The sequence below is a fragment of the Terrabacter terrigena genome, assembly GCF_042676085.1.
GTDB classification, from domain to species: domain Bacteria; phylum Actinomycetota; class Actinomycetes; order Actinomycetales; family Dermatophilaceae; genus Terrabacter; species Terrabacter terrigena.
The window spans coordinates 737156-792714 of sequence record NZ_JBHTKH010000001.1; the positions used below are offsets into that span (position 1 = coordinate 737156).

The following is a 55559-nucleotide window of genomic DNA, read 5'->3' on the forward strand; positions in this document are numbered from 1 at the left end:
AGGAGTCGGCCGCTCACGAGAGCCGTGTGCGCTCGTGAGAACGCCTCGGGGCCGTCGTCTGCGGTGAAGACGTAGGGCTCGTCGGGGAGCAGGACGGTGACGCCCTCGCGGTCGAGGTCGCCCAGGTCGACGTGCGGGTAGCGCTCGGGCGCCTCGGCGAGCACGTTGCGCCAGCCGAGCCGGGCCACCACGTCGCCGGTGAACGTGTCGCGCCCGACCGCCATCCACGGGTCGCGCCAGATCGCCACCGCCACCTCGAGCGCCGGCTCGGGCAGCGGCCCCGTCCATTCGTCGCGCGCGGCTGCGAGCCAGCCGGGCGTGCCGAGCTCGAGCACCTCCACGAAGAGCCGCTCGAGCGAGTCGAGCGCGGCCGGCACCGTCTCGATGTCGGTCACCCACACGGGTGTGCCGTCAGCCCGCAGCCGCCGCACGTCGAGCTCGCGGTTCTCCTCCTTGTTCGCCACGACGAGGTCCGGCGCGAGCGCGCTGACCGCCCGGAGGTCGGGGTTCTTCGTCCCGCGGACGCGTTGCACCCCAAGGTCGCTCGGGTGCGTGCACCAGTCCGTCGCACCGACCAGCCGCTCGGGACAGGTCGATGCCAGGGCCTCGGTGATCGACGGAACCAGTGACACGACCCGACGCGGTGGCGTGGGGAACGAGACGGCATACGCGAGGTCGTCGGACAGGGTCACGGACGGCACGAGCTGGCCTCTCGACGGGTGAGTCAGACGTTGCGGCGGTACTGGCCGCCGACCTCGAAGAAGGCCTCGGTGACCTGCTGGAGCGAGCAGACGCGAGCCGCGCGCATCAGCACCTCGAAGACGTTGCCGCCCTCGATCGCGACCGTCCGGAGCTCCTCGAGCGCAGCCTTCGCCTCGACCTCGTGCTCCGAACGGAACGCGCGGACGCGCGAGAGCTGGCTCTGCTTCTCGTCCTCGGTGCCGCGGGCGAGGACGACCTTGCGCGGCTCCTCGCCCTCGTGCGGGTTGCGGAAGGTGTTGACCCCGATGATCGGCAGGCTGCCGTCGTGCTTGCGGTGCTCGTAGAGCATCGACTCGTCCTGGATGCGGCCGCGCTGGTAGCCCGTCTCCATGGCGCCGAGCACACCACCACGCTCGGTGATGCGGTCGAACTCCTTGAGCACGGCCGCCTCGACGAGGTCGGTGAGCTCGTCGATGACGAACGAGCCCTGGAGCGGGTTCTCGTTCATCGCGAGGCCCCACTCGCGGTTGATGATGAGCTGGATCGCGAGCGCACGACGCACCGACTCCTCGGACGGCGTGGTGACAGCCTCGTCGAAAGCATTGGTGTGCAAGGAGTTCGCGTTGTCGTAGATAGCGATGAGCGCCTGCAGCGTCGTGCGGATGTCGTTGAAGTCCATCTCCTGCGCGTGCAGCGACCGACCCGACGTCTGGACGTGGTACTTCAGCTTCTGGCTGCGGTCGTTGGCGCCGTACTTCTCCTTCATCGCGACCGCCCAGATGCGTCGGGCGACGCGGCCGAGCACGGAGTACTCGGGATCCATACCGTTGCTGAAGAAGAACGACAGGTTGGGCGCGAAGTCGTCGATCCTCATGCCGCGCGCGAGGTAGCTCTCGACGTAGGTGAAGCCGTTGGCGAGGGTGAACGCGAGCTGGCTGATGGGGTTCGCCCCGGCCTCGGCGATGTGGTAGCCGGAGATCGACACGGAGTAGAAGTTGCGCACCTTCCGCTCGATGAACCACTCCTGGATGTCGGCCATCATCTTCAGGCTGAACTCGGTGCTGAAGATGCAGGTGTTCTGGCCCTGGTCCTCCTTGAGGATGTCGGCCTGCACCGTGCCGCGCACGTTCGCGAGGGCGTATGCCGTGAGCTCGGCCCGCTCGTCGTCGCCGGGCTCGCGCCCCTCCCGCTCTCGGAAGGCGTCGACCTGCTGGTCGATGGCCGTGTTGAGGAAGAAGGCGAGGATCGTCGGTGCAGGGCCGTTGATCGTCATCGACACCGACGTGGTCGGCGAGACGAGGTCGAAGCCGTCGTAGAGGGCCTTCATGTCGTCGAGCGTCGCGATGGAGACGCCGGACGTGCCGACCTTGCCGTAGACGTCGGGGCGCGGGTCGGGGTCGCGGCCGTACAGCGTCACCGAGTCGAACGCCGTCGACAGCCGGGTGGCCGGCTGCCCCTCGGAGAGCAGCTTGAAGCGCCGGTTGGTGCGGAACGGGTCGCCCTCGCCGGCGAACATGCGCGCCGGGTCCTCGCCCTCGCGCTTGAACGGGAAGACGCCGGCGGTGAAGGGGTAGTAGCCGGGGAGGTTCTCGCGGCGCAGGAAGCTGACGAGCTCGCCGTGGTCGCGATAGCGAGGCAGCGCTACGCGCGGGATCTTGTTGCCCGACAGGGACTCTCGCGTGAGGGCGTTGCGGATCTCCTTGTCGCGGATGGTGACGACCTGCTCGTCGCCGGAGTAGGACTCGACGACCGACGGCCACGCCGCGAGGGCCTCGCCCACCTCTGCCGGCACGTCCTTGCGGGCACCCTCGAGCAGCGCCTCCACACCGTCGGCGCCCGAGCCCGCCTCGGCCAGCTCGTCGCGTACGGCCTCGAGGCGCTGGACGCGGCTGGCAGCGTCGGCGTACGTCCGGGTCTTGTCGTGGTAGCCGCGGACGGTGTCGCTGATCTCGGCGAGGTAGCGCACCCGGGCGGCGGGCACGATGGTCGCGATGCGAGTGGACTGCTTGGTCGCGACGCGCGGGAGCACACCCTCCTCGACCGGCATCCCCTTGTCGGAGAGGAGCGTTCGCAGCTCCTGGTAGAGCGCGGTGACGCCGTCGTCGTTGAACGTCGCGGCGCTCGTGCCGAAGACGGGCATGTCGGCGGGGCTCTTGCCGAAGGCCTCACGGTTGCGCACCATCTGGCGCCCCACGTCGCGCAGGGCGTCCCGGGCACCGCGACGCTCGAACTTGTTGATGGCGACGACGTCGGCCTGGTCGAGCATGTCGATCTTCTCGAGCTGGCTGCTGGCGCCGAACTCGGGTGTCATGACGTAGAGCGAGATGTCGGAGTAGCGCACGACGGCGGCGTCGCCCTGGCCGATGCCCGGCGTCTCGAGAATGACGAGGTCGAAGCCGGCGGCTCGCACGACGTCGAGCACGTCGTCGAGGTGTGCCGGCACCTGGGACTCGCCACGGGTGGCGAGGCTGCGGAAGAAGACGCGGTCGCCGTCGAGCGAGCTCATGCGGATGCGGTCGCCGAGCAGGGCGCCGCCCCCACGGGAGCGGGTGGGGTCGATGGCGAGAACCGCGACGCGCAGCTTGTCCTGCTGGTCGAGGCGCAGACGTCGGACGATCTCGTCGGTGAGGCTCGACTTGCCGGAGCCACCGGTGCCGGTGATGCCGAGCACCGGCACGCGTCGCCGACCGGCCGCGTCGCGGATGCCCGTCAGGGTGGCCTCGTCGAGCTCGCCCTCCTGGGCGCCCGTGATGGCGCGCGCCACGGCCGAGCGGTCTCCGGCGAGGAGCGCCTCGAGCGAGGGCGAGCCGATCTCCCACGGGTCGAAGTCGCAGTCGGCGACGACCCGGTTGATCATGCCGGCGAGGCCGAGCCGCTGGCCGTCCTCGGGGCTGAAGATCGTGACGCCCGAGTCGCGCAGGCGCGCGATCTCGTCGGGCACGATGACGCCGCCGCCACCACCGACGACGCGGATGTGGCCGGCGCCGTTCTCCTTGAGCAGCTGCACGAGGTACTCGAAGTACTCGACGTGGCCACCCTGGTAGGAGCTGACCGCGACGCCCTGCACGTCCTCCTCGATCGCCGCGTCGACGACCTCCTGGACGGAGCGGTTGTGCCCGAGGTGGATCACCTCGGCACCCTGCGTCTGCATGATGCGCCGCATGATGTTGATCGACGCGTCGTGCCCGTCGAAGAGGCTGCTCGCCGTGACGAGGCGGACGTGGTGGGAGGGCTGGTGGAGATCGCGCTTCGCTGCGTCGGACATGACAAAAATACTAGGACTTCCTACTAATGGACGTCAATGCGTCGTCGCCCTACGATGGCGCCATGAGCACGAACACCTCGGGAGCCCAGGCAGCGCCGGCCACACCCGCGGCACCGACGGCACCCTCGGTGCAGGGCGTGGCCGCCGGCGCGGGGCTCGGCTTCGACCCGATCGCCCGGGCTCGCGAGCAGTGGGTGGAGCAGGGCTGGGACACTGCGGCCGACGGCATGGCCGCGATCACCTCGCTGATGCGCGCGCACCAGATCGTGCTCGCGCGGGTCGAGGCGACCCTCAAGCCGCTCGGCGTGACCTTCGCCCGCTACGAGGTGCTCATGCTGCTGTGGTTCAGCAAGCGCGGGTCGCTGCCGATGAAGGTCATCGGCAGCCGCCTGCAGGTGCACCCGACGAGCGTGACGAACGCCGTCGACCGGCTCGAGGACGCCGGGCTCGTCACGCGGTCGACGCACCCCGACGACCGCCGCGCCATGCTCGTCGCGCTGACCCCGTCCGGCCGAGAGCTCGCCGAGCGCGCGACGAAGGCCCTCAACACCGAGGTCTTCGAGCAGCCCGACCTCGAGGCGGGCGACGTGCACGCCCTGGTGGACGTGCTGACCCGTCTACGCCGGGGCGCCGGCGACTTCTGAGCCCGGCATCGCGCCACGCCCGGCTCGTTGCCCGGACCTGCAGCGCCCGCGCGCCGATCTCGGCAGACTGGGCCCATGGCCGATGCTCCTCCCCCACCCGCCGACCACCTCGACCACCTGGACTGGCTCGACGAGCAGCGACGACTCATGCGCGCCCTCGTTCGGCGCGCGCAGAACCCGGCGGGCGGTTTCGGCTGGCTGACCGACGACGGGGGCCTCGACCCCGACAAGGGCGTCGAGCTGTGGATCACGGCACGGATGACCCACGTGGCCGCGCTCGCGGTGCTCGAGGGCGACATCGCCGGCGCCGACCTCGTCGACCACGGTGTCGCGGCGTTTGCCCCCGGCGGGCTGCTCCACGACGCGGAGCACGGCGGGTGGTTCGCCTCCGTCCACCCCGACGGCTCCCCCGACATCTCCGACAAGCGCGCCTACGAGCACGCCTTCGTCGTGCTGGCCGCGACGAGCGCCTCGGCGGCGCGGCGCCCCGGCGCGGACGACCTGCTCGACACCGCCCTGCAGACCTTCGAGCAGCGCTTCTGGCGCGAGTCCGAGGGCCTCGCCGTCGACGTCTGGGACCGCACGTGGACCGAGCTCGAGGACTACCGCGGAGTCAACGCCAACATGCACTCCCTCGAGGCCCTGCTCGCTGCCTGGGACGTCACGCGTGACCCGCGGTGGCTCGGGCACGCGCTTCGCATCACCGAGCGCGTGGTGCACGGCTTCGCCCGGTCGTGGAACTACCGCCTGCCCGAGCACTTCGACTCCGGCTGGCAGCCGCGCCCCGACTACAACCGCGAGCGCGCCACCGACAAGTTCCGGCCGTTCGGCGTCACGCCGGGCCACCTGCTCGAGTGGGCCCGGCTGGCGCTGCACCTGCGCCGCGCGCTCGGGGCCGAGGCGCCCCCGTGGCTGCTCGACGACGCCCGCTCGCTCTTCGACGTCGCCGTGCACGATGGCTGGCACGTCGACGGCAACGAGGGGTTCGTCTACACCACCGACTTCGAGGGCCGACCGGTCGTGCGCGACCGTCTGCACTGGGTCGTCGCCGAGGCCATCGGGGCGGCTCGCACGCTCGACCTGGCGACGGGCGACCCGACGTATGCCGCGTGGTACGACCGCTGGTGGCAGCACGCCCAGCGCCGGTTCGTCGACGCCGAGCACGGGTCGTGGCGGCACGAGCTCTCACCCGAGCTGGCACCGTCGAGCGTCGTCTGGCAAGGACGCCCGGACGTCTACCACGCCTACCAGGCGTGCCTCGTGGGCGCGCTCGGCGAGATCACCTCGTTCGCAGGCGCCCTCCGCGAAGGGGTGCTGCGCTGACACTCAGCCGATGACGCGGTCGAGCCACGCATTGCCGAAGACGCGGTCGGGGTCGACCCGGTCACGCAGCGCGCGGAAGTCGGCCATCCGCGGGTAGAGCGGGGCGATCACGTCGGCCTCCGCGACGAAGCACTTGCCCCAATGGGGCCGGGCGCCGAGCGGCAGGAGGGCGTCCTCGATCGCGGGCAGGACGGCATACACCCTCTGCTCGTCACGCAGCCAGGTGAAGTGCACGCCGAGGACGTCGTGCCCGTAGCTGCTGCTCAGCCAGTGCTGGTCGGCGGCGACCGTGCGCAGCTCGCACACCTGCAGCACGGGCGCCATCCGTGGGCCGAGTGCGCGCAGCCGCTCGATCGCGGTCAAGGCGTCGGCCCGGGGCAGGAGGTACTCGCTCTGCAGCTCTTCGCCCCGGCTCGGGGTGAACTCCATCCGGAAGTGCGGCAGCCGCTCGAGCCACGGCCCGAACACGCCACCCTGCTCGGTGACCGACCCGGTGGGGGCGCCCTCGAGCATGTGCAGCGTGCGGGTGGCCGGGAGCGCGCCGTGCAGGTGGACCGGCGCCTCGTCGACCCGGCTCTTGCGCCACACCTGCTCGATGCCCGCGTCGGCCCAACGGGTGAAGAGGCTGACGCTGTACGCGCTGCGCGTGATCGCATCGACGTTCTCGGCGAGCGCGTCCCAGCCGAGCCCCGTGTAGACGTCCTGGCGCACGTCGTAGGTCGGCTCGATGTCGAGAGTCAGCGCGGTGACGACGCCGAGGGCGCCGAGCGACACGATGCTGCCCTCGAAGTCGGCGTCACCCCGGCTCACGGTGCGCAGCCCGCCGTCCGGCCCGACGAAGTCGACGGACGCGACAGCCGCTGCGAGAGAGCCGTTCTCGACACCGGACCCGTGGGTTCCGGTCGCGACCGCGCCGGCCACCGAGATGTGCGGCAGCGACGCGAGGTTGCCCAGCGCCCAGCCCGCCGCCTGCAGCTGCGTGGCGACGTCACCGTATGCCGCCCGGCCCGTCACGCGGGCCGTTCGGCTCGCGGGGTCGACGTCGACGGTGGTCGGCAGCTCCGCCAGGGACACGAGCACCCCGTCGTCGGCGTCCGTGATGTCGGTGATGTCGGTGAACGAGTGGCGCGAGCCCAGGGCGCGCACCCTCGGCGCCGCCGCCACGACGTCCTGCAGGTGCTCCACCGAGCGCACTCGCTCGATGCGCGCACGGTAGGTGTGGTTGCCGGCCCAGTTCTTCTCCGTCAGGACGTCCGTCATGCGCCCAGTCTGGCAAGGCCGTTCACCGGGCACCACGGATGCACGCCGCGGCTGCAGCGACCGGGCGCCCGCCGCGCGCCGCGGTCAGTGACGGCGTCGGCGCGTGCGGTCCTGGTGCAGCTCGGGGTGGACGTCCTCGGGCAGCTCTTCGGGCAAGGCCCCCTCGCCAGGGGTGGCAACCCCCCAGCCCTCGGGGCTGATCGTGTCGACCGGCGGGTTGCCGACGAGGTGTGAACGCTCGGCACCCTCGGGGTGGTCACGGCGGTCCTGCTCCGTGCGGTCGCGGTGCGAGTTCATGGAGTCCATCGTGTCGCCTCCGCGCCGGGAGCTCCTCGGCTCGACCATGACGAAGCCGATGACGAGGATGACGATGACACCGAACAGGACGAAGATTCCTACGCGATCACCCATGGCACCTCCCGGGACGAGCCGTCACTCCAGACGGTACTCCCGTCGGGGCGTCTCCGACCTCGAAAGACGCACGGCGTAGGTCGGCGTCGGTCGGCGTCAGTCGGCGTCCTTCGAGCGCCCCGCCCGGACGCGGGCCTCCCGCTCGCGGACGAGACGGGCCTTGGGGTCGTTGCCCTCTCCGAGCTGGGCCGGCCCGAAGAGCGTGAGCCCGATCATCCGCAGGCGGTAGCCGATGCGGTATCCGACGGAGAGTCCCTTTGACCTCGAGCGCGCCACGTGCAGCCTCCATAGTTAGTGTGCTAACTGTTAGTGTACAGGCAATCAGCAGCCATCCGACGACGAGGCGAGATGACCCCCGACACTTCCACGGTGAACGACCGCGCTGCGGGCGCGGCATCCGACGACCTCCTGCGCCTGGACCAGCAGGTGTGCTTCGCGCTCGCGGTCGCCGCTCGCAACGTCATCGGCCTCTACCGGCCGGTGCTCGAGCCGCTCGGCCTCACCCATCCCCAGTACCTCGTCATGCTCGCCCTGTGGGAACGGTCGCCGCTGACGCTTCGTGAGATCGGCCACCTGCTCAGCCTCGAGCCGGCCACGCTCTCACCGCTGCTGAAGCGGCTCGAGTCCGCCGGGCTCGTCACCCGCGACCGCCACCCCGACGACGACCGGGCGCTCGCGATCACGCTGACCGAGCGCGGACGGCAGCTGCGCACCAAGGCCCTCCAGGTGCCGCCGCAGATCGTCGAGACGCTGGGCATGGAGCTCGACGAGCTCAAGTCCCTGCACCAGGCGCTGTCGCGCGTCATCACCGCGACCAGTCCTGGCCGCTGACGAGGGGATCGCCCGGCCGGACGACGGCGTGGCCCCGCCGGATTCCGGCAGGGCCAGGCAGGGTCCACAGGTGGGCCCGACCGCTGTCGACCGATTCGGACCGGAGGTCAGGCGGCCTCGACCTGGTGGTCGACGAGGGCGCCGAGCGCGTCGCGCAGGCGCCCGAAGACCTGCGGGTCACCGAGCACGTCGGTGTCGATGGTCGACTGCGACACGACCACCTGGTCGAGCACGACGGCGCCGGCGATGCCGGCCGAGCGCCGCGCGTCCTCGTGTGCCCACTTGCCGCCGTAGGGCGTGGGCGTCGCGCCGATGACGGCGAAGGGCTTGCCCGAGATGGCGCCCTGGCCGAACGGCCGTGAGAGCCAGTCGATGGCGTTGTTGAGCACGGCGGGCATCGTGCCGTTGTACTCGGGCGTGACGACGAGCACGCGGTCGGCACCGGCCACGGCGGAACGCAGCTCGACGGCGGGGGCGGGGGCCGCGTCACCGTCGATGTCCTCGTTGTAGAACGGCAGCGCCGCGAGACCGTCGACGATCTGCACCTCGACACCGGACGGCGCCTGGTCGCGCAGGCTCTCGGCGATGCGCCGGTTGACGGACTCGGCACGAAGGCTGCCGACGAGGACGGCGACGCGAGTGGGGGTGGAGGGGCTGGGGGCAGCAGTAGTCATGGCGGACTAAACGGACCATGGTCCGGTTCTATTCCGCGGGATGGCGGCGGCCTTCACACCTAGGATCACGACCGTGTCCACGGAGCCGTCGGTCGAGCGCACCCTCTTCGACCTGCACGCCCGCCCGGAGCGCCGCGACGCGGCCCGCAACCGCGAGCTGCTCCTCGACGCCGCCCACCGCCTCGTAGACCGTGACGGAGTCGAGTCCGTGACGATGGACGCCGTGGCGGCCGAGGCCGGTGTCGGCAAGGGCACGGTGTTCCGGCGCTTCGGCAGCAGGGCCGGCCTGATGACCGCCCTGCTCGACCACACGGAGGCACGCTGGCAGGGCCAGGTGATCTCGGGCCCTCCCCCGCTCGGCCCCGGGGCCCCTCCCCTCGAGCGGCTCCTCGCTTTCGGGGCCTCACGCCTCGACCGCACCGTCGCCAGCGCCGACCTCATGGTCGCCGCGGCGGGCCACCACGGGCGGTCGGGGCCCGCCGTCGCGTTCTGGACCGTGCACGTGCGCCACCTGCTCACCGAGCTCGGGGTGACCGGCGACCTCCCCCTCCTCGCCATGGCGCTGCTCGCGCCGCTCGATGTGTCCATCGTGCGCCAGCAGCTGGACAGCGGCGTGGGCCGCGAACGCATCCTGGCGGCCTGGGCCGACCTCGTCGAGCGCGTCGTCGCGGGCTGCTGACCCTGCGGGTGGGGTCTCTAGACCCCACCGGTCGGCGCGGCACCACCGGTCGGCGCGGCACCACCGGTCGGCGCGGCACCACCGGTCGGACTCTGCGATGCGGCTGCTGCGCCCAGGTCGTCGAGGTTCAGCGAGTGCCGCGGCTCGGAGTCGACGACGAGCCGCTCGGTCACTTCCAGGCGCTCGTCGACGGCCAGCAGCACCCCGGGCTCGACCAGCCGCCACCGGTCGTCGTCGTCGAGGCGCTCGCTCGCCACGACGACACTGGCGGCATCGGACAGGTCGTGGGAGACGACCCGCGTGCCGGCGCTGGAACGGTGGTCGAGCCGGCCACGGGTCTCATGGCGCTCGAGCACCCACAGCGCGTGCGTGGCGGGGTAGCGCACCGCCCACAGGCGGTGGGGCGTCGTCAGGACGACGTTGACGGCATACACGGGCAGCTCGGCTGCGACCCAGCGCAGGGCGGCGGTGAGGCCCTGACCCACGTCGCCGTGGGCGGCTGCGGTCTCACGGGTGACGAGGGCGAAGAGCCGCTCGGAGTCGGTCTCGCCACGGACGCGGCCCAGGTCGTCGCCGAGGTGGCTCTCGAGCACGTCCATGCCCTCCACGACCCCGTTGTGCGCGAAGAGCCGACCCTCCATCTCGAAGGGATGGGTGTTCTCGAGACGAACCGCGGCGCCCGACGAGTGGCGGACGTGGGCCAGGAACGTCGCGCTCGTGCGGTCCCGCGCCTCGCCGGTGAAGTCGGCATCGTCGTATGCCGCGAGCGCCTGCTTCTCGACGACGGGTCGCCCGCGCTCGTCGAAGGTCCCGAGACCCGTTCCGTCGGGGTTCGCACGGGACTGCGTGGTCAGGCTGTCGGGGGCATCGAGCAGCCAGAAGGTCGCGCGGACACGGGTGTGCCCAGCGGTCAGGCCGAAGAGGCGGCACACGGCGGGCTCCCGCTCACCGGCTCTCGAAGGCCTCGCGCGACTTGGCGATCGCGAAGCCCCAGCCCTGGGCGAGCGTCGGCTTCGGCGGCACGGCCACCTCGTCGGGGTTGGTCACGACGTCGAGCAGCACCGGGCCGACCGCGGCGAGCGCCCACGCGACCGCCTCGTCGAGGTCACCGGCGTCGGTGACCCGCCGGGCGGTGAGGCCCATCGCCGTGGCGACGGCGGCGAGGTCCGGGTTGTCCAGCTCGGTGCCGAACTCCGGCAGACCGCCCTGCTCCTGCTCGAGCTTGACCATGCCGAGCCGCCCGTTGTCGAACACGACGACCTTGACAGGCAGGTCGTGGGTCACGGCGGTGCGCAGGTCTCCGAGCAGCATCATGAGCCCGCCGTCGCCGGAGAAGGACACGACGGGGCGGGTCCGGTCGAGAGCCTGCGCCCCGAGCGCCATGGGCAGGGCGTTGGCCATCGAGCCCAGGTTGTACGAGCCGACGAGCCGACGTGTGCCGCGCATCGTGACGAACCGGGAGAGCCACGCCGTCGACATGCCCGTGTCGCTCGTGAAGATCGTCGAGTCGGGTGCCAGCCGGTCGACGGCCGCAGCCAGGGCCTCCGGGCGGATCCGCTCGTCGGGGTTGTCGAACACGGCCCGGGCCCGCCCGAGCAGTGAGGCGTCGTGGTGCGGGTCGAGCAACGCCTGCTGGCCGTCGTGCCAGCTGCGGTACGCGTCCACGGCCTTGTCGAGGTGGGTGCGGTCAGCGCGCCTGGCCAGCTGTGGAAGGAGCGCGTCGAGGGTCGCCTCGGCATCACCCACGAGCGCGTGGGCGACCGGCGTGCGACGACCGATGTGCTCGCCGCGGGTGTCGAGCTGCACCACCGTCTTCCCCTTCGGGTACCAGTCGCGGTAGGGGAAGTCGGTGCCGACGAGGACGAGCACGTCGCAGGCGTCCATCGCCTTCGCCGCGGCCGGGTTTCCGATGAGCCCCGACTGGCCCACCTCGAACGGGTTGTCGTGCTCCAGGCCCTCCTTCGCCTTGAGGGTCAGCACCATCGGCGCCCCGAGCAGGTCGGCCAGCTCGAGCACCTGGTCCCGGGCGGTCCGGGCCCCGCACCCCACGAGGAGCGTGACGGCCTCGTCACCGCCGAGCAGCTCCGCCACCCGGCGGACCGCGTCGGCCGGGGCCGCGGCGGCCGCAGGCGACGGCGCGAACACCGGTGTCGTCGTGTGCTTCGGCACGTCCAGGTCACCCACGTCGCCGGGGACGGTGAGCACCGCGACCCCGCGCTGCGCGTACGCGGCGTTGACCGCCTGCTCGAGCAGGTGCGGCAGCTGGGCCGGCGCGCTCAGCGTGTGCGCCCAGACGGCGACGTCGGCGAAGAGGGTGTCGTTGTCGACCTCCTGGAAGAAGTCGGTGCCGATCTCGGCGCTCGGCACCTGGCCGCAGATGGCGAGGACCGGCGCATGCGACTTCTTCGCGTCGTAGAGACCGTTGAGCAGGTGGATCGAGCCGGGTCCGACCGTGCCCATGCACACGCCGACGGTGCCGGTGAGCTGTGCCTGCGCACTCACGGCGAAGGCCGCGGCCTCCTCGTGGCGGACCCCGACCCACTCGACCCGGTCGTCCCGGCGGATGGCGTCGGTGAAGGGGTTCAGCGCATCACCCACGACGCCCCAGACCTGCCGCACCCCGGAGTCCGCGAGGGCGGTGACGATGTGTTCGGCGACTGTGGTCATGGCGGTCCGTCCTCAGAGGTGGCGTGGGGAGGCATGGGGAGCGAAGCGGTCGGCCGAGGCGACATCCCAGTCGGCGGCCCACTCCGAGGGTGGTTCGGCGAGCAGCTCTCCCGGCTCGAGCCACTCGTAGAGCTCGGCGTAGGAGAGGGTCATCGTCGCGGAGACGTTGCGGCGCAGGTGGTGCGGGTTCAGCTGCGCCGGGTCGGTGACGCCCATCGCAGCCATGATCTTCATGGCCGACTCCACCGTGGCCTGCTGGTAGCGCTGCACGCGGACGCTCTTGTCGCCCACGTCGAGCGCCCTCGCGCGGCGCGCGTTCTGGGTCGCGACGCCGCTCGGGCACTTGTCGGTGTGGCAGCGCTGGGCCTGGATGCAGCCCGCGGCCATCATCATGGCCCGGGCCGCGTTCGTGTAGTCGGCGCCCTGGACGATGCGCTTGACGATGTCGTTGCCGGCGGCGACCTTGCCGCTCGCGCCGATGCGGATGCGGTCGCGCAGGCCGACCCCCACGAGGGCGTTGTGAAGGGTCATGAGGCCGTGGGTCAACGGCATACCGACGTGGTCCTCGAACTCGAGGGGCGCGGCCCCGGTGCCACCCTCGGAGCCGTCGACGACGATGAAGTCGGGCGTCGCGCCCACCTCGAGCATGGCCTTGCAGATCGAGAGCACGTCGACGCGCGAGCCGACGCAGAGCTTGAACCCGGTGGGCTTGCCGCCGGCGAGCTCGCGCATCCGACCGATGAACTCGACGAGCTCGACGGGAGTGCTGAACACCCGGTGCGACGACGGGCTCACGCACTTCTCGCCCTGGGGCACCTCACGGATGTCGGCGATCTCCTTGGTGACCTTCGCGCCCGGCAGGACGCCGCCGATGCCGGGCTTCGCGCCCTGGCTGAGCTTGAGCGAGACGCACTTGACTGCGTCGTGGGCGGCCTTGTCGCGGAAGGAGTCCGGGTCGAAATCGCCATCCTTGGTGCGAGCCCCGAAGTAGCCGGTCCCGATCTCCCAGACGATGTCGCCGCCGTTCTCGAGGTGGTACGGCGACAGGCCGCCCTCGCCGGTGTCGTGAGCGAAGCCACCCATCGCGGCTCCCTTGTTCAGGGCGCGGATCGCATTGGCCGACAAGGCTCCGAAGCTCATCGCCGAGACGTTGAGGAGCGCCATGGAGTACGGCCTGGAGCAGTCCGGACCTCCGACCACGACGCGCGCCGGCTGCTCCGGCGGGTCGGCCGGCGCGATCGAGTGGACGAGGTACTCGTAGCCGACCTCGTTGACGTCCAGCTCCGTGCCGTACGGCCGCTCGCCATGGATGCCCTTGGCACGCTCGTAGATGACCGAACGCGTGTCACGGTCGAACGGCCTTCCGTCCCAGTCCCGTTCGATGAAGTACTGCTGGAGCTCGGGGCGGATGCCCTCGAGGAGGTAGCGCATGTGGCCGATGACGGGGTATCGGCGCAGGATCGTGTGCTTCTTCTGCAGCACGTCCCACGTGCCCAGCGCGGCCAGGCCGGCCCCCAGGCTCCCCGCGACCGCACCGAGACCGTTGACGCGCTTGCCACCGAGCATGGGCTCCTCCTCGACCGTCGACGCCACCGGCGGACCCGGACGTGTGCGCGGACCCGCTCCTTGGCGATACCCGCCACCGCACCGGAGCAACCTGAGCATTCCTGCACGCCACCTCGATCACAGGAGACGTCCAGCAACCGTCCAGCCGGGAGCGCGATCCTCTCGCCCATGGGCACCCGACACTCCGGGCGAGCGGCTCCCCACCGGTCCGCACGCCTGCTCACCGGCCTGTATGCGCTCGCCACGCTGGTCTCCCTGCTGCTGACAGTCTTCGCGCGCCGCCGCCCAGGACCGGTTCCCGGCGAGGCTCTCTTCGGCCTGCTCAACCTGCCGGTCGCACGAACATTCGTCTCCGTCGTCGTGCTCGCGCTCGTGACGCGAGCCCTGCTCGGGCGCAAGCGGATAGGCCTGTGGCTCGTGGCCGTCTTCCAGGTGCTCGGCCTCTACGTCGGGGTCGTCGCCCTGGTGCCCGCCGCCCGCCTGCCGCTCGTGCGGATGTGGGAGAGCCGCGGCGACCTCGGCCGCGGTCTGGACATCGCCTCCATCGTCGTCGCGGTCGCCGCCCTGTGGTGGCTGCGCCGCATCCGCGGCGCCTTCACCGGCCGCCTGCAGCGCGGTTCGTGGTGGGTGGCGCTCGGGGTCCTCGCCGTCGGCAGCGGCGTCACGCTCGGCGTCGCCTGGGGCCTGCTCGGCGCGGTCGGTGCACCGCGCTCCGAGGCCGACAACATCGTGGGCACCGTGCTCGCCGCCTTCGGCGGGGTGGTCCGTCGCGGCCTCGTCGGCGTGCCGGAATGGGTCATCGAGGTCGTCGCGGCCTGTGCCGGCCTCACCATCCTCGCGACTGTCGCCCTGTTCCTCGCCTCGGCCCGACCGGGCAGCCAGTGGTCGCCCGACCGTGAGGTCGCGCTGCGTCGTCTCCTCGCGCGGCACGGCGCCCACGACTCCCTCGGCTACTTCGCCACGCGCCGTGACAAGGCCTCCGTCTTCTCACCCGACGGCCGTGCTGCGGTGACCTACCGGGTGCTGGCGGGCGTCTCCCTGGCGTCGTCCGACCCGGTCGGCGACCCCGACAGCTGGCGTGCCGCCATCGAGGCGTGGCGGGCCGAGGCCCGCGAGTTCGGCTGGGTGCCGGCGGTACTCGGCACGAGCGAGCGGGGTGCTCGGGCGTATGCCGCGACCGGCGGGATGCGCGTGCTTCGGCTCGGCGACGAGGCAGTGCTCGACCCGGCCCGGTTCGACCTGCGCCGCGCGTCCCTGTCGCCGGTCCGCCACGCCGTGAGGCGAGCGACCCGGGCCGGGATCACCGTCCAGGTGCGCCGCCAGCGCGACGTCCCGCCGGGCGAGCTCGGCCACGTCGTCGAACGCGTCGACGCCTGGAGGCGCGGTGAGACCGAGCGTGGCTTCTCCATGGCGCTGGGGCGCCAGGGCGACCCCTCCGACGGTGACGTGCTGCTCGTGACCGCGCACGCGGCCGGGCAGGAAGGTCCCGAGCTCGTGGGCGTGCTCGGCCTGGTGCCGTGGGGACGCCGTGGCGTCTCGCTCGACGTCATGCGCCGCTCGCCCGATGCCCCGAACGGCGTCACCGAGCTCATGGTGAGCGAGCTGCTCGACCGCGCCTCCCAGCTCGGGCTGCGGCGGGTCTCGCTCAACTTCTGCATGTTCCGCGCCGTCTTCGAGGATGCCCAGCGCTTCGGTTCGGGGTCGCTCACCCGCGTCGGCGCGTCGGTCCTCGGCCGTCTCGACCGGTTCTGGCAGCTCGAGCGGCTCTACCGTTCCAACGAGAAGTTCGAGCCGACCTGGGAGCCCCGGTTCCTCTGCTACGACGACGCGGTGTCCCTCCCCCAGGTCGTCGTGGCAGCCGCGGTCGTAGAGGGTTTCGTCCCGGGGCCCGGCTCGCGGGGCGCCGGCGTGGAGCTCGACACCGACCACCTCGCCGCGCTCGACGAGCTCGCTGCCACCACGTCACGGCACGACGGGGAGACGCTGGGCCCGCGCCGTACCGACCAGTTCCGGCACCGGGCCGCGACACTCGAACGGATGCGTGTGGCCGGTCTGGACGCGTACCCGGTGGCGGCGACGGCGACCCCCACGACCCCCGTCGGTGCCCTGCCTGCTGACGCGTGGGAGCGACCCACCCGCCTCTCGGTCGTCGGCCGGGTGCGCGACCTGCGCGACCACGGCGGTGTGGCTTTCGCGCGGCTCGTCGAGGGCCACGACGACCTCCAGGTCCTCCTCGACGCGAAGACGCTCGGCCGGCCCTGCCTCGACCAGTTCACCTCAGTGGTCGATGCCGGAGACCTCGTCCGCGTCGACGGGGTCACCGGGCACTCGCGCAACGGCACCGCGAGCCTGATCGCCGACGGGTGGCGCATGGAGGCCAAGTCCCTGCACCCCGTGCCGTTCCGCTCGTTCGACGACCCGACCGCACGGGCCAGGCAACGGTCGACCGACCTGCTCGCGCACCCCGAGGGGATCGACCTGCTCCGCCAGCGTTCGGCCGTGGTCGGCTCGTTGCGTCGAACGCTCACCGACGACGGCTACCTCGAGGTGGAGACCCCGATGCTCCACACCGTGCACGGCGGCGCGACCGCGCGTCCCTTCCGGACGTTCATCAACGCGTACGGGGTCGACCTCTCGCTGCGCATCGCCCCGGAGCTGCACCTCAAACGACTGCTCGTCGCGGGGCTCGGCCCCGTCTTCGAGCTGGGACGCAACTTCCGCAACGAAGGGGCCGACGCCACGCACAACCCCGAGTTCACCTCGCTCGAGGTGTACCGGCCACACGCCGACTACGTGACGATGCGCCACCTCACCGAGCGGCTCGTCAAGGACGCCGCGCGCGCCCTCCACGGCCGCGAGGCGCTGCCCCTGCCCGGGCCCGACGAGCTGCGCACCGGCCTCGCCGACGTCGAGCTCGTCGACGTCAGCGAGCCCTGGCCGGTGGTGCCGGTGCTGACCGCGGTGTCGCAGTTCCTCGGGCAGCGCGTGTCGCTGGACACCGACATGGACGTCCTCCTCCGGCTCGCCGACACCCACGGCGTCGAGGTGCGACCCGACATGGGCGCCGGTGCGGTGATCGAGGAGCTCTACGCCGGGCTCGTCGAGCCACGTACGGCGCGGCCGACCTTCTACACGGACTTCCCGGTCGAGACCTCGCCACTCGCCCACCCGCATCGCTGCGAGCCCGGGCTCGCCGAGCGCTGGGACCTCGTCGTCGCGGGCATGGAGGTCGGCACGGCCTACAGCGAGCTGACCGACCCCGTCGACCAGCGGGCCCGGCTGACCGAGCAGTCGCTCAAGGCAGGAGCGGGCGACCCCGAGGCGATGGAGGTGGACGAGGACTTCCTGCTCGCGCTCGAGCTCGGGATGCCCCCGAGCGGCGGCCTCGGCATCGGCGTCGACCGGCTCGTCATGCTGCTCACCAACACCCCGATCCGCTCGGTCCTCACCTTCCCGTTCGTCCGTCCCCTCGCGGACCGGCCCACTCGGCCCGCTCGGCCCCCTCGAGCCGACCGGCCCTCTCGAACTGACCGACGCGACCGGTCTGACGCGCCTGACAACCGTCGGAGCCATACATGGAGCTGACCGACACCAGCCTCGTCGTCCTCCTCGGTGTCGTCGCCGCCGGCGTCTTCGGGGCCGTCGTCGCCGGGGTGCCCCGGGGAGGCCCGCGTCCGCTCCGGCTCGCGCTGCGCGCCGGACAGGTGCTGCTGCTCAACCTGCTGGTCGTCGCCCTGTGCGGTGCGGCGCTCAACGACCAGTACTTCTTCTACTCGAGCTGGGGCGACCTCTTCGGGTCGCGCTCGCCCTCCGTCGAGGTGCACCACGGCGGCACGGCGCGCGAGGCCGTCGTCGCGAACGTGCGGGGGCCGGGGCTTCGCGGCCTGACGACGCCGGCGATCCTGCCGCCGCTGCCGCAGCCCGGCTCCCGGCTCCAGACCTACACCGTGGTCGCCGGGCGCTCGCACGCGGAGGGCCAGGTGTACGTCTACCTGCCCGCCGGCTACGACCCGCGCTCGAGCCGAACCTACCCGGTCGTCGTGGGGCTGCACGGGTTCCCCAGCGGCCCCAAGAGCTTCCTGCGACTCGACTTCCTCAGCGACATCGACACCCTGACGGCCGAGCACCGGCTGGCACCGTCGATCGTCGTCGTGCCCCGCATCGACACGCCCGCCGGCCTCGACACCGAGTGCGTCAACGGGGCGCCGGGCCAGCCACAGACCGACACGTGGCTCTCCCGCGACATCCCGGCGTGGACGGTCCAGCACTTTCGGGCCGACCGGACGCGGACGGGCTGGGCGACGGTGGGCTACTCGTACGGGGCCTGGTGCGCGGCCTCCGTCTCGATGCGCCACCCGGACGTCTTCGGGGCCGCCGTCGTGCTCCTCGGCTACTTCCGACCCGACTTCTCCCGCACCTACGACCCCCTCACGAGCCGCACCATGCGCGACTACGACCTCGTGGCGATGGCACGGAACGCTCCCCCTCCCCTGTCGATGTGGGTGCTCACCTCCCGCGAGGACAGCCTCTCCTTCCCGAGCACGTCGAGCTTCCTCAGCGCGGCGCACGCCCCCCTCGACGTGGCCGGCACCGTGCTCGCGCACGGCGGCCACCGCGACGGCGTGTTCACCCCGTACATCCCCGCTGCCCTCGCGTGGCTGGGCCAGACGCTGCCGGGCTTCCGTGCCTGACCAGGGTTCCCGTATGCCGTCAGGCGCGGACGGCGGCCCGGCGGAGCACAGTGACCCGCAGGCGGCAGGTGGACCCCACCCCCACCACGTCGTCGCCGCGGTGCTGGGCCTCGCGGTGCTCGCCCTGCTGGTGGTCACCGGCGTCGTCCCCGTGACGTCGTCCGCCCTCGGCGGGCTCGGGGGCGTGCTTACCGCCACCAGTGGGGCCGGTGGATCGGGCGCGACCGGCGGGACGGCATACGCGAGGCCGCACTCGTCGACGCCGAAGGGGCCGCTGACGGTCGTGGGACTCGGCGACTCCGTGCCGTCGGCCGACACCTGTGGGTGCACCGGCTACGTCGAGCAGGTGGGCAGCCAGCTCGAGCGCCTGACGCAGCGACCCTGGGTGGTGCACAACGACGCGACCGGCGGCTGGACGACCACCGACGTCGCCGACGACCTGCTGAACTCGCCGACGCGGCAGCACCTCGCGGACGCCGACCTCGTCGTCGTGGAGGTCGGCGCCAACGACTTCGACCTCGGGAGCGTGGCCGACACGTCGTGCCTGCCCGCGACCACGTCAGGCTGCTGGTCTGCCACGATCGCCGGTCTGCGCGACGGGCTGACGCGGATCATCAACGACATCAAGCTGATCGACACACGCCCCGACCTGCGCATCGCCGTGCTCGGCTACTGGAACGTGACAGTCGACGGTGCCGTCGGGCGTGCCCTCGGGTCGGACTTCGTCCTGGGCAGCGACGCACTGACCCGTCTCGTCAACACGACCGTCGCACAGGTGGCGGCCGGCACCGGCGCGGTCTACGTCGACGCCTACACGCCGCTCAAGGGCGAGTCGGGCGACCGCGACCCGACCGGGGACCTGCTCGGGGACGGCGACCACCCGAACGCGAGTGGCCACACGCTCCTGCGGACCGCCGTGCTCGACGGGCTGGAGGACGACGGAGCGATCGCGGCATGGCGCCGCATTCCGGACTGACACCTCTTCACCGACCCCTGTCCATACCCGTTTCGTCGGGAACGTAACTCGCACAGGCACACTCGTCGGCGACCCGTTGACGACCGGGCCACTGTGCGGTTGCGTTGGTGGGCATGACCGTCATCGGATTCCACTGCTCGCACGAGCAGATCGACCCGGCACGGCTCCTGCGCGACGTCCAGGCGGCCGAGGCCGCGGGCTTCACCGCGGGCATGTCGTCGGACCACCTCTCGCCATGGAGCAGCCGGCAGGGCGAGTCCGGGTACGCGTGGAGCTGGCTGGGCGCGGCCCTGGCCACGACCTCGCTGCCCTTCGGGGTGGTGACGGCGCCCGGGCAGCGCTACCACCCGGCGATCGTCGCCCAGTCGATCGCGACGCTCGGCCAGATGTTCCCCGGCCGCTTCTGGGCTGCGCTCGGGTCGGGCGAGGCGTCCAACGAACGGGTCACCGGTGGGGTCTGGCCCCGCAAGGAGGTGCGCGACGCCCGGCTGGTCGAGTGCGTCGGCGTCATCCGCAGGCTCCTGCACGGCGAGGAGGTGAGCCACGACGGGCTCGTCACGGTCAACCGTGCTCGCCTGTGGACCCGTGCGGACCCGGTGCCCGACCTCGTCGGACCCGCCGTCACCCCCGAGACCGCGGCGCGGCACGCCGCCTGGGCGGACGGGCTCGTGACGGTCAACCAGCCCGCCGACACGTTGCGTCGGGTGCTCGCGGCCTACCGGGACGCCGGTGGGCGGGGTCCCGCGCGCCTCCAGATCCACCTCAGCTGGGCGGACACGGAGGACGAGGCGCTCTCGATCGCCCACGACCAGTGGCGCAGCAACGTGCTCGGCCCACCCGTCGCGTGGGACACCGAGAGCGTCGAGGCGTTCGACCTCATCGGTGAGACCGTCTCGCCCGAGCGGGTGTGTGACTCGGTGCTCGTCTCCGCCGACCTGGGTCGACACGCGCAGCGCCTGCAGGAGTACGTCGAGATGGGTTGGGACGAGCTCTACCTCCACTTCGTCGGCAAGGACCAGGCGCCGTTCATCGACGCCTTCGGACAACACGTGCTTCCCCAGCTGTCGCCGACCACGCCTGAGCCGCAACGGGACCTGCAGCCGTCAACGCAAGGAGCGAGCCGATGAGGATCAGCGACACCGGCGACGTCTGGTGGAAGAACGCCGTCCTCTACTGTGCCGACGTCGAGACGTTCCACGACTCGGACGGCGACGGCGTGGGTGACCTGCGCGGCATGACCGACCACATCGAGTACCTCGCCGACCTCGGCATCACGTGCCTGTGGCTCATGCCGTTCTACCCGACCGCCCGCAAGGACGACGGCTACGACATCACCGACTTCTTCGGCGTCGACCCGAAGCTCGGGACGCTGGGCGACTTCGTCGAGCTGGTCCGCACGGCACGGGCCCACGGCATCCGCGTCATCGTGGACTTCGTCATGAACCACACGTCCGACAAGCACCCGTGGTTCAAGTCGGCCCGCCGGAGCCGCGACGACCCCTACCGCGACTACTACGTCTGGAGCCGCACCAAGCCGCGGTCGAGCAAGAAGGACGTCGTCTTCCCTGACCAGGAGGACAGCATCTGGCAACGCGACGAGAAGACCGGCGACTACTACCTCCACCACTTCTACAAGCACCAGCCCGACCTCAACATCGCCAATCCCGCGGTGCAGGAAGAGATCTCGCGCACCCTGGGCTTCTGGCTCGAGCTCGGGGTGTCCGGCTTCCGCGTGGACGCGGTGCCGTTCCTCTTCGCGCGCGACGGGGTCCCCGGCGTCGACGACGCCGAGGAGGACGCCTTCAACCCCGACCGGTACCTCGGTGACGTCCGATCCTTCGTGACGAGGAGGGTCGGTGACGCCGTGCTGCTCGGCGAGGTGAACCTGCCCTACCCCGACCAGCGCCGCTTCTTCGGCGGCGACGACGGCGACGGGCTCAACATGCAGTTCGACTTCATCGGGATGCAGCGGCTCTACCTGTCACTCGCACGCGGCGAGGCGGCTCCGCTGGCGGACGCGCTTCGCGAGCGTCCGGCCCTCGACGTGACGAGCCAGTGGGCCAACTTCGTGCGCAACCACGACGAACTGACCCTCGACAAGCTCACCGTGCCCGAGCGTCGTGAGGTCTTCGCGGCCTTCGGGCCGGATCCCGACATGCAGCTGTACGACCGCGGGCTGCGCCGCCGCCTCCCCCCGATGGTCGGCGGCGACGAGCGCCGCCTCCGGCTCGTCTACTCCCTGATGTTCTCGCTGCCCGGCACGCCCGTGCTCTTCTACGGCGAGGAGATCGGGATGGGCGAGAACCTCGACATCCCCGGCCGGCTCGCGGTCCGCAGCCCGATGCAGTGGACCGAGGGCGAGGGTGGCGGCTTCTCGTCCGCGCCGCGCCGCCGACTCACGAGGCCCATGCCCGACGGCCTCTTCGGGCCCCAGCACGTCAACGTCGCCGACCAGCGCCGCGACCCGGACTCGCTGTGGTGGTTCATCCGCGGGCTCGTGCGCCGGTACCGCCAGCTGCCGCAGAGCGGCTGGGCCTCCGTCGAGGTGCTCGACCACCCTGTCGCCTCGACCCTGGCCCACGTGAGTCGCACCGACGACTGGGCCATGGTCGGGCTCCACAACTTCGGCCCTGACGGTGCGATGGTCCCCCTGACGCTGCCCGACGTCCCGCCGGGAGCCCGACTGCTCGACCTGCTCGACGAGCGCCGGGAGACCGACGTCGGGCCCGGCGGGGGCGTCGAGGTCGACATCGAGCCCTACGGCTACCGGTGGCTGCTCGTCGTTCCCGAGGGCGAGGACCCCGGGATCTGAGGGCGACACCGGGCCGCTGCGGGGACCAGCCGGCGGACGCCCGGTGGTCGCCCGGCCGGGACGGGTAGGTGCATCGGGTCACCACTTCGAGGAGCCCAGCGTGTTGCCCGTGTCGTCGCCATGTCGATCAACCTGATCTACCTCATCGCCGGCGCGGCGATGTTCCTCGCAGCCGTGCTCCCGATCGTGCTCGACCGGTATGCCGTCTCGGCGGCCATGGTGCTGCTCGTCCTCGGCATGGGCATCGGACTGCTGCCGCTGCCCGAGGGGATGCGCCTCGACCCCCTCGTCATCCGGCCCCAGGTGGAGCGCATCACGGAGTTCACCATCCTCGTGGCGCTCATGGGCGTCGGCCTCGCGATCGACCGCTCGTTCGCATGGCGGCAGCGTTCGGCGTGGGCGTCGTGGTCGTCGACCTGGCGCCTGCTCGCCGTGGCCATGCCCCTGACCATCGCGTCCGTCGCGCTGCTGGGCTGGGGCCTGGGCGTCGCCCCGGCCGCGGCGCTGCTGCTCGGGGCGGCGCTCTCGCCCACCGACCCGGTGCTGGCGAGCGACGTCCAGGTGGAGGGCCCACGGGTCGAGGTGCCCGACGAGCACGACGATGACGATGGCGACGGCGAGGCACTCGGCGAGCCCGTCGACGAGAAGGACGACGTCCGCTTCGCCCTCACCTCCGAGGCCGGGCTCAACGACGGGCTGGCGTTCCCGTTCGTCACGGCAGGCATCCTGCTCGCATCCGCCGGGAGCGCCGGCTCGTGGTGGGTGGGCTGGCTCGCCTGGGACCTCGTCGGCAAAGTGGCGATCGGCGTCGTCGTGGGAGTCGCCGTCGGCTGGGGGCTGGCCCGCGTAGCGTTCCGCTCGCCGCGACGGTCGCTGAGGCTCGCCGAGCAGGGCGAGCCGCTGCTCGCCCTGGCCGCGCTCGTCATGACCTACGGGGTGAGCCAGCTCGTCGGGGGCTACGGCTTCGTCTCGGTCTTCGCCTGCGGCCTGACCTTGCGCGCGGCCGAGCGCAACCACCACTACCACCGCTCCATGCACGAGGTCGTCCAGCGCCTCGAGCGGCTGCTGACCCTCATCATCCTGCTCATGCTCGGCATGGCCATGACCAAGGGAGTGCTCAACGAGCTCGACTGGCGCGGTGTCCTCATCGCCCTGTCGCTCGTCTTCGTGCTCCGGCCGCTCGCCGGGTGGGTCAGCCTGCGCGTGCGGGCTCGTGGCGACGACCTCCCGGGCGGGCTGAGCCGACACGAGGCCCTCGCGACGGCCTTCTTCGGAGTGCGTGGCGTGGGCTCGCTCTACTACCTCGCGTTCGCGGCCGGCGAGCACTCGTTCGCAGAGGAACGGTGGCTGTGGTCGACCACCGCGTTCACCATCCTCGTCTCGGTCATGGTCCACGGCGCCCTCGCGACCCCCGTGATGCGCCACCTCGACCGGCACCGGGAGTCCGTCGCTGCCTGACCCGCGTGACCCGCGTGGCCGGCGTGCCGAGCGGGCGCGAGACCACCGCGCTGTAACGATCCGGCGCTCGGGGCGATGATATGGCTGAGGCGGCACCCGATCCCCCGAGCGGGTGCCGCCTCGTGCTGCGTCCGGACACCGGCCCGGAGCCGGGTGGAAGCCCCCTCTCGAGTGGTCACCGGGCGCCTCCGGTCCCCTAGGCTGGTTGCCCACCTTGTCGCGGTCGAGCCCTGGCCGGCGACGGGGATCTCGTAGGAGTCAGCAGATGAAGCCACACGAGGCAGCCGACGGCGCCCGTGGGTCCACCGTCGGTGCACCGCCCGACGCCGGGGTCACCACGCCGCCCATGCGGCATGCGGTCACTGGTGATGACGGCGACGTGCCCGCGCGCGTCGACGCCGTCACGACGACCCCCGGCGCCTCACCCCTCACGCCCGTCGAGGCGTACCTCCTCGAGGCCCTGGAGCGGCTGGACAGTGCCGAGACCAAGGCCAACCAGCTCTCGGCCGCCCTCGAGCACAGCCGCGAGATCGGCGCCGCCGTCGGTGTTCTCATGGCCCTGCGCAAGCTGACCCGCGAACAGGCCTTCGACGTGCTGCGCCGCGCGAGCATGGCCCAGAACGTCAAGGTCCACGTCCTGGCGGCCCGCGTGGTCGAGACCGGGTCCACCGACTTCGACTGACGCCGGCTTGCCGGCCCGCCGGTCGTCGAGGGCGTCGTCAGGCGGCGAGGGCGAGCGCGAGGGCGCGTTCGAGCGGGCTGAGCTCGTCGGCAGGACGGCCGCGCAGGTGCGGTGCGGTCACGTCGGGGTCGTGTTCGTGCTGGTCGGGGGGCTCGTCCTGGTCGTGCAGCAGCCCGGGGACCAGGGGTGGGGCGTGGGAGGCGTAGGCATGCCCGGTCGGGGTGGTCGTGACGACGGTGTGCGGTGCGCCGGGCTGCTGCGTCGGGTCGCCCCTGTCGGTGGGGGCGGTGAGGGTGACGGCGCGGAAGCCGGGGTGCTGCTTGGTCAGGTTGCACCGCACGCACAGGCCCTGCCCGTTGCTCTCGTTGGTGGGGCCGCCGTCGGCGTGGTCACGCACGTGGTCGACGTGCCGGGCCGGGGCATCGCAGCACGGGGTGCGGCAGGTGCCGGCGTCGCGGGTCAGGATGAAGCGGCGCAGCCCGCCGTCGAAGGGGCGGCGGGTCGAGTCCATCGCGACCAGCGCTCCGGTGGCTGGGTGGGTGTACAGCCGACGCAGCCACACCATCGCCTCGGCACCCGCACCGTCTCCCGCACCGGCGACCGGCCCCGCACCGTCCACCGCACGGGAGGTGCCTCGGGCGGTGAGCAGGTCGCGGGCCCAGGCGGCCGGGACGGTGCCGTAGCCGGTCAGCTGTGCCGGGGTGTCATCGCCTGCGAGCAGGGCACGGTCGGTCATCATGAGCTGCACCTCTACCGGCACCGCGGCGGCGCCGGCCTGCCCGATGACCGAGGTGACGAGGGTGTCGGCCATCACCGGCCCCTTGCCGCGGCCGTCACCGGCCGCGCAGGCCGTGTCGGCCACCGCGACCAGCGACGGCCCTCACCTGGCGCGCCAGCTCGCGGTCGCCCCACCCGGCGACCTGCTCGCGCCGGCCACCGACGACCTCGGCGTCGACCAAGGCGCGCTGCTCTCCGGTCAGGGTCGCGGTCTCTCGGAGGATGATCTGCGCGCGCCACTCGTTCAGCTCATCGCCGGTGAGCGCGGCCATCGTGTGCGGCAGCTCGTCCCTCAACGCCAAGTCGAGCCGCACGTGACCGGCGCCCTGCACCGGCGACTCCAGCCACGCCCGCGCCACCTGCTCCTCCGCCGACGCCGCCACCACCGTCGCTTCGATCAGTGTTCGACTCTAGGTGCGACCGCCGACAGCCGGGCGAATTCCTCCACAGCCACCGGCCACGCAGACCAGCAGGAGAGATCCGCCCCGTCGAGGAGGATCGCTCGCGTCCCGTTCGTCAGCCGACGCTCCCGACGGCTGCCCTCACATCTCCTCGTGCACGTCGGGGTCGCCGCCGAAGAGCCGGCCGTCCTCGCGTCCGAGAGACGAGATCGCTGCCATCTCGGCGTCGTCCAGCTCGAAGCCGAACACGTCGAGGTTGGCCCGCTGGCGCTCGGGGTCGGCCGACTTGGGCAACGGCAGCGCGCCGAGCTGCACCTGCCACCTGAGGATCGCCTGGGCCGGGCTGACGCCGTGAGCCTCCGCGGCCGCTGCGACGGGGTCGGCTCCGAACGGCGCGTTGCGCTTGCCGAGCGGGCTCCAGCTCTCGGTGCGCACGCCGAGCCGCTCGTGGACGGCCCGCAGCTGCTCCTGCGGGAAGAGCGGGTGCAGCTCCACCTGGTTGACGACGGGCACGACCCCGGTGGCGTCGATGATCTCGGTCAGGTGCTCCTCGGTGAAGTTGCTGACGCCCACGGAACGCACGAGCCCGCGCTCGCGGCACTCGACCAGGGCGCGGTAGGCGTCGACGTAGAGCCCGACGCTCGGGTTGGGCCAGTGGATGAGCGCCACGTCGAGCTGCTCGATGCCGAGCCGCTCGAGGGTGCCCTCGACCGATGCGACCGCCTTGTCAAACGCGTGGTCGCGACCCGGGACCTTGCTCTGCACGACCAGGTCCTCGCGAGCGACACCAGACCGTCTCATGGCCTCGCCGACCTCGGTCTCGTTGCCGTAGTTGACCGCGGTGTCGAGCAGCCGGTAGCCGGCTTCCACGGCCGACACCATCGCGCGTATGCCGTCCTCACCCGTGAGCGGGTAGGTGCCGAACCCGATCGCTGGGATCGTCGTGCCGTCGTTGAGGGTGTGGGTGGGAACCGTCGTCATGCCGTCAACCTACGGCCGGCCCCGCGGCACGCGCGAGGGCCGTCCCACGCCGCCGACCCCGCACGCGCAACACCGACCGGCCCCGGGCACCCAGGCGACGACCTGCGGGACGGGCCCACCGAAGGGGCCTCGCGGATGTCAGGCAACGGGGCCGATTGGGATGACGCAGACTGATTGAATAAGGTAAGGCGAACCTAAGCGACAAACGTCGGCCGTCGACGCGACCGACACCCCCGAGACCGGGCGTCCGTGTCGGCGCCGCCCCGCGCGCCACGGCCTCGGCGACCCGATGGAGGACCCGTGACCACCCGACGCACCGTGCTCGTCGCAGGACTGAGCGCCGCCGCCACGCTGGCCCTGTCCGCCTGCGGCGGCAGCCTCGAGGCGGGCGACGAGCTCGACCCGGGCAAGCTGACGATCTACAGCGCCCAGCACGAGAACCTCACCGACGCCTGGGCCAAGGCGTTCCAGGAGAAGACCGGCACACAGGTCCAGATCCGCTACGGCGGAGACTCGGCCATGGCCGCCCAGCTCGTCCAGGAGGGCACCCGCTCCCCCGCCGACGTGTTCCTCACCGAGAACTCGCCGGCCATGACGACCGTCCAGAACGCCAGCCTGCTGGCGCCCGTCACGCCCACGACGCTGGCCCAGGTCGGCAAGGAGTACGCCCCGTCGACGGGCAAGTGGGTCGGCATCGCGGCCCGTTCGACCGTGCTCGTCTACAACCCGAGCAAGATCTCCGAGGCCGAGCTGCCGAAGTCGATCATGGACCTCCAGAAGCCGGAGTGGTCGGGTCGCTGGGGCGCCGCCGCCGGCGGCGCGGACTTCCAGGCGATCGTGTCGGCCATCGCCGCCCTCCAGGGCAAGGAGAAGACGGCGGCCTGGCTCAAGGGGCTCAAGGACGGCGCGAAGATCTACAACAACAACATCGCCGTGATGAAGGCCGTCAACGCCGGCGAGGTGCCGGTCGGCATCATGTACCACTACTACTGGTACCGCGACCAGGCCCTCAGCAAGGACGGCAGCGGCAACACGAAGCTGCACTACTTCAAGAACCAGGACCCTGGCGCCTTCGTCAGCCTGTCGGGCGGCGGCGTGCTCGCGTCGAGCAAGCACGCGGCGGACGCGCAGAAGTTCCTCGCCTTCGTCACGAGCAAGGAGGGTCAGGGCATCCTCGCGTCGAGCGACGCCAAGGAGTACGCCGTCGGCGCAGGCGTCGAGTCCGACCCGGCGCTGCCCAAGCTCGCCTCGCTCGAGGCGCCGCCGGTCGACCCCTACACCCTCAACGGTCCCGAGGTCATCACCCTCATGACCGAGGCAGGCATCCTCTGACGTGACGGCCAACGTGCTCGGACGCATCGCCACCGGCTCACCCGGTCGCCCGTGGCGATCGGGCTCCGTGGCGACCCGGCTCGTGGCCGGGCTGGTCGCCCTCGTCTGCTGCACACCGCTCGTCGTCATCGTCACCAAGGCGCTCGCCGTCGGGCCCGAGCGGGCCGGTCGGCTGCTGTGGCGCCCCCGGGTGGGCGAGCTGCTCGGCAACACCCTGTCGCTGGTGGTGCTGACGGTCTCGATCACCGTCGTCCTCGGAGTGGCGGCGGCCTGGCTCGTCGAGCGCACCGACCTCCCGCTCGCCGGCCTGTGGCGGGTCGTGCTCGTGTGCCCGCTCGCCGTCCCGGCGTTCGTCAACGCGTACGCGTGGGTGTCGATCCGCCCCGACCTCAACGGACTCTCGGGCGCCGTGCTCGTCACGTCGCTCTCGTACTTCCCGTTCGTCTTCCTGCCGGTCGCCGCGGTGCTGCGTGGCCTCGACCGCAGCCTCGAGGACACCGCTCGCTCACTCGGGCTCGGCCCGTGGCGCGCCTTCCTGCGCGCCACGCTCCCCCAGCTGCGCCCGGCTCTCATGGGCGGCGCGCTGCTCGTCGCGCTGCACCTGCTCGCGGAGTTCGGCGTGCTCGCGCTCGTGCGCTTCCCGACGTTCACGACGGCGATCCTCGACCAGTACCAGGTGGCCTTCGACGACGCGGCAGGCAGCGTGCTGGCCTCGGCGCTGCTCGCGCTCTGTCTCGCCTTCCTCACCGTCGACCTGGTGAGCCGCGGACGCGCCCGCCACGCCCGTCTCGGCCGCGGCACCCCGCAGAGGCCCACCCCGGTGCGGCTCGGACGCGTGACCCCGGTGGCCCTGTCCGGCATCGGCGTCCTGGTGCTGCTGGCCATCGCGGTCCCGGTCGGCAGCATCGGCCGCTGGCTCGCCATGGGCGCCGACTCGCTGTCGGCAGGAGACCTGCTCGGGCCGGTCTGGAGCACCCTGCGGCTCGCGGCCACCGCGGCGGTGCTGACGACGGTGGCCGCGTTCCCCGTGGCCTGGCTCGTGGTGCGGGCGACCGACCGACGCGACCGGTGGGTGGCCGTCGCCGTCGAGCGCTCCACCTACCTCGCCTCGTCGCTGCCGGGCGTCGTCGTCGCCCTCGCCCTCGTCGGGCTGGCCGTGCGCTACCTGCCGGCCGTCTACCAGACCTCGGTGCTGCTGGTCCTGGCGTACGGCATCCTCTTCGTCCCACGCGCCATGGTCTCCATCCGCGCGGCCCTCGCCCATCTGCCTCCCGAGCTGGGCGACGCGGCCCGGGCCCTCGGTGACAGCCCGGCGCGCGCCTTCGTCCGGGTCCAGCTCCCGCTCGTGCTGCGGGGCACGCTGGCCGGCTTCGCCCTCGTCTTCATCGCGGTCTCGACGGAGCTGACCGCGACCCTGCTGCTCGCGCCCACCGGCACGCGCACCCTGGCCACGGCCTTCTGGGCCGCCAGCGAGTCGCTCGACTACGCCGCCGCCGCTCCGTATGCCGCCGCCCTCGTCATCCTGTCGGCGCCGGTGACCTATCTGCTCATGCGACGAACGGAGGAGGTGACCGCGACGTGAGCGAGGTCCGCATCGCCGATGTCACGGCATCCCACAACGGCCAGCCCGTCCTGCGGGGCATCGACCTGCACGTGCCGGAAGGCTCGACGACCGTCATCCTCGGGCCCTCCGGCTGCGGCAAGACCACCCTCCTGAGGGTCATCGCCGGCTTCCAGGCCCCCGACGGCGGGTCGGTCGCGCTCGGTGACGACGTCGTCGTCGGTCCCGGGGTGTGGCGCGCGCCGGAGCGCCGGGGCGTCGGCTACGTCGCGCAGGAGGGCAACCTCTTCCCGCACCTGAGCGTGGGCGCGAACGTCGTCTACGGCCTCGACCGGGCCGCCCGTCGCGACACGGGCCGCCTCGGCGAGCTGCTCCGTCTCGTCGGCCTCGACGTCGGCCTGGCCGACCGGCGACCCGACCAGCTGTCGGGCGGCCAGCAGCAGCGCGTGGCGCTCGCCCGGGCCCTGGCCCGCCGGCCCAAGGTGCTGCTGCTCGACGAGCCCTTCTCGTCCCTCGACGCGGCGCTGCGCACCTCGACGCGCGAGGCCGTCGCCGACGTGTTGCGCCGGGAGGGAGTCACGGCCATCCTCGTCACCCACGACCAGTCCGAGGCGCTGTCGATGGCCGACCAGGTCGCGATCATGCACGACGGGCACTTCTCGCAGGTCGGCTCGCCCGCCGAGGTCTACGACCGACCCACCGACACGCGGTCGGCCGGGTTCCTCGGCGACGCCGTGACGCTCACCGGTCGTGCTGACGCCGGCACCGTCCGCCACGCGCTCGGCGTGATCTCGGTCGAGCACGTGCCCGACGGACCCGTCGACGTGCTGCTGCGGCCCGAGCAGATCGCGCTCGTGGCGCAGGGCTCCGGCCGACCCGCCACCGTGCTGTCCTCGACCTACTTCGGCCACGACGCCCTCGTCGCGCTCGACCTCGGCATCGACCCCTGCGACGGGGAGGCCGCGGTCGTGCGGGCCCGCGTGCGCGGCCAGGACGTGCCGCCCGACGGCACGGTCGTCAGCCTCCAGCTGCTCGGCGAGCCGCTCGTCTTCCCGCACGCGGGTGGTGCGGCGGTCGGCTGACCGGCTCCTCGCACCGATCCGTCGCACCCGCATCCGGGCACTGGTCCCTTCGCCCGCTGCGGGAGGACGAGCAGCTGCTCTTCGCTCGGGCGGCGGGCACTCGTCTTCGACCGGTCGCGCATGGGCGGCCTGTGCGACCGCACCATCGCCTCGCTCGTCCGCAGCCTCGCGTCGGAGACGGAGCAGTGCCTGGCCGGGGGATGCCGTCCCCTCCGGGTCTCGACCAGCCCCGACCCGCGTCCCCGCCGGTCGGTGCGAATGCCGCCCGACCCGGCGAGGACGCTCGAACCGCCTACGCGCGACGGAGCGGCCAGAGGGTGGGTCGCGGGTCGAAGCGCGTGGCCAGACGCTGCAGGGCGACGGCAGCGAGCAACAGCCCGAAGTCTCGCAGCGCGACGTCGTAGAAGCCGGGGATCAGGAGCAGGTTGACGATGATGCCGGCGAGCCAGACGGCCACGACGAGTGCACCCAGCCGCGGGTGCAGCAGCACGACGATGCCGGCGACGACCTCGATGACGCCGACGGCGTACATGGCCTGGTGTGGCGTCACCGGCAGCGGGTTCGACAGCACCGGGGCGAGGTACTGGTCCCACCGGACCATCAGGTTGGGGAACTTGTCGAGCCCGAACACGATCGGTGCGACCGTGAACGCAGTGCGCAGAACCGCGTACGCCTGGTACGTCGCGTCGCTGCGCGCTGCGGATGTCGAGGCCCCTGCGGGGCTGAGGGTCGTGGCCATGCTGACCTCCAAAATCGGTCTCCCGGTTGTCCTCCCGAGGCTGCGGCCCGTGACGTGCGCAGGCAGCGGTGGGAGGCTTGCACCGTGTTTGCGGCGCGACGAGGCAGCTGTCTTACCGACGGGGGTGGACGCCCGGTCCTGCGCCACACCCTCGGGCACCAGGTGGGTAAGACCGGACCCGTCGTCGTCAGCCAACGACGCATGACCGTCCAGCAGACCAGCCACACGGTGCCGTGCCGCTCAGCGGGCCCACCCCTCGACGTCGTCGAGTGGCGCGTGTGTCGGCTTCGTGAGGTCGGCTTCCCGGTCGCGCTCGCCGAGGCGCTGGCCCGCCAGCGAGTCGACCTCCACGCGCTGCTCCAGCTCGTCGACGCGGGCTGCCCACCCGAGCTCGCCGCCCGCATCCTCTCCCCCGTCGACGACCCCCGGGCGACCCGGTGACCGCCCTGAGCCGGGACGACCTCCCCCTCCCCGGCAGCGGACCGGGCACGACGACCCGCCCGGCCCCGTCGGGCGGGCTCGCCGGGCCCACGAACCACGGCTCGGGTGCTTCCACGCCGCGGCACGAGCCCGTCGACTGGGTCCCGGCGCTCTCGACCCCCGGCCCGGAGCAGCAAGAGGCCCAGCGTCAGCTGCACCAGCTGATGGTCCGCGCGGCCGCCCACCAGGTGTGGCGGATGCGAGCCGCCCTGCCCGACGACTCACCCGCTTCCGTCGAGGTCATCGTGCAGCAGGCCGCCGACGAGGCCATGACCGCCCTGCTCGCCAAGCTGCACACCTTCGAGGGCCGAAGCCGCTTCACGACGTGGGCCTTCAAGTTCGCCATCCTGCAGGCGTCCTCCGACGTGCGTCGCCTCCAGTGGCGCCGTCGCGAGGTCGAGCTGCGCGACCTCGACCTCGGCACGATCCCGGCAGCGGACCACGACAGCGCCGAGCACTCCGCCGAAGGCTCGGACCTGGCGAACGCCCTCGCCCGCGCGATGGCCACCGTCCTGACGCCCTACCAACGCCGCATCGCCGTGGCCCTTCTCGTCGACGAGGTGCCCATCGACGTGCTCGCCGAGCGGCTCGGCACCAACCGGGGCGCCCTCTACAAGACCCTGCACGAGGCCCGCCGCCGGCTCCGCGCCGAGCTGACCGTCCGCGGCTACCTGTCCCCCACCGGAGGCGCCCGATGACCGACACCCCACGCGACCGTCCCCCTGAGCCGGCGCTGTCGGCGCGCGCCGTCGACGCGCTGCTCGTCGACACGACGCCGTGGCTCTCGTGCGACGAGTGCTTCGAGCGGATGGACCTCCACGTCGAGGCCCTGCTGGCCGACCCGCACCACCGCGACGACGCCATGGACCACCACCTGCAGGGCTGCGCGGCGTGCGCCGACGAGGCGCGCTCGCTCCTCGACCTGCTGCGCTCCGGAACCCTCTGAGACGCAAGCAGATCGGCGCCAGACGGGGGTCAGTCGTCGGACACGTCGAGCGGCCACGGGCCGCCGTGGACGAGCCATCGAAGCTCGCTGCGGTGCTGGAGGCCGAGCTTGCCGAGGGCCGAGGAGACGTGCGTCTTCACCGTGGCCGTGCCGATGTCGAGGGCGCGCGCGATGCCGGCGTTGCCCGGGTCGCCCGTGCGGCTCGTGACGAGTGCGACGACGTCGCGCTCGCGCGGTGAGAGGCCCTCGAGCGGGTCGGTACGCACCCCGCCGATGCCGTCGGCGGAGGCGTGCCGGCCCACCCTCGTGATGATGCCCGCCTGTACCTCGAAGCAGCGCCGGCTCAGGGCTGCGAGCCGCTGTTCGAGCGTGCCGTCGTGCGCGAGCTCCTCGAGGTGGAGGCGTACGTCGTCGATCTCGGCTGCCACCCCGGTCAGCGCGGCAGACGTGCGGTTGACCGCCATGAGGGCTCCCGCGCGACCGTCGTCCTCGAGCTCGGGGTAGACGAGGCTGAGGTTGAGCCGCCGACCCGGGTCGACGGACTGCAAACGGTCGAGCACGAGGCCGGCGAGCCAGGTCATGGCGGTCACGATCTCGTCGGTGAAGACCGACGGCGTGTCGCTCAGGGCGCCGATGATGCCGACGAGGCCCTCGTCGTCGATCATCGGCACGACGACGGCGTCGGCCGACAGCTCGTCGTCGCCGAACCGGACGCCCCGGTTCAGGAGGGCGCCGCCGTCGTCGCTGAAGCGGTAGGGCTTGTGCGAGGCGGCGATCCAGGCCACGACACCACCCGGGCCGTACGTCAGGCTCCCGGTCTCGAGGTAGCGCCCGTTGCTGAAGAGGTAGGGGTAGGAGATCCGTCGGTCGCGGTCCTTGACGAGCGCGATGTAGAAGTCGTCGACGGGTGCGATGGCGGATGCGGCCGCACGACAGGCCTCGTAGACGCTGAAGATGTCACCCCGCTCGACCTCGTTCATCTTCAGGTCGGCATGGCGCAACGCGCGCACGACCGGGTCGCTGAGCGGCACGGTCACTCCCTCCCGTCACGAGCGCCGGCTGCGCCACCGCCGAGGGCACGGCCCCGGGCCTGCCGCGAGCCGCGCAGGCGTGCCCACGGTAGCCCGCCGCGCGGCCTGGCGCTCGTCGTTCCGCTCACCCGACGTCCCCCCGAGGCGGATCCCCTCATTCCCCCACCGGCTGATCCTCCGCCACGAGCGGATGGGTGATGCTTTCCCTGCCGGTCGAACGGTCCGCAGGACTCGACGACCGGGCGGAGGGTCACGGGTCGCACCGGGGGGAGCGACCCACGGCGTCCGGCGCAGGGGATCTGGCGCCGTCGGTGACCGTCACTCCGCCCAGGAGTCGAGCCACCCGTGGTTCAGCCCGGCCCCCGGCGTTCGTGGAGGGGCGCGGGGGGCCGGGCTCCCGACCCGGCACCCGACCGGACCTCGCGAGCAGATGCCGCCGTGTCCAGCCGGTGCAGCTGGCGCGCCATCGCCGCCGAGATCGGCTGTCCGGTCGCGATCTCCACGAAGAGCCACTGCCCCGCGGGGTTGACCTCGAGGAAGACGTAGTCGCCGTCGGGGGCGAGGCGCAGGTCGACGGCCCCGTAGAGCAGGCCGAAGTGGTCCATCAACCGGTGCAGCCTCCCGACCAGCCCGTGTGGCAGCTCGTGGGGGTGGATCGGCGCGTTGCCGCAGTCCATGCGGAAGTCGAACTCGTACGCCGTGTCGATCGCCCGGATCTCTGCGGCGTGCACCTCGCGCCCGACGATCGTCACGCGGATGTCGATGCCGCCGGGCACCAGCTCCTGGAAGATCACCGGCGCGAAACGGAGGTGGTCGAGGTTGTCCAGGTCGGCCCGCTCGACGAGACGCGTCTCGGCCCACGCCTCCTCGCTCCCGCCGAACGGCTTGTAGATCGCCCCGCCGGGCTCCGACTCCAGGAAGGCTCGGGCGTCGAGCGGACTCGTCGTCGCGCACGTGCGTGGGATGCGCAGGCCGATGCCGGCGGCGACCTTGAGCTGCCAGAGCTTCCGTGAGGCTGCCAGGTCGCGCTCCGGGTCGTTGACCCAGGTCGCATCGGTGCACGACCAGAGGCCGCGCACGGCCGCGTCGACCTCGCCGTAGGCGAACTGCCGGTCGGTGGCGCCGCGCAGCTCGTCGTGCAGCACGTGCGCCTGCGGTCGCCGCCACCAGACGGTCCGGAGGTCGGCGAGGTCCACCGCGGCACCCGTCGTGGACCACGTCGCCCGCCAGGGCTCGTCGCTCGTGTGCCAGCTCGTGACGGACCCGCTCGCCGGCACGGTCGCCGTGTCGAGGATCGTCGCGTCGCTGCCCAGCCGCCCCAGCTCGCTGAGGACGTGGCTCGCGTGGACGTCGTCCACGCTGCTGATGATGCCGATCATGTCTCCCCCTGGGGCGCTGTCCGGTGGTGCGCGGGAGGGGTCGTATGCCGCCGGGCCGAGCCGGCGGCACACGCCCCCGTCGGTGACGTGCTGGGTCAGGCCCGGCCGAAGGTCTCGGCGTAGTCGGAGTACACGTGCGCGTACTCCTCCTGCAGCGACGCCAGCTGCTGGCTCGCCGCCTCGATGGCCTGCTCGTACTGCGCGAGCAGCGCCTCGGCGGACGCCCGGTCGTTGTCGTGGGCGCCGTCGGCCGCCGCGGCCTCCCCGACGTCGAAGCGGTGACCACCCTGCAGTGCGAACGGCCGCAACGGCTGGACGCCCGGCCCCACGAGCACGCCGGGGTCGGGGTTGACGACGGGTCCGAGCCCGCCGGGGTCGATGGTCTCGCGGATCGTGTCCTCACCCGGGCCGGAGCCGCCGCCGAAGTCGGCCCACGGCTTGGTGACGACCTGGTCGGCCACCGGGCTCGTGTCCCGCCAGGCGAGGGTCGCCACCTGGTCGCGCCAGAAGTTGGTCGTGATGTTGTCGCGCCACGAGATCGTCACGTCGTCGAAGCGCGAGATCGTCACGACGGAGTCCGAGCGGACGTTCGTGACGATCGTGTCGGCGAGCGTGTTGGTGCCGAGGCTCTGCAGGGTCGGCGACAGCGCGCGGATCGTGGCCATCGGGACACCGAAGTTCGAGCCCGTGCCGGCTGAGTTGCAGCCGCCGTTGGTGTGCACCCCCACGACGGTCCCGGCCGGCCCGAGGATGCCCGAGCCGGAGTTGCCGCCGAGCGTGTCGATGTCGTTGTACGAGAGCTGTCCGCCTCCGAGGGCGGTCGCGGGGCCTGCCTCGATGCGCTTCGGCCGACCTGCCGGGTGGCCGATAATCGCGAGCATCGCGCCGACGGCGACGTCGGCCGTCGCGACCGTGCTCCAGCCGAACGTGTCGCCGGGACGTCCGCCGATGCGGCACAGCGCCATGTCCACGCCACCGAGGCGGTACTCCAGCAGCTGGGTGATCGGGAAGCGCGCCTCAGTGCGGAGCGTCCCCGCGCTGTCCACCTGGTAGTTGAAGTTGAGGTGCATGTTCGTGGCGATCTCCTGGGGGGAGATCGTCGCCGCGGAACCGTTGACGCGCGGGCGGGTCCACCCGTTGCCTGTCTGGTCGAAGAGGTGCCCGCACGTGAGGAACAGGTCGGGGCCGATCATCGTGCCGGACCCCCAGCGGGCGCCGTTGACGTCGCCGGGGTTGGTGTAGACGGAGGCCAGGTTGTCGTTCCACTGCACCTGCGCGACGGCGGACTGGTGCGCGTCGACGAAGGCCCGGGTGACCCCGAGCGTGCCGTCGTACTGCTCGACGGGCTGGCTGTCGTCGGTGGTGCCGCAGATGCTCTCGAGGATCTCGCGGTAGTCGTCGCCGTCGAGGCCCTCCTCACCGTCGAGCCCCCGCAACGACCCGGGCAGCAGGTCGTCGGGAGCGACGAACAGGGCGTCGAAGACACGTGGGTCGAGACGGCTCGCGCCGCCCTTCCCGTCGCGCTTCGACCCCCGCGAGGCTGCGGCCCGGGCCGCGGACTTCGTGCTGGACGCACGGTTCTTGGTCGGCATGACTTCCCCCAATGCTGATCTGACCCGGACGGCGCCCGGGAGATACAACACGGTGGTGGGGGCGATCAGTGCTGATACACGCTCCGCGCCCTCGCCCGCCGAACAGGCGTACGGGCTACTTCGGCGCCTCGCCGGCGGTCAGCTGCTGGGAGAGGTAGGCGGCGGCACCGAGACGGCCGAAGGCGTCGACCTGGGTCTCGAACCAGTCCGCATGCCGCTCCTCGTCGCGGACCATCTCCTCGAAGACGCTGGCCGTGCCGTGGTCGCCGAGCTCGTGGCACTCCTTCGCCGAGGCGTTGAACTGGGCGACGGCGGCCTTCTCGCTCTCGAGGCCGAGGCCGAGCATCTCCTCCGGCGTCTGACCGATGTGGATCGCGCCGAGCTTCTGCACGTTGGGATGGCCGTCGAACATGAGGATGCGGTTGATCAGGTCGTCGGCATCGCGCATCTCGTCGATGGAGAGGTCGTAGAAGACCTTGCCGAGCTTGGGGAAACCCCAGTTGTCGAGCATGCGGGCGTGCAGGAAGTACGTGTTCGTGACCGTCAGCTCGAAGGTCAGGGCGTCGTTGAGGAGCTCTGTGACGCGTGGGCTAGCTGGCTGCACCTTCAACCTCCAGGAATGTGTCGCGCTGAGTGCCCTCATGCTGGCAGATGACCCGCCTCACCGAGAAGACGCACGAGCCACAGTCCTGGCCGGCTCCCGTCATCTGGCACACGTACGCGAGGTTCGACGCCCCGGCGTCGACGGCGCGCACGACGTCGTCGTCGCTCACGACCGCGCACTGACAGATGATCACATCGCTAAGGTAAGGCTTACCTCAACGCGTTGTCGAGCCGGGCCCATCCGTCGGACCCCTCGCTGCCAGGCTTCAGAGCCAGGGTGTGGCCGCCTGCGAGGCGAGGCGCACGGGCGTGTTGGCGGCTCCGAAGCCGCGGTAGCCGCCGCGACGCTCGAGCAGCTCGACGTAGAAGCGGCCGGCGACGAGCGGGGTGTAGAGGTGGAACAGCTCACCGCCCTGGTCGTCGCGGTCGTAGAGCACGCCGAGCCGGCGCAGGCTCCCGAGCAGCGCGGGGTCCGTGTCGAGCCGTGCAGCGAGGTCGTCGTAGTAGGCCTCGGGCACAGGCATGAGCGGCGCCCCCGACCGCCGCAGGGTCTCCGCGCGCTCCAGCAGGTCGGTGCACGCGTACGCCAGCTGGTTGACCCCCGTCCACGTGGGCGACCCGGGCGCCCGCACCGCGATGTTGAGCACGACCCGCAGCGACCCCTCGTCCGGTTGGAGCACGCGGCTGCGCAGCCGCCCGGCTGGGTCCATGAACTCGCTGACGGGGCCCGGCCGCAGCCCGAGCAGCGTGCGGTGGAAGGAGACCTCGGCGTCGGACCGGTCCGTGTCGATCGCGAAACCGATGTGGTCGAGCGCGCCCCAGCCGTCGCGGTCGGGCGAGGAGACCGAGCGGTCGTCCAGCGGTGGCCCGTCGAGGTGCACCTCCACGCCGGCCGGGCTACGGGTCGCCAGGACGCGCCGGTCGCCGTCCGTCGCCTCGACGACCGGCCAGTGCAGCGACTGGGCCCGGGCCGGGAGGTCGGAGTCGGCGTCGCCGCGGACGCCGATCGCGGCGACGTGCGGCCGCTGCGCCGCAGCCGAGCGGCGCAGCTCCAGGTCGGAGCGGGCGTCGAGGACGACGACCGCCGCACGGTTGCGCAGGACCGTGCGGCCCGGCGAGCCGCCCGAGGCGGCGGCGCTGTCGCGCTCCTGCGTGGTGAAACCGAGACTCGTGAAGAAGCGGTGCGTTCGCGAGTCGCCCGGAGCCACCGCAAGCTCGACGACGTCGATAGTGGGCGCTACCGGCGCCGGGGGTGGGTCGAACAGCTCGACGCGAGGACGGCGCGGGCGGTCGGCGGTGGGCCCCACCTGCGTCTCGTCCCACCTGCGGCGCAGCTGCTCCTCGAGGTGCAGCAGCGACCGCATCGCGTCGCGCGCGGTGTCACGCGGGTCGGCCTCGCGCACGATGTCGCTGAAGACCTCGAGCGACAGGGGACCCCGGTAGCCCGCCTCGATGCAGGCGCCGACGACACCCTCGACGTCGAGGACGCCCTGCCCCGGGAAGCACCGGTGGTGGCGGCTCCACTCGAGGACGTCCATGCTCAACCCGTGCGCGTCGGCGATCTGGACGAAGGCGATCCGCTCTCCGGCGAGTCCGTCGAACGCCTCGGGGCCGTCGCCGCGCGCCAGCAGGTGGAAGGTGTCGACCGCGACGCCGACGTTGGCGAGGTCGACCTTCTCGACGACGCCCCGCGCCTGGCCGAACCGGTTGACATGGGTGCCCCAGGCCAACGCCTCGTAGGCCAGGGTGAAGCCGTGCTCGGCGGCTGCGGCTCCGACCGTGCCGAGCTGCTCGGCCGTCAGGTCTGGGTCGTCGACGGACGCCGGGTGCACGGCCGAGCAGACGAGGGCCCGGGTCGCGCCGAGCCGCTCCATGAGCTCGAACTTGGCCCTGGCGAAGCGCAGCCGGTCGGAGAAGACCTCCGGCGTGAGCCCGACGAGGTCACGCAGCGGCTGGAACAGGTCGATGTCGAGGCCCAGGTCGGCGCAGCGCCGGGCGATCTCCTCGGGCCTGGAGGGCGACGAGACGATGTCGGCGTCGAACAGCTCGACCGAGTCGAAGCGGGCGGCGGCGATCGCCTCGAGCTTGACGTCGAGGCTGCCACTGATCGAGACGGTCGCAATTCCCTTGCGCATCGCTGCTCCTCAGCTCGCCGAGGCGGGAACGGTCTCGGGTCCGAGCACCCGCAACCCGGTGAGCCGGGCGAAGTGCTCGGTCATCCGCGGCACGTCGGCCGCTTCACCGGTGAAGAGCTCGTATGCCGCCGCGTGCTGGTGGATGGCCATGGCGCCGCCGGTCATCGTGGCGCACCCGATCGCCCGGGCCGCGTGCACGAGCTCGGTCTCGAGCGGGAAGTAGATGATCTCGGCCACCCAGTGGCCGGGCTGCAGCAGGGCCGGGTCGAGCGGCATACCGGGCGAGCTCGTCATCCCGACGGGCGTCGCCTGGATGAGGCCACCGACCTGCCCCAGGGCGGAGGCGACGTCCAGGTGCACCCGGGCGCGACCCGGGCCGACGGCGGCCTCGAGCCGGTCGACGACGGCCTGGGCCCGCTCGGGCGAGGTGTCGGAGACGAGCAGCCGCCGCACGCCGGCACGCAGGGCCCCGAAGCCGACGGCGACACCGGCCCCGCCTGCCCCGAGCAGGAGGGCGTCCTGCCCGGCGGCCTGCGGCAGCGTCGTGGAGAGAGCGGAGGCGAAGCCGACCCAGTCCGTGTTGTGCCCGGTCGTGCGGCCGTTTCGGATCACGATCGTGTTGACCGCGCCCATGGCGGCTGCCTCGGGCGACACCTCGTCGACGAGGTCGAGCACGACGTTCTTGAACGGGTGGGTCACGTTGAGGCCGTCGAAGCCCAGCCGGACCGCCCAGCGCAGCACGTCCACGGCATCGTCAGGCCCGAGCCCGAGCTCGGCCGCGTCGACGAGGCGGTAGGCCAGCGAGTAGCCCGCAGCCGCTCCTTCGCCCTCCTGGAGCGGTGCGGCCAGTGAGCTGCCGATGTGCTCTCCGAGGAGCCCGATGGCGAAGGACCTCCGGTGCTGCTGCGACGTCATGATCTCTACTCTCTCCCTCTACCTCGTGGCTTCTCTGCTCTTACCTGGACGCCTCGCGGGTGACGGCCGTGGTTCGGACGGGTGACGACGCCCGGACGGTGCGACGACCGAGCTCTTCGGTGGGCACCTGGTGGGTGCCACGGGGGCCCGTCGCGACCGCGATGGCCGAGATGGCGCAGGCCACGACGGCGAAGCCTGCGACCTTCGGCCACCCGTCGCCGCTGCCGCCGAGGAGCGCGGCGGCGATCGTCGGGGTGAAACCGGCGAGCGCGAAGCCGAACTGCGTGCCGATCGCCATTCCGGACAGACGGACACTCGTGGGGAAGTACTCGGCGTACGTCGAGGGCCACACGGCGTTGGTCGCGCTGTAGACGATGCCGGCGAGCAGGACGCCGACGATGGCGGTGAGCGCCTGGTTGCCGCTCGCGATGACGGCGACGTATGCCGCGGCGAGCACCGCGGAGCCCGCCAGGCCCCCGAGGAAGACGGGCTTGCGGCCCACCCGGTCGGAGACGCTGCCCCAGAACGGGATGACGGCGATGGCCACGAGGTTCGAGATGATCGCAACCCACAGCATGAAGGTGGAGCTGAAGCCGACGCCGTAGGTGTCCTTCGTCGCGAAGGCGAGGGCGAAGACGGTGTAGAGCGTGTTCACCATGGCGACGAAGGCCGCGAACATGACCCGCAGCACGGCCCGCCAGTGGTCGCGGAGCAGGACCGAGAGCGGGGTGCGCGGCACGGCTTGCGACTCGACCTCGGACTCGAACGCCGGCGTCTCGTCGAGGGTGCGGCGGATGACGAAGCCGACGACGACCACCACCGCGCTGAGGAAGAACGGGATGCGCCAGCCCCACGACAACAGCTGGTCCTCGGACAGGAGCGCCGCGAGCGGGAGGAAGATCGCCGGGGCGAGCACCTGGCCGCCCTGCGTGCCGCTCAGGGTCCAGCTGGTGAAGAAGCCACGGCGGTGGTCGGGTGCGTGCTCGAACGACATCGAGTTGGCCCCGGCCTGCTCGCCCGCCGCCGACAGGCCCTGCAGCAGTCGCAGGACCACCAGCAGGACCGGCGCGAGCATGCCGATGCTCTGGTAGGTGGGCAGGCAGCCGACGAGGAAGGTCGAGACCCCCATGAGCAGCAGCGTGAAGATGAGCACCTTCTTGCGGCCGAGCTTGTCACCGATGTGGCCCAGCAGGAACGAGCCGACCGGGCGTGCGACGTAGCCGACGCCGAAGGTGGCGAGCGAGGCGACCGTGGCGGCAGCCGGGTTGCCCTCGGGGAAGAAGATCTTGGGGAAGATCAGCGATGCGGCCGTGCCGTAGATGACGAAGTCGTAGTACTCCAGCGCGCTGCCGACCCAGGCGGCGATGGCGGCCTTCTTGGGCGTGCGCGTCGTCACGTGCGAGGGGGCGCCGGGCCCTGCGGGCGTGGCGTCGGGCGTGGGCTCGGGGGCTCCCGGGCTGGGGACTGGCGTCATTGTCGATCCTCCTGTGCCTGGCCACCTCGTCCGGCCCGAGACGGGCTGCTGTGCTGGCGGACGAGAACGGCGTTGTTCCTTGGTGGTTGGCCCTCGGAGAGGTGCGGAGACTCCTCCACGGGCTCTTGGGCTGTCTCGACGGTAGAGACGCCTTGCAACCAGTGGCAAACGTTTGCCAAAATTTGCCACATGCCGTCCGCGAGACGTCCCCACGCCGTCACCATCACCGACGTCGCCCGCGAGGCCGGGGTGGCCGTCTCCACCGTGTCGCGCGCCCTGACGAACCCGGACCGCGTCAACGTCGTGACCCGCGAGCACGTGCAGCAGGTCGCGGCCCGCCTCGGCTACCGCGCGAGCCCGGCCGCCCGCGCGCTGGGCACCGGTCGCACCGCCACCCTGGCCCTCGTCCTGCCCGACATCACGAACCCGTACTTCGCCGGGCTGATCCGGGGTGCGGAGCGACAGGCGGAGGCGACCGGACACATCCTCGTCATCGGCGACAGCGAGGAGAACGCCCGCGCCGAGGCCCGCATGGTCGAGCGCCTCGCCCCGGGGGTCGACGGCTTCCTGCTCGGCTCGAGCCGCCTCACCGACGCGCGGATCCTGCAGTTCGATGCCGCGATGCCCGTCGTCCTGGTCAACCGGCGCGTGCCCGCCGTGACGAGCGTCAGCCCCGACCAGCAGGGCGGCACGCGCCAGATCGTCGAGCACCTCGTGGCGCTCGGGCACCGCCGGGCCATCTTCCTCGCGGGACCGCCCGAGTCGTGGCTCGGCCGGCAGCGATGGGCCGGAATCTCCTCTGCCGCAAAGAAACACGGCTTGAAGGTGAAGCGGCTCGGCCCCTACCACCCGTCGGTCGAGGGGGGCCTGCTGGCCGGCGAGGCCGCGCTCGCTGACGGCGCCACCGCCGTCATCGCGCACAACGACCTGATGGCCATCGGGGCCCTCAAGCGGATGAAGGCCCGGGGCGTCTCCGTGCCGGGCGACGTCAGCATCGTCGGTTTCGACGACATCTTCGGCGCCGACTTCTGCGACCCTCCGCTCACCACCCTGAGCGACCGCACCGAGCAGGCGGGGCGCTCGGCGGTCGACCTGCTCGTGGCGCTCGTGCGCGAGCAGGCGCGGCTCGAGCACGACGCGCCCGCCGACATCGTGGCCCCGACGCAGCTCGTCGTCCGCGGCTCGACCGGTCCGGCCCCCGCGCCACCTCTGCCGACGACGCCGGGCTCATCGTGACCCCACCAGCCCCCCGCCCGACCCGAACGAAGGACCGACAGTCATGACCGCACCGCAGCGCATCGCCGTGCTCAACGGACCCAACCTCAACCTGCTCGGCGAGCGCCAGCCGGAGGTCTACGGCCACGAGACGCTCGACGACGTCAGGGCGCTGTGCCGGCGCGGCGCAGACGCGGCCGGCCTCGAGCTCGACTTCCGACAGAGCAACCACGAGGGCGAGCTCGTCGACGCGATCCAGGAGCTGCGGCACTCCACGGTCGGGCTCGTCGTCAACGCGGCCGCCTACACGCACACGTCCGTGGCGATCCGCGACGCGCTGGCGGTCGTGACGGCCCCCGTCATCGAGGTGCACATCAGCAACGTCCACCGGCGCGAGGCGTTCCGCGGGCACTCCTACCTCTCCGACGTGGTGGACGGCGTCATCGTCGGCTGCGGCACGCAGGGCTACGAGCTCGCGATCGCCCGGCTGGTGCGGCTCGCGGCCGACCGGGCGGCCGACTCCCGGTCCTGACGGGCGGTCAGGCCCGGGCCTGGCGCCTGGTCGCGCCCTGCTGCCCTGGTCAGGCCTGCTCAGAACCTGAGCGAGGAGAGCCCCACCGCTGGGGCTCGTCAGCCATCTCGGGCCGGGCCAGCCGGAGGTCGTCGCCGATCGCGCCGGCGGCGCCGACGAGCAGTCGCGCGAGCTCCTCGTCGGCGAACCTGCCGGACGAGGCACTCGTCGTCGACACGTTGATGGCCGCGATCGCCTCGCCGCGGGGGTTGAAGACCGGCGCGGCGAGCGAGCGCAGACCGATCTCGAGCTCCTGGTCCACCACCGCCCAGCCACGCTCGAGGATGCGGGCCAGCTCGTCGCGCAGCACCGTCGGGTCGGTGACCGTGAGCGGCGTGAGCGGCTCGAGGGTCACGCGCCGAAGGTAGGCATCGAGGGCGACAGGGGGTGCGAAGGCCAGCATGGCGCGGCCCATCGAGGTGGCGTACGCGGGGAACCTCGTGCCGACGCGGATCTCGACGGCCATGATGCGGCGCGCCTGCACACGCGCGACGTAGACGATGTCGTCGCCGTCGAAGACCGACGCCGACGTCGACTCCCCCAGCTGTGCCGTGAGGTTCTTCAGGTGCGGCTCGGCAACATCCGGCAGTCGCAGCGACGAGAGGAACGCGTGGCCGAGCGAGAGCACGCGCGGGGTCAGCGAGAAGAGCTGTCCGTCGCTGCGGACGAAGCCGAGCGACTCGAGCGAGAGCAGGAAGCGACGCGCGCTGGCCCGCGTCTGCCCGGTGCGCCGGGCGACGTCGCTCAGGGTGAGGTCGCGGTGCTCGGCGTCGAACGCGCGGATGACGTCGAGCGTCTTGGCGACCGACCGCACCATCTCACCGCCGGCGGCTGGCTCGGACATGTGCCTCCTCCCGGCTCGACTGTGTCACAGCGCGATTCACGTGAACGCTCAGGCGCGCCGCAGCGGCACGTCGACGAGCGCCTCGAGCTCCTCGAAGGTGACCCCGTGGGTCTCGCGCACCAGGACGCTACCGTCTCCACCCTCGCGGTCGACGAGGAAGACGCCGACGTCGGTGTAGATGCGGCTCACGCAGGCCACGCCGGTCAGGGGGTAGGTGCACGCGTCGACGAGCTTGCTCCGCCCGTCGCGCGTCAGCAGCGTCATCATGACGAAGGTGTCCTTCGCGCCGATGGCGAGGTCCATGGCGCCGCCGACGGCCGGGATGGCGCCGGGCTCACCCGTGTGCCAGTTGGCGAGGTCACCACGGGCCGACACCTGGTAGGCGCCGAGGACGCAGATGTCGAGGTGACCGCCGCGCATCATGGCGAACGAGTCGGCGTGGTGGAAGTACGAGGCGCCGGGCAGCTCGGTCACCGGGATCTTGCCGGCGTTGATGAGGTCGGGGTCGACCTCGTCGCCGTGGGCCTCGGGGCCCATGCCGAGCATGCCGTTCTCGGTGTGCAGGGTGACGCCGCTGTCGGGAGCGAGGTAGTTGGACACCAGCGTCGGCTGGCCGATGCCGAGGTTGACGAAGGCGCCGTCGGGGATGTCGGCGGCGACGAGCGCAGCCAGCTCGGTCTTGCCGAGCCTCGCCGGGCCCTCGGTGAACGTCGACGGGGTCTGCAGCGAGCTCACTGGTCCTCCTCCGGCTGGGGGGTCGAGGCAGTCGGCACGACGACGACGCGGTCGACGAAGATGCCCGGCGTGACGACGACCTCGGGGTCCATGTCGCCTGTCGGGACGACCTCGTGGACCTGGACGATGGTCGTCGTGGCAGCGGTGGCCATGATGGGCCCGAAGTTGCGTGCCGTCTTGCGGTAGGTGAGGTTGCCGACCCCGTCGGCGCGATACGCCTTGACGAGTGCGTAGTCGGCACGGATCGGCAGCTCGAGCACGTAGTGCCGGCCGTCGATCTCGCGCACCTCCTTGCCCTCGGCGAGAGGGGTGCCGTAGCCCGTGGGCGTGAAGAAGGCACCGATGCCGGCCCCGGCGGCCCGGATGCGCTCGGCGAGGTTGCCCTGGGGCACGAGCTCGAGCTCGATCTCACCCGCCCGGTACTTCGCGTCGAACTGGTGGCTGTCGTGCTGTCGGGGGAAGGAGCAGATGACCTTGCGCACGCGTCCGGCGCCGATCAGCGCGGCGAGCCCGATGTCGCCGTTGCCGGCGTTGTTGTTGACGACCGTGAGGTCTCGGGTGCCGCTCTCGACGAGGGCCTCGATGAGCTCGACCGGCTGCCCGGCCGGACCGAAGCCGCCGATGAGCACCGTCGCCCCGTCGGGGATGTCGGCGACCGCGTCGATCGCGCTCTGGGTGATCATGACCATCTGGGTTTCCTTGTGTCCGAGTGCTTTCGCGTATGCCGGGTGGTCAGGAGATGACGCCGGCGCTGACGTTCTCGAGCACGACCGCCAGGCCCTGCCCGACGCCGATGCAGATGCAGGCCACGCCCCAGCGTCCGCCGGTGCGCTGCAGGTCGCGGGCCAGGGTGCCGAGGATGCGGCCACCGGACGCCCCGAGCGGGTGGCCGATGGCGATGGCCCCGCCGTGCCGGTTGACGATCTCGGGGTCGATCGGCCACGCGTCGAGGCAGGCGAGCGACTGCGCGGCGAACGCCTCGTTGAGCTCGACCGCCGACACGTCGGCCCATCCGATACCGGCTCGGGCGAGGGCGGCGTTGGCGGCCTCGACCGGCGCGTAGCCGAAGTACTGGGGCTCGAGGGCGCTGGCGCCGCGCCCGGCGACGCGGGCGAGCGGGTCGAGGCCGATCTCGTCGCGGGCGCCCTCGCTGCCGAGCAGCACCGCGGAGGCACCGTCGTTGAGCGGCGAGGCGTTGCCGGCGGTGACCGTACCGCCCTCCTTGCGGAACGACGTGCGTAGTCCGCCGAGGCGTTCCTCGGTGGTGTCGGGACGGATCGACTCGTCGCGGGCCAGCTCGACGCCGGGCACCGGTACGACGAGGTCGTCGTACCACCCGTCGGCCCACGCCTGGTCGGCCAGGCGGTGCGAGCGGGCGGCGAAGGCGTCCTGCCGCTCACGCGTGACCCCGTGCTTCTCACGCAGCTGCTCGGTCGCCTCACCCAGGGAGACGGTCCACTCGCCGGGCATGGCCGGGTTGACCAGCCGCCAGCCGAGCGTGGTCGAGGCGAGAGCCAGGTCGCCTGCGGGGTAGGGCTTCTCGGTCTTCGGCAGCACCCAGGGTGCGCGGCTCATGGACTCGACGCCGCCGCTGATGACGATGTCGGAGTCACCGGTCTCGATCGAGCGCGAGGCGAGCATCGCCGCGTCGAGGCTCGACCCGCACAGCCGGTTGACGGTCGACCCGGGGATGCTCGTCGGCAGTCCGGCGAGGAGCGTGGCCATGCGCGCGACGTTGCGGTTCTCCTCGCCGGCGCCGTTCGCGTTGCCGAGGACGACCTCGTCGACCTGCTCGCCGAAACCGCCGTCGGCGAGGCCCGGCGCCCGGCTGACGAGCTGCTTGACGACGTGGGCGGCGAGGTCGTCGGGCCGGGTGCCGGCGAGCTGCCCCCCGAAGCGCCCGAACGGGGTGCGGACGGCGTCGTAGACGTATGCGGCGGTGGTCATCACCGGTCTCCTGCTCCTCGACCGCGCTCGCGGTCGGTGTCGATGTGGGTCGCTGGGTCGATGTCTGCGTCGGTGTCTGCGTCGGTGTCTGCGTCGGTGCCTGCGTCGGTGCCTGCCCCCGCTTCGCTCTGCTCGTACTGCGCCAGCTCGTGCTCCGCGATCGCGAAGGCGTGGTTGGCCGCGGGGACGCCGAGGTAGATCGCGGCCTGCAGCAGCACCTCCTGGATCTCGTCGACGGAGAGGCCGTTGCGACGGGCCGCACGCACGTGCAGGGCGAACTCGTCCCAGTGGTCGCGGGCGACGAGGGCGGTCAGCGTGATCGCGCTGCGCGTGCGGCGGTCGAGTGTGGGTCGCGTCCAGATCTCGCCCCAGGCGTAGCGGGTGATGAGGTCCTGGAAGGGCTCGGTGAAGGCCGAGGTGCGGGCCTGCGCCCGGTCGACGTGCGCGTCGGACAGCACCTGGCGCCGCACGACCATGCCCTCGGCGTGCGCCTGGCCTGCGGTGCGGGCGCGGTCGTCGGCGTTCATGACCGACCCCGTTGCGCGAGCTGGCCCCGGACGAGACCCCGGAGGAAGTCGGTGAGCGCGTGCGCGGTGGCCGCCGGCTGCTCTGCAGGTGGGAGGTGCGCAACGCCGGCAATGACCTCGGACGCGCCGCCCGAGCGGTGCGCCACGAGCTCGGCCAGGGCGGGCGGTGCGACCTCGTCGAGCGCTCCGGCCAGGGCGAGGACCGGAACGTCCACGCGGCCGAGGTCGTCACGCACGTCGTAGGCGGCGAGGGCCTCGCAGCACCGCGCGTAGCTGGCGCTGTCGGCGTCCTGCAGCGACGCGAGCAGCTGGGCCGCCCGGGCCGGCTCGCGCTCGATGAAGCCGGGCGCGAACCACCGTCTGGCCGATCCCTCGACCATCACGGGCGTGCCTGCCCGGCGGACGAGGTCGGCCCTCTCGTGCCAGCCGTCGGGCTCACCGATCTTCGCGCCGGAGGCGATGCTGACCACGCCCTCGAAGGCGTCGGCATGGCCGATCGCGAGCGCGAGCGACACGGCCCCACCGAGGGACACACCGGCATACGCGACCGGGGCGACGGAGGCGGAGCGCAGGCCCTCGGTCGCCTCGACGACGGCGGTCGCGAGGTCCTGCACGCTGAAGGGGTGGTCGTACGGTGCGCTGGCGCCGTGGCCGGGGAGGTCCCAGCCGACGACGGCCAGGTCGGCCGGCAGCTCGCCGACGCAGGCCGCCCACAACGGGGCCACAGCCGTGCCGAGCGAGGGCCCGACGACGAGGAGGCCGGTCGGCTGCTCGGGCCGACGCAGGTGCGTCAGGGTGATCGGGACGGTCATGCGGCTCCCCCGCGGTCGGTGCTGACATGGGCGTGCGTGTCGCCGCGGCCCCGGTGGTGGTCCACGGCCCGGTCGACGAGGTCGGCGGCGGCACCGAGGTAGTGCGTGGGGTCGAGCAGGTCGGCGATGGCGGCGTCGGGCAGGACCTGCTCGGGCAGGTGGGCCCGCAGAAGTGGGATGAGGTGCTTCGCCCGCGCGCCGCCGACGAGGGCCGGTCGCAGGGCCGTCACGGCCGACTCCCCCTCGGGCAGGCGCGCGACCTCGCGAAGGAGCCTCTCGGCGACGAGTGCCGGCCCGACCGCGTCGACGTTGCGACGCATGGCATCGGCGTCGACCTCGAGTCCGGAGAGCAGCTCACGGGTCTGGGAGGCGGCGACGACGACACGGCGGAGCAGGCGCAGCACCGCACCCCACTCGGCGTGCCAGGCGCCGTCGGGTCGCTCGTCGACGGCGAGGCCGGCGGCGCTGTGGAGCGTGGCTCCGAGGTGGGGCGCCTCGATGGCGACGCCCCTGACGAGCACCGACAGGACGGGGTTGCGCTTCTGGGGCAGGGTCGAGGATCCCCCGCGACCATCGCCGGACGGCTCGTGCACCTCGGCGATCTCGGCTCGGGAGAGCGTGACCACGTCGGTGGCCACCTTGCCCATGGCGTCGGCCGCGCGCACGAGGCAGTCGCCGACTCTCGTCATCGGGCCGCGGTCGGTGTGCCAGGGGCGTCCCGGGTCGGTGAGACGGAGCTCGTCGGCCAGCAGGGCCGCCGCCTGGGCGGACCGGCCGGGAACGAGGGCGTCGACGGCCGCGAGCGTGCCCGCGGCACCGCCGCACTGGACCGGCAGCGCCCGCCGGACCCGGGCGAGCTCGTCGATGACGTCGTCGAGCGCACCGAGCCAGCCGGCAGCCTTGAGCCCGAAGGTCGTCGGCAGCGCTGGCTGCCCGAGGGTGCGGGCGACCTGAACGGTGTCGCGATGCTCGACGGCGAGCCGCGCCGCGGCGTCGGCGGCCCCCTGCAGCTGCTCCGACAGCTCCTTGCCCGCCCGGGCGACGAGCAGCATGACTGCGGTGTCGACGACGTCCTGGCTCGTGAGGCCGCGGTGGATCGCGGCTGCGGCATCGCTCGAGGCGCTGTCGGTGGCGCCGACGACGACGTCGGAGTGGTCGTGCCTCGGGCCCGACTGCACCCGCACGCGTTCGCGCAAGGATGCGAGCATCGGGATGACGGGGTTGCCGCCACCCTCGGCCTGGGCACCGATCTGCTCGGCGTCGTGCTCACCGGCGACGCACGCCGCGGCCACGACGTCCACGACCGCGTCGGTGACGACACCGAGACGGCGCTGGACGCGGACCCACGCCGCCTCGACGTCGAGCATGGCCTGGAGCACGGCGCGGTCGTCGGTGAGGCCGGCGGCGCGGGGCGCACCCGGCTCGAGCAGGGCGCTCACACCTCGTGCCTCGGGTAGCGCAGGAAGACGGTCTCGCCGTCGCCCTGCAGCCGCACGTCGAAGCGCAGCGACCCGTCGCTCTCTCGCGAGGCCACGAGGGTGGCACGCTCGGCCGGGTCGAGCGACGAGAGCAGGGTGTCCGACTCGAGCGCCGACGCCGGCTCGGGGAGGTAGACGCGGGTGAACAGCCGGTTGAGCAGGCCGCGGGCGAAGACCGTCATCGCGATGAACGGCGCCGCTCCCTCTGATGTGGCGCCCGGCTCGACGGTGATGAAGGAGTAGCCGCCGTCGCGCCAGGTCTGGGTGCGGCCGAAGCCGGTGAAGACACCCAGGTCGCGGCGCAGCGAGCCGTGCACTCGCACGATCCGGCCCTCGGCGTCGGGCTGCCAGATCTCGAGGAGCGCGTCGGGCACCGGGGCTCCGTTGCCGTCGGTGACGGTGCCGTGCAGTCGCACCGAACCCGGCGTGCCGGGGGGGACGAGGTGCTCGCCGTCGGCGAAGGGCAGGGCGTAGTGGTAGAAGGGCCCCACCGTCTGGCCGGGCGTGGGCGCCAGGGCCGGCGCGGCCGCATACTGCGGGTTCGCCTGCGCGTCAGGCATGCTCGCCCTCCTCCATCGGGGTCGCGTGGGTGCCGGTGAGCACGATGTCCCAGCGGTAGCCGAGCAGCCACTCGTGCTCGGACGTGTCGTGGTCGTAGGCGGCGACGAGCCGGTCGCGCGCCGGCTGGTTGGTGATCGCCTGGTAGATCGGGTCGAGCGCGAAGAGCGGGTCGCCGGGGAAGTACATCTGCGTGACGAGCCGCTGCGTGAACTCGGTGCCGAAGAGCGAGAAGTGCACGTGCGCGGGACGCCAGGCGTTGCGGTGGTTGCGCCACGGGTAGGGGCCGGGCTTGATCGTCACGAACGAGTAGGAGCCGTCGTCGCCGGTGAGGGCGCGGCCCACGCCGGTGAAGTTCGGGTCCACCGGCGCGGGGTGCTGGTCACGCTTGTGGATGTAGCGGCCTGCCGCGTTGGCCTGCCAGACCTCGACGAGCTGCCCGCGGACCGGCCGCCCGTCGCCGTCGAGCACCCGACCGGCGATGCGGATGCGCTCACCGATCGGCTCGCCGCCGCGCTGGATGGTCAGGTCGGCCTCGAGCGGGTCGACGTCGCGGTGACCGAAGACCGGCGCCACGAGCTCGATGCCCTCCGGGTCGGCGTGCCGCGGCTCCTTCGTCGGGTGGCGCAGCCCGGCGCTGCGGTAGGCCGGGAAGTCGAGGCGCGGCTGGACCCGCGTGACGCCCCGCGACTCGTCGTCGGCGTGCGCGGCCGCGATCTCGGCGCTCACTGCTCCTTGGCTGTCGCGGTCGGGCACTGCCTCACGAGCCTCGAGCTGCTCGATGACCGTCTCGCTCATGTCGACCTCCTCGTCTGCGTGGCCCGACAATAGCAGTGTGTGCGCATTCTGCACAAGCGTTCGCTATGCGAACATCAGACGCCGACGGAGTCGACGACCTCCCCCTGCGGCACGCGATGGACGTGCGTCGACGCCGGCAGCCCGGGGGCCAGCCCGAGCTGGACGCGGAAGCGGGCCGCCCCGGGCACCGCGAGCCCGACCGTCCAGCAGCCGTCGTCGGCATGGTGCTCCTCGTCGGTGAGCGAGAGGGCGCGCGGGTCGACGTCGAGGTAGGCGTGGGCGACCGCCGAGGTCGCAGCGCTGAGAGCATCGGCGCGGTCGGGCACGGGCGAGTCCGGGGCGAAGCGGCCGACCATCCTCGAGAACGCCTCGGCCATCACCGGGGTCAGGTCGGGTGCGGGCGCGCCGTCCGGCGGCGGGCTGCCGACACCGAGCAGCACCGACAGCCGGGCCTCCCCGAGCCCGTCACGGTCGGCCCGATGCACCCGTGCTACCTCGACGACCCAGGGCAGCGCCCCGTCCGACGAGTCGAGCACGGGCTCGAGGCACTCGAGGTAGGGCACCTCGTCGAACCGACTGCCCGCCACGGCCTCGGTGGTGGGGACGAGGTCGAGCAGGTAGACGTCGTGGGGCACGTCGTCGAGCGAACGCGCGCACGCCACCACGATGCGCAGCCCGTCGACTCTTCCCTTGCGCAGCGCGGAGATCATGGCCCCACACTTCTCCACTCGGGTCGCCGCGGCAACGCCTCGGCGCCCCACCCGTCGGGCTACGCGCCGACGGACCTGAGGCCGCCGGCATACCGGCGGTCGAGCTCGCGCGTGATGCGGCGCTCGCGACGCTGCAGCTCCGCCCGGCGGTGCATCTGCCCCGGGATCGGGCGGTAGCCGTTCGACGCCGCGTCGCGGTCGATCATGTCCTGCAACCGGACGAGCTCCGCGATCAGCTCGCGGATCGTCATCGACTCCAGGAGCGGAGCCTCCCTATCGAGCGGGTGCAGCTCAACAGTCATGACCGGACCTCCTCGTCGCCACGACGCCCTCGGCCTACCCATTCTCGGGCCGGCAGGCGAGCCGCGCAATGCCGACGGAGGCCGTTCTCGGCCGCAGCCCTCAGGGCCGCGGCAGCACGGTGAGGACCCGCTCGACGTGGTCCCGGAACTCCTGCATGAAGCCCGACAGGAAGTCGGCGGTCGACTCGTCGGTCACCTCGCCGTCGTCCGTGATGAGGCCCGGCCGCAGGGTCACGTACGCCTCGGGTGCCGTCATCTGCCGGGCGTTGCAGAAGCTGAGCACACCGCGCAGGCTCTGCTGCGCCAACGCCGTGCCGATCTGGCCCGGCGAAGCCCCGATGACCGCGGCCGGGATGTGGTCGAAGGAGTTCTGGCCCCACGGGCGGGAGGCCCAGTCGATGGCGTTCTTCAGGGCGCCGGGGATCGAGCGGTTGTACTCCGGGGTGACGAAGAGGACGGCCTGCGAACGGGCGATGGCCTCCTTGAGGGCTTGCGGCTCCGCGGGGTAGTCGGCGTCGAAGTCCGGGCTGTAGAGCGGCAGGTTGCCGATCGGGATCTCGGTGAAGCTCAGGTCCTTCGGTGCGAGACGGATGAGCGCGCGGCTTAGCGTCCGGTTGAGCGACGTCGATGACAGGCTGCCGACGAAGTAGCCGACCTCGTACGTGGGCATGCGTCCTCCTGGTGGGTTGGTGTGGGTATGCCGCACAGGCCCTGACCGCCTGGACCTACCCCTCCCGAGGGTGCCAGACCTCCGGCCGCGGCGACACCGTCAACGGGTCGCGGCGTGCTGCCGCGGGAATCTCCGAAAGGACCACGGCGCCCGGTGCGTCGGCGTAGCGACGAGAGCTGGGCACGACCTCGCCGGTCGGTCCGCCGGTCAGGTCCCGCCCGTGATCTTGCGATCCCTGGCGAAGGAGAAGCCATGTCCCAGACCTCCCGTCGATCGTTCCTCGCCGTGGCCGGCGCAGGGGCAGCCGTCACTGCCGTCGCCGGCCCGGCAACCGCGCCCGCAACCGCGCCCGCGACCGCGACCGCGACGCGCGCGGACGTCCCGCTGGTGGCCCACGTCCGCGACGCGAAGGTCGGCACCGTCGCGCTCTACTCCGGCGACGAGGAGGTGGTCGTCACCGACCACGACCTGGTGCGCAGGCTCAATCGGGCAGCGGGGCGATGAGGATGTCGTCGCACCGCGAAACCCCTGAGATCTCGAAGGACCCCGTCGCCGACAACACCGACGTCTACGCCTTCGTCAGTCCCGGCCGGCCCGGCCCGGTCACCCTCGCAGCGAACTTCATCCCGTTCCAGAACCCGCAGGGCGGCCCGAACTTCTACGAGTTCGGCGACGACGTGCTGTATGCCATCCACGTGGCCAGCCGTGGCGACGCCCAGCCCGACGTCACCTACGAGTTCCGTTTCACCACAAAGGTTCTCAGCGACGAGACCTTCCTCTACAACACCGGCCCGCTCACCGCGATCGACGACCCCGACTGGAACCGGCCCCAGTTCTACTCGGTGACCCGCGTCGCGCGTGGCAGGAGGCCTCGGCTGCTCGCCTCGGGCCTGGCCTGCCCACCGGTCAACATCGGACCTCGCAGCACCCCGAACTACGGTGCGACGTTCACGAACGCTGCCGTCCACCCGATCCGCGGCGGCCGCACGGTGTTCGCGGGCCAGCGGGGCGACGCCTTCTTCGTCGACCTCGGTAGCGTCTTCGACCTCGGGGCCCTGCGGCCGTTCCAGAACCTGCATCTCATCCCGCTCCCTGCCGCACCCGGGGTGAACGGCCTGCAGGGCCTCAACGTGCACACCATCGCCCTCCAGGTGCCGATCTCCGACGTCAGCCGGCTCGGCGACGTGCCCACCGACGTGATGCAGCCGTCCGCGGTCATCGGCGTCTGGGCCACCGCCAGCCGGCAGAAGGCGAGGCTGTTCGACCCAGACCTCGGCCGGGCCGTCGGGCACGGACCGTTCAGCCAGGTCTCGAGACTGGGCAACCCCCTCTTCAACGAGGTCATCACGCCCATGTTCGACAAGGACCGCTGGAACGCCCTCCCGCCGGCAGACGACAGCCAGTTCGCCAAGTACGTCGCCCATCCTGAGCTCGCGCGGCTGCTACCCGTGCTCTACCCCGGCGTCTTCCCGAGGCTCGCCGCCTACACGGCCGCGCGCGCCGACCTGCTCGCGATCCTGCTCACCGGCATCCCCGCCGGCGTGGTGCCCGGGTTCCAGAACTTCACCGGCCCCAGGCAGGCGGACCTGCTGCGGCTCAACCTCGCCGTCCCGCCGAGCAGCAGTCCGAACCCGATCGGGCTGGTCGCTGGCGACCCGGCCGGCTTCCCCAACGGGCGCCGGCTCGCCGACAACGTGGTGGCCATCGAGCTGCGCGCGGTTGCCGGTGCGACGATCCCGCTGGTCGACCCGGCGTTCACCCAGATGCTGCGGCCGCGCTGCTCCAGGACGGCACCTGAACACGAATCTCCCTCTGCTGCTCACGTTCCCGTACCTTCCGAACCCGGCCGGCGGCTTCCAGAGCACTCCGGGGACCCCGGCCGCCTGACATGCCCACCGCCGAGAACCCGTATGCCGGTCAGGGGCCGGTCCTGCTCGACATCGGTGACGACGTCGGAGCGCTCGTCGTCCGGATGCCGCCCGACACCGAGGGACTCGAGGTGGAGATCCGGCCTGCGGGCACGACACGAGGCGGCGCGCCACACCACGGACCCCACTCCCACCACCCCCACGTGGCGGTGGTGGGCCGTCCGGGCAAGGAGGGCCTCACATACACCCTCGTCTACCCGGCCGTCGAGCAGGGCGACCACGAGCTGGTGGCGCTGCCCGACGGCCCTGTCGTCATGACGGTGAGGGTCGAGGGCGGCCAGGTCGCCCGGGCAACCTGGCCCTGGGCGACCTGACCCGCCCTCGGCCGCGGCTCCGGCCCGTCACATCCCGGGGATCTCCATGAACCGCTGTGTCGAGATCGTCCCGCCCGCCGC

55 protein-coding genes (2 of these 55 running past the window's edge) are annotated in these 55559 nt (G+C 72.1%); 21 read left to right on the top strand and 34 right to left on the bottom strand.

Annotated elements, in window-relative coordinates; translation table 11 throughout:
• On the bottom strand, positions 1–701 hold the 5' portion of the coding sequence (locus ACFQ2V_RS03455) for a helical backbone metal receptor (protein WP_386050720.1). Its footprint begins 64 nt before the window's first position; 701 of the gene's 765 nt are visible here — the first part of the coding sequence; its start codon is at positions 699–701; the stop codon falls past the left edge of the window.
• Positions 702–724: 23 nt separating this feature from the next.
• On the bottom strand, positions 725–3967 hold the full coding sequence (gene icmF, locus ACFQ2V_RS03460) for a fused isobutyryl-CoA mutase/GTPase IcmF (RefSeq protein ID WP_386050722.1): 3243 nt from the start codon (positions 3965–3967) through the stop codon (positions 725–727).
• 62 nt (positions 3968–4029) lie between these two features.
• Here icmF and ACFQ2V_RS03465 point away from each other — a divergent pair, with 62 nt between their 5' ends.
• Positions 4030–4611 carry a MarR family winged helix-turn-helix transcriptional regulator gene (locus ACFQ2V_RS03465; RefSeq protein ID WP_386050723.1) on the top strand — a complete coding sequence of 194 codons (582 nt, stop codon included), beginning with the start codon at positions 4030–4032 and terminating at the stop codon, positions 4609–4611.
• 75 nt (positions 4612–4686) lie between these two features.
• Positions 4687–5934, top strand: a complete 1248-nt coding sequence (locus ACFQ2V_RS03470) for an AGE family epimerase/isomerase (protein WP_386050725.1) — start codon at positions 4687–4689, stop codon at positions 5932–5934.
• 3 nt (positions 5935–5937) lie between these two features.
• On the opposite strand, the gene ACFQ2V_RS03475 is transcribed toward ACFQ2V_RS03470, so the two are convergent.
• The 3 genes from ACFQ2V_RS03475 to ACFQ2V_RS03485 form a co-directional block, all read right to left on the bottom strand.
• Complete coding sequence (locus ACFQ2V_RS03475; RefSeq protein WP_386050727.1) at positions 5938–7194, bottom strand: D-arabinono-1,4-lactone oxidase; 1257 nt, start codon at positions 7192–7194, stop codon at positions 5938–5940.
• Between the two features lie 84 nt (positions 7195–7278).
• Positions 7279–7605 carry a hypothetical protein gene (locus tag ACFQ2V_RS03480; RefSeq protein ID WP_386050729.1) on the bottom strand — a complete coding sequence of 109 codons (327 nt, stop codon included), beginning with the start codon at positions 7603–7605 and terminating at the stop codon, positions 7279–7281.
• Positions 7606–7701: 96 nt separating this feature from the next.
• On the bottom strand, positions 7702–7881 hold the full coding sequence (locus ACFQ2V_RS03485; protein ID WP_386050731.1) for a hypothetical protein: 180 nt from the start codon (positions 7879–7881) through the stop codon (positions 7702–7704).
• 72 nt (positions 7882–7953) lie between these two features.
• On the opposite strand from ACFQ2V_RS03485, the gene ACFQ2V_RS03490 reads away from it, so the two are divergent.
• A complete protein-coding gene (locus tag ACFQ2V_RS03490) occupies positions 7954–8436 on the top strand; it encodes a MarR family winged helix-turn-helix transcriptional regulator (protein WP_386050732.1) in 483 nt (160 codons plus the stop codon).
• Between the two features lie 107 nt (positions 8437–8543).
• On the opposite strand, the gene ACFQ2V_RS03495 is transcribed toward ACFQ2V_RS03490, so the two are convergent.
• Positions 8544–9110 (bottom strand): NADPH-dependent FMN reductase, encoded by a 567-nt coding sequence (locus tag ACFQ2V_RS03495; RefSeq protein WP_386050734.1) that lies wholly within the window; start codon positions 9108–9110, stop codon positions 8544–8546.
• Positions 9111–9183: 73 nt separating this feature from the next.
• Here ACFQ2V_RS03495 and ACFQ2V_RS03500 point away from each other — a divergent pair, with 73 nt between their 5' ends.
• On the top strand, positions 9184–9789 hold the full coding sequence (locus ACFQ2V_RS03500) for a TetR/AcrR family transcriptional regulator (protein ID WP_386050736.1): 606 nt from the start codon (positions 9184–9186) through the stop codon (positions 9787–9789).
• A gap of 17 nt (positions 9790–9806) precedes the next feature.
• Here the strand turns inward: ACFQ2V_RS03500 and ACFQ2V_RS03505 are convergent, their stop codons facing one another.
• The 3 genes from ACFQ2V_RS03505 to ACFQ2V_RS03515 are packed head-to-tail and all read right to left on the bottom strand — an operon-like array spanning position 9807 to position 14022.
• Positions 9807–10721: a class II glutamine amidotransferase gene (locus ACFQ2V_RS03505; protein WP_386050737.1), complete on the bottom strand. Its 915-nt coding sequence runs from the start codon at positions 10719–10721 to the stop codon at positions 9807–9809.
• Positions 10722–10734: 13 nt separating this feature from the next.
• Positions 10735–12456 carry a thiamine pyrophosphate-dependent enzyme gene (locus tag ACFQ2V_RS03510; protein ID WP_386050739.1) on the bottom strand — a complete coding sequence of 574 codons (1722 nt, stop codon included), beginning with the start codon at positions 12454–12456 and terminating at the stop codon, positions 10735–10737.
• A 12-nt stretch (positions 12457–12468) separates the two neighbouring features.
• Positions 12469–14022, bottom strand: a complete 1554-nt coding sequence (locus tag ACFQ2V_RS03515; protein WP_386050741.1) for an FMN-binding glutamate synthase family protein — start codon at positions 14020–14022, stop codon at positions 12469–12471.
• A 168-nt stretch (positions 14023–14190) separates the two neighbouring features.
• On the opposite strand from ACFQ2V_RS03515, the gene lysX reads away from it, so the two are divergent.
• The 7 genes from lysX (at position 14191) to ACFQ2V_RS03550 (ending at position 24641) form a co-directional block, all read left to right on the top strand.
• Entirely contained in the window at positions 14191–17607 is a 3417-nt protein-coding gene (gene lysX / locus ACFQ2V_RS03520; RefSeq protein ID WP_386050743.1) for a bifunctional lysylphosphatidylglycerol synthetase/lysine--tRNA ligase LysX, read from the top strand.
• A complete protein-coding gene (locus tag ACFQ2V_RS03525; protein WP_386050744.1) occupies positions 17598–18713 on the top strand; it encodes an alpha/beta hydrolase in 1116 nt (371 codons plus the stop codon). Before lysX ends, ACFQ2V_RS03525 begins: the two co-directional genes overlap by 10 nt.
• Positions 18714–18726: 13 nt before the next feature.
• Entirely contained in the window at positions 18727–19689 is a 963-nt protein-coding gene (locus ACFQ2V_RS03530) for an SGNH/GDSL hydrolase family protein (RefSeq protein WP_386050745.1), read from the top strand.
• Positions 19690–19802: 113 nt separating this feature from the next.
• On the top strand, positions 19803–20816 hold the full coding sequence (locus tag ACFQ2V_RS03535; protein WP_386050747.1) for a TIGR03885 family FMN-dependent LLM class oxidoreductase: 1014 nt from the start codon (positions 19803–19805) through the stop codon (positions 20814–20816).
• Positions 20813–22501: an alpha-amylase family protein gene (locus ACFQ2V_RS03540; protein ID WP_386050748.1), complete on the top strand. Its 1689-nt coding sequence runs from the start codon at positions 20813–20815 to the stop codon at positions 22499–22501. Before ACFQ2V_RS03535 ends, ACFQ2V_RS03540 begins: the two co-directional genes overlap by 4 nt.
• Before the next feature lie 120 nt (positions 22502–22621).
• Complete coding sequence (locus ACFQ2V_RS03545) at positions 22622–23959, top strand: cation:proton antiporter domain-containing protein (protein WP_386050750.1); 1338 nt, start codon at positions 22622–22624, stop codon at positions 23957–23959.
• 265 nt (positions 23960–24224) lie between these two features.
• A complete protein-coding gene (locus tag ACFQ2V_RS03550; RefSeq protein WP_386050752.1) occupies positions 24225–24641 on the top strand; it encodes an ANTAR domain-containing protein in 417 nt (138 codons plus the stop codon).
• Positions 24642–24678: 37 nt separating this feature from the next.
• Here the strand turns inward: ACFQ2V_RS03550 and ACFQ2V_RS03555 are convergent, their stop codons facing one another.
• The 3 genes from ACFQ2V_RS03555 to ACFQ2V_RS03565 form a co-directional block, all read right to left on the bottom strand.
• Positions 24679–25452, bottom strand: a complete 774-nt coding sequence (locus tag ACFQ2V_RS03555) for an HNH endonuclease (RefSeq protein WP_386050754.1) — start codon at positions 25450–25452, stop codon at positions 24679–24681.
• Between the two features lie 22 nt (positions 25453–25474).
• Positions 25475–25804: a hypothetical protein gene (locus tag ACFQ2V_RS03560; RefSeq protein WP_386050756.1), complete on the bottom strand. Its 330-nt coding sequence runs from the start codon at positions 25802–25804 to the stop codon at positions 25475–25477.
• Positions 25805–25960: 156 nt separating this feature from the next.
• Positions 25961–26800 (bottom strand): aldo/keto reductase, encoded by an 840-nt coding sequence (locus tag ACFQ2V_RS03565; RefSeq protein ID WP_386050757.1) that lies wholly within the window; start codon positions 26798–26800, stop codon positions 25961–25963.
• 300 nt (positions 26801–27100) lie between these two features.
• On the opposite strand from ACFQ2V_RS03565, the gene ACFQ2V_RS03570 reads away from it, so the two are divergent.
• From ACFQ2V_RS03570 to ACFQ2V_RS03580, 3 genes are read left to right on the top strand one after another with little or no spacing between them, the layout of a single operon-like run.
• Entirely contained in the window at positions 27101–28132 is a 1032-nt protein-coding gene (locus ACFQ2V_RS03570) for an iron ABC transporter substrate-binding protein (protein ID WP_386050759.1), read from the top strand.
• 1 nt (position 28133) lies between these two features.
• Positions 28134–29714 carry an ABC transporter permease gene (locus ACFQ2V_RS03575; RefSeq protein WP_386050761.1) on the top strand — a complete coding sequence of 527 codons (1581 nt, stop codon included), beginning with the start codon at positions 28134–28136 and terminating at the stop codon, positions 29712–29714.
• Positions 29711–30775 (top strand): ABC transporter ATP-binding protein, encoded by a 1065-nt coding sequence (locus ACFQ2V_RS03580; RefSeq protein WP_386050763.1) that lies wholly within the window; start codon positions 29711–29713, stop codon positions 30773–30775. Before ACFQ2V_RS03575 ends, ACFQ2V_RS03580 begins: the two co-directional genes overlap by 4 nt.
• Before the next feature lie 292 nt (positions 30776–31067).
• Here ACFQ2V_RS03580 and ACFQ2V_RS03585 read toward each other — a convergent pair whose 3' ends face one another.
• The gene (locus ACFQ2V_RS03585) at positions 31068–31514 is read right to left on the bottom strand and encodes a hypothetical protein (RefSeq protein WP_386050765.1); all 447 of its coding nucleotides are present in this window, start codon (positions 31512–31514) and stop codon (positions 31068–31070) included.
• 162 nt (positions 31515–31676) lie between these two features.
• Here ACFQ2V_RS03585 and ACFQ2V_RS03590 point away from each other — a divergent pair, with 162 nt between their 5' ends.
• The 3 genes from ACFQ2V_RS03590 to ACFQ2V_RS03600 are packed head-to-tail and all read left to right on the top strand — an operon-like array spanning position 31677 to position 32940.
• The gene (locus ACFQ2V_RS03590) at positions 31677–31955 is read left to right on the top strand and encodes a hypothetical protein (RefSeq protein WP_386050766.1); all 279 of its coding nucleotides are present in this window, start codon (positions 31677–31679) and stop codon (positions 31953–31955) included.
• Positions 31952–32692 (top strand): RNA polymerase sigma factor, encoded by a 741-nt coding sequence (locus ACFQ2V_RS03595; RefSeq protein WP_386050767.1) that lies wholly within the window; start codon positions 31952–31954, stop codon positions 32690–32692. The genes ACFQ2V_RS03590 and ACFQ2V_RS03595 overlap by 4 nt, the downstream gene beginning before the upstream one ends.
• The gene (locus tag ACFQ2V_RS03600; protein WP_386050769.1) at positions 32689–32940 is read left to right on the top strand and encodes a hypothetical protein; all 252 of its coding nucleotides are present in this window, start codon (positions 32689–32691) and stop codon (positions 32938–32940) included. The genes ACFQ2V_RS03595 and ACFQ2V_RS03600 overlap by 4 nt, the downstream gene beginning before the upstream one ends.
• 29 nt (positions 32941–32969) lie before the next feature.
• Here ACFQ2V_RS03600 and ACFQ2V_RS03605 read toward each other — a convergent pair whose 3' ends face one another.
• From ACFQ2V_RS03605 to ACFQ2V_RS03640, 8 genes are all read right to left on the bottom strand, one after another.
• Entirely contained in the window at positions 32970–33971 is a 1002-nt protein-coding gene (locus tag ACFQ2V_RS03605; RefSeq protein WP_386050770.1) for a LuxR C-terminal-related transcriptional regulator, read from the bottom strand.
• Between the two features lie 350 nt (positions 33972–34321).
• Positions 34322–35350 (bottom strand): MvdC/MvdD family ATP grasp protein, encoded by a 1029-nt coding sequence (locus ACFQ2V_RS03610; RefSeq protein WP_386050771.1) that lies wholly within the window; start codon positions 35348–35350, stop codon positions 34322–34324.
• Positions 35351–35445: 95 nt separating this feature from the next.
• Entirely contained in the window at positions 35446–36942 is a 1497-nt protein-coding gene (locus tag ACFQ2V_RS03615; protein WP_386050773.1) for a trypsin-like serine peptidase, read from the bottom strand.
• Positions 36943–37057: 115 nt separating this feature from the next.
• On the bottom strand, positions 37058–37546 hold the full coding sequence (gene bfr, locus ACFQ2V_RS03620; RefSeq protein WP_386050775.1) for a bacterioferritin: 489 nt from the start codon (positions 37544–37546) through the stop codon (positions 37058–37060).
• Entirely contained in the window at positions 37533–37739 is a 207-nt protein-coding gene (locus ACFQ2V_RS03625) for a (2Fe-2S)-binding protein (protein WP_386050776.1), read from the bottom strand. Before ACFQ2V_RS03625 ends, bfr begins: the two co-directional genes overlap by 14 nt.
• Before the next feature lie 72 nt (positions 37740–37811).
• Positions 37812–39680 carry a sugar phosphate isomerase/epimerase and 4-hydroxyphenylpyruvate domain-containing protein gene (locus ACFQ2V_RS03630; protein WP_386050777.1) on the bottom strand — a complete coding sequence of 623 codons (1869 nt, stop codon included), beginning with the start codon at positions 39678–39680 and terminating at the stop codon, positions 37812–37814.
• A gap of 9 nt (positions 39681–39689) precedes the next feature.
• On the bottom strand, positions 39690–40595 hold the full coding sequence (locus tag ACFQ2V_RS03635) for a shikimate dehydrogenase (protein ID WP_386050779.1): 906 nt from the start codon (positions 40593–40595) through the stop codon (positions 39690–39692).
• 40 nt (positions 40596–40635) lie between these two features.
• Entirely contained in the window at positions 40636–42069 is a 1434-nt protein-coding gene (locus ACFQ2V_RS03640) for an MFS transporter (RefSeq protein ID WP_386050781.1), read from the bottom strand.
• 189 nt (positions 42070–42258) lie between these two features.
• Between ACFQ2V_RS03640 and ACFQ2V_RS03645 the strand changes: the two genes are divergently transcribed.
• Both ACFQ2V_RS03645 and aroQ read left to right on the top strand, forming a co-directional pair.
• Positions 42259–43305 (top strand): LacI family DNA-binding transcriptional regulator, encoded by a 1047-nt coding sequence (locus tag ACFQ2V_RS03645; RefSeq protein WP_386050783.1) that lies wholly within the window; start codon positions 42259–42261, stop codon positions 43303–43305.
• A 43-nt stretch (positions 43306–43348) separates the two neighbouring features.
• A complete protein-coding gene (aroQ, locus tag ACFQ2V_RS03650; protein WP_386050785.1) occupies positions 43349–43816 on the top strand; it encodes a type II 3-dehydroquinate dehydratase in 468 nt (155 codons plus the stop codon).
• 49 nt (positions 43817–43865) lie between these two features.
• Here the strand turns inward: aroQ and ACFQ2V_RS03655 are convergent, their stop codons facing one another.
• The 12 genes from ACFQ2V_RS03655 to ACFQ2V_RS03710 all read right to left on the bottom strand — a co-directional run bounded on the left by ACFQ2V_RS03655 (position 43866) and on the right by ACFQ2V_RS03710 (position 53236).
• A complete protein-coding gene (locus tag ACFQ2V_RS03655; RefSeq protein ID WP_386050787.1) occupies positions 43866–44699 on the bottom strand; it encodes an IclR family transcriptional regulator domain-containing protein in 834 nt (277 codons plus the stop codon).
• A gap of 48 nt (positions 44700–44747) precedes the next feature.
• A complete protein-coding gene (locus tag ACFQ2V_RS03660) occupies positions 44748–45425 on the bottom strand; it encodes a 3-oxoacid CoA-transferase subunit B (protein WP_386051047.1) in 678 nt (225 codons plus the stop codon).
• 5 nt (positions 45426–45430) lie between these two features.
• A complete protein-coding gene (locus ACFQ2V_RS03665; RefSeq protein ID WP_386050789.1) occupies positions 45431–46123 on the bottom strand; it encodes a 3-oxoacid CoA-transferase subunit A in 693 nt (230 codons plus the stop codon).
• Positions 46124–46166: 43 nt separating this feature from the next.
• Positions 46167–47381, bottom strand: a complete 1215-nt coding sequence (locus tag ACFQ2V_RS03670; protein ID WP_386050791.1) for a thiolase family protein — start codon at positions 47379–47381, stop codon at positions 46167–46169.
• The gene (gene pcaC / locus ACFQ2V_RS03675; protein WP_386050793.1) at positions 47381–47908 is read right to left on the bottom strand and encodes a 4-carboxymuconolactone decarboxylase; all 528 of its coding nucleotides are present in this window, start codon (positions 47906–47908) and stop codon (positions 47381–47383) included. The genes ACFQ2V_RS03670 and pcaC overlap by 1 nt, the downstream gene beginning before the upstream one ends.
• A complete protein-coding gene (locus ACFQ2V_RS03680; RefSeq protein WP_386050794.1) occupies positions 47905–48720 on the bottom strand; it encodes an alpha/beta fold hydrolase in 816 nt (271 codons plus the stop codon). The genes pcaC and ACFQ2V_RS03680 overlap by 4 nt, the downstream gene beginning before the upstream one ends.
• Positions 48717–50159 carry a lyase family protein gene (locus tag ACFQ2V_RS03685; protein ID WP_386050796.1) on the bottom strand — a complete coding sequence of 481 codons (1443 nt, stop codon included), beginning with the start codon at positions 50157–50159 and terminating at the stop codon, positions 48717–48719. Before ACFQ2V_RS03685 ends, ACFQ2V_RS03680 begins: the two co-directional genes overlap by 4 nt.
• Entirely contained in the window at positions 50156–50758 is a 603-nt protein-coding gene (pcaG, locus tag ACFQ2V_RS03690) for a protocatechuate 3,4-dioxygenase subunit alpha (protein ID WP_386050797.1), read from the bottom strand. The genes ACFQ2V_RS03685 and pcaG overlap by 4 nt, the downstream gene beginning before the upstream one ends.
• Positions 50751–51554 (bottom strand): protocatechuate 3,4-dioxygenase subunit beta, encoded by an 804-nt coding sequence (gene pcaH, locus ACFQ2V_RS03695; protein ID WP_386050799.1) that lies wholly within the window; start codon positions 51552–51554, stop codon positions 50751–50753. Before pcaH ends, pcaG begins: the two co-directional genes overlap by 8 nt.
• A 74-nt stretch (positions 51555–51628) precedes the next feature.
• Positions 51629–52264 carry a hypothetical protein gene (locus ACFQ2V_RS03700; protein ID WP_386050801.1) on the bottom strand — a complete coding sequence of 212 codons (636 nt, stop codon included), beginning with the start codon at positions 52262–52264 and terminating at the stop codon, positions 51629–51631.
• Between the two features lie 59 nt (positions 52265–52323).
• Positions 52324–52566, bottom strand: a complete 243-nt coding sequence (locus ACFQ2V_RS03705) for a hypothetical protein (protein ID WP_386050803.1) — start codon at positions 52564–52566, stop codon at positions 52324–52326.
• A 100-nt stretch (positions 52567–52666) separates the two neighbouring features.
• Positions 52667–53236 (bottom strand): NADPH-dependent FMN reductase, encoded by a 570-nt coding sequence (locus ACFQ2V_RS03710; RefSeq protein ID WP_386050812.1) that lies wholly within the window; start codon positions 53234–53236, stop codon positions 52667–52669.
• Between the two features lie 252 nt (positions 53237–53488).
• Between ACFQ2V_RS03710 and ACFQ2V_RS03715 the strand changes: the two genes are divergently transcribed.
• Both ACFQ2V_RS03715 and ACFQ2V_RS03720 read left to right on the top strand, forming a co-directional pair.
• A complete protein-coding gene (locus ACFQ2V_RS03715; protein ID WP_386050821.1) occupies positions 53489–53740 on the top strand; it encodes a hypothetical protein in 252 nt (83 codons plus the stop codon).
• A 2-nt stretch (positions 53741–53742) separates the two neighbouring features.
• Positions 53743–55422: a DUF4331 domain-containing protein gene (locus ACFQ2V_RS03720; protein WP_386050823.1), complete on the top strand. Its 1680-nt coding sequence runs from the start codon at positions 53743–53745 to the stop codon at positions 55420–55422.
• Between the two features lie 83 nt (positions 55423–55505).
• On the opposite strand, the gene ACFQ2V_RS03725 is transcribed toward ACFQ2V_RS03720, so the two are convergent.
• Positions 55506–55559 carry the end of a hypothetical protein gene (locus ACFQ2V_RS03725; protein ID WP_386050825.1) on the bottom strand. It continues 168 nt past the right edge of the window, so 54 of the gene's 222 nt are visible here — the last part of the coding sequence; its start codon lies off the right edge, out of view; its stop codon occupies positions 55506–55508.

Coding starts and splice junctions, on each gene's coding strand:
- icmF (WP_386050722.1), bottom strand. CDS start 3,967: ATGTCCGACGCAGCGAAGCGCGATCTCCACCAGCCCTCCCACCACGTC.
- ACFQ2V_RS03465 (WP_386050723.1), top strand. CDS start 4,030: ATGAGCACGAACACCTCGGGAGCCCAGGCAGCGCCGGCCACACCCGCG.
- ACFQ2V_RS03470 (WP_386050725.1), top strand. CDS start 4,687: ATGGCCGATGCTCCTCCCCCACCCGCCGACCACCTCGACCACCTGGAC.
- ACFQ2V_RS03475 (WP_386050727.1), bottom strand. CDS start 7,194: ATGACGGACGTCCTGACGGAGAAGAACTGGGCCGGCAACCACACCTAC.
- ACFQ2V_RS03480 (WP_386050729.1), bottom strand. CDS start 7,605: ATGGGTGATCGCGTAGGAATCTTCGTCCTGTTCGGTGTCATCGTCATC.
- ACFQ2V_RS03490 (WP_386050732.1), top strand. CDS start 7,954: ATGACCCCCGACACTTCCACGGTGAACGACCGCGCTGCGGGCGCGGCA.
- ACFQ2V_RS03495 (WP_386050734.1), bottom strand. CDS start 9,110: ATGACTACTGCTGCCCCCAGCCCCTCCACCCCCACTCGCGTCGCCGTC.
- ACFQ2V_RS03510 (WP_386050739.1), bottom strand. CDS start 12,456: ATGACCACAGTCGCCGAACACATCGTCACCGCCCTCGCGGACTCCGGG.
- ACFQ2V_RS03515 (WP_386050741.1), bottom strand. CDS start 14,022: ATGCTCGGTGGCAAGCGCGTCAACGGTCTCGGTGCGGTCGCGGGGAGC.
- lysX (WP_386050743.1), top strand. CDS start 14,191: ATGGGCACCCGACACTCCGGGCGAGCGGCTCCCCACCGGTCCGCACGC.
- ACFQ2V_RS03525 (WP_386050744.1), top strand. CDS start 17,598: ATGGAGCTGACCGACACCAGCCTCGTCGTCCTCCTCGGTGTCGTCGCC.
- ACFQ2V_RS03530 (WP_386050745.1), top strand. CDS start 18,727: ATGCCGTCAGGCGCGGACGGCGGCCCGGCGGAGCACAGTGACCCGCAG.
- ACFQ2V_RS03535 (WP_386050747.1), top strand. CDS start 19,803: ATGACCGTCATCGGATTCCACTGCTCGCACGAGCAGATCGACCCGGCA.
- ACFQ2V_RS03540 (WP_386050748.1), top strand. CDS start 20,813: ATGAGGATCAGCGACACCGGCGACGTCTGGTGGAAGAACGCCGTCCTC.
- ACFQ2V_RS03545 (WP_386050750.1), top strand. CDS start 22,622: ATGTCGATCAACCTGATCTACCTCATCGCCGGCGCGGCGATGTTCCTC.
- ACFQ2V_RS03550 (WP_386050752.1), top strand. CDS start 24,225: ATGAAGCCACACGAGGCAGCCGACGGCGCCCGTGGGTCCACCGTCGGT.
- ACFQ2V_RS03555 (WP_386050754.1), bottom strand. CDS start 25,452: ATGGCCGACACCCTCGTCACCTCGGTCATCGGGCAGGCCGGCGCCGCC.
- ACFQ2V_RS03565 (WP_386050757.1), bottom strand. CDS start 26,800: ATGACGACGGTTCCCACCCACACCCTCAACGACGGCACGACGATCCCA.
- ACFQ2V_RS03585 (WP_386050765.1), bottom strand. CDS start 31,514: ATGGCCACGACCCTCAGCCCCGCAGGGGCCTCGACATCCGCAGCGCGC.
- ACFQ2V_RS03600 (WP_386050769.1), top strand. CDS start 32,689: ATGACCGACACCCCACGCGACCGTCCCCCTGAGCCGGCGCTGTCGGCG.
- ACFQ2V_RS03610 (WP_386050771.1), bottom strand. CDS start 35,350: ATGATCGGCATCATCAGCAGCGTGGACGACGTCCACGCGAGCCACGTC.
- ACFQ2V_RS03615 (WP_386050773.1), bottom strand. CDS start 36,942: ATGCCGACCAAGAACCGTGCGTCCAGCACGAAGTCCGCGGCCCGGGCC.
- ACFQ2V_RS03630 (WP_386050777.1), bottom strand. CDS start 39,680: ATGCGCAAGGGAATTGCGACCGTCTCGATCAGTGGCAGCCTCGACGTC.
- ACFQ2V_RS03635 (WP_386050779.1), bottom strand. CDS start 40,595: ATGACGTCGCAGCAGCACCGGAGGTCCTTCGCCATCGGGCTCCTCGGA.
- ACFQ2V_RS03640 (WP_386050781.1), bottom strand. CDS start 42,069: ATGACGCCAGTCCCCAGCCCGGGAGCCCCCGAGCCCACGCCCGACGCC.
- ACFQ2V_RS03645 (WP_386050783.1), top strand. CDS start 42,259: ATGCCGTCCGCGAGACGTCCCCACGCCGTCACCATCACCGACGTCGCC.
- aroQ (WP_386050785.1), top strand. CDS start 43,349: ATGACCGCACCGCAGCGCATCGCCGTGCTCAACGGACCCAACCTCAAC.
- ACFQ2V_RS03655 (WP_386050787.1), bottom strand. CDS start 44,699: ATGTCCGAGCCAGCCGCCGGCGGTGAGATGGTGCGGTCGGTCGCCAAG.
- ACFQ2V_RS03665 (WP_386050789.1), bottom strand. CDS start 46,123: ATGGTCATGATCACCCAGAGCGCGATCGACGCGGTCGCCGACATCCCC.
- ACFQ2V_RS03670 (WP_386050791.1), bottom strand. CDS start 47,381: ATGACCACCGCCGCATACGTCTACGACGCCGTCCGCACCCCGTTCGGG.
- pcaC (WP_386050793.1), bottom strand. CDS start 47,908: ATGAACGCCGACGACCGCGCCCGCACCGCAGGCCAGGCGCACGCCGAG.
- ACFQ2V_RS03680 (WP_386050794.1), bottom strand. CDS start 48,720: ATGACCGTCCCGATCACCCTGACGCACCTGCGTCGGCCCGAGCAGCCG.
- pcaG (WP_386050797.1), bottom strand. CDS start 50,758: ATGCCTGACGCGCAGGCGAACCCGCAGTATGCGGCCGCGCCGGCCCTG.
- pcaH (WP_386050799.1), bottom strand. CDS start 51,554: ATGAGCGAGACGGTCATCGAGCAGCTCGAGGCTCGTGAGGCAGTGCCC.
- ACFQ2V_RS03700 (WP_386050801.1), bottom strand. CDS start 52,264: ATGATCTCCGCGCTGCGCAAGGGAAGAGTCGACGGGCTGCGCATCGTG.
- ACFQ2V_RS03705 (WP_386050803.1), bottom strand. CDS start 52,566: ATGACTGTTGAGCTGCACCCGCTCGATAGGGAGGCTCCGCTCCTGGAG.
- ACFQ2V_RS03710 (WP_386050812.1), bottom strand. CDS start 53,236: ATGCCCACGTACGAGGTCGGCTACTTCGTCGGCAGCCTGTCATCGACG.
- ACFQ2V_RS03715 (WP_386050821.1), top strand. CDS start 53,489: ATGTCCCAGACCTCCCGTCGATCGTTCCTCGCCGTGGCCGGCGCAGGG.
- ACFQ2V_RS03720 (WP_386050823.1), top strand. CDS start 53,743: ATGTCGTCGCACCGCGAAACCCCTGAGATCTCGAAGGACCCCGTCGCC.